The 57,671-nt window shown below is 39.8% G+C and carries 49 protein-coding genes (1 of these 49 running past the window's edge); 27 read left to right on the top strand and 22 right to left on the bottom strand.

What is annotated here, in order from left to right; translation table 11 throughout:
- From B3E00_RS19670 to B3E00_RS19645, 6 genes are all read left to right on the top strand, one after another.
- Positions 1-1,623, top strand: the 3' portion of a protein-coding gene (locus B3E00_RS19670; RefSeq protein WP_293939751.1) for a Tex family protein. Its footprint begins 615 nt before the window's first position; 1,623 of the gene's 2,238 nt are visible here — the last part of the coding sequence; the start codon falls outside the window, past its left edge; the stop codon is at positions 1,621-1,623.
- Between the two features lie 175 nt (positions 1,624-1,798).
- Positions 1,799-2,512, top strand: a complete 714-nt coding sequence (locus tag B3E00_RS19665) for a hypothetical protein (protein ID WP_293884391.1) — start codon at positions 1,799-1,801, stop codon at positions 2,510-2,512.
- A gap of 5 nt (positions 2,513-2,517) precedes the next feature.
- The gene (locus B3E00_RS19660; protein ID WP_209576710.1) at positions 2,518-2,793 is read left to right on the top strand and encodes a hypothetical protein; all 276 of its coding nucleotides are present in this window, start codon (positions 2,518-2,520) and stop codon (positions 2,791-2,793) included.
- A 534-nt stretch (positions 2,794-3,327) separates the two neighbouring features.
- Entirely contained in the window at positions 3,328-3,672 is a 345-nt protein-coding gene (locus tag B3E00_RS19655; protein ID WP_293884392.1) for a PadR family transcriptional regulator, read from the top strand.
- Positions 3,673-3,721: 49 nt separating this feature from the next.
- On the top strand, positions 3,722-4,279 hold the full coding sequence (locus B3E00_RS19650) for a hypothetical protein (protein ID WP_293884393.1): 558 nt from the start codon (positions 3,722-3,724) through the stop codon (positions 4,277-4,279).
- Positions 4,276-5,595 (top strand): serine hydrolase domain-containing protein, encoded by a 1,320-nt coding sequence (locus tag B3E00_RS19645; RefSeq protein WP_209576716.1) that lies wholly within the window; start codon positions 4,276-4,278, stop codon positions 5,593-5,595. The genes B3E00_RS19650 and B3E00_RS19645 overlap by 4 nt, the downstream gene beginning before the upstream one ends.
- A gap of 761 nt (positions 5,596-6,356) precedes the next feature.
- On the opposite strand, the gene B3E00_RS19640 is transcribed toward B3E00_RS19645, so the two are convergent.
- The gene (locus B3E00_RS19640) at positions 6,357-6,968 is read right to left on the bottom strand and encodes a zinc-ribbon domain-containing protein (protein ID WP_293884394.1); all 612 of its coding nucleotides are present in this window, start codon (positions 6,966-6,968) and stop codon (positions 6,357-6,359) included.
- 427 nt (positions 6,969-7,395) lie between these two features.
- On the opposite strand from B3E00_RS19640, the gene B3E00_RS19635 reads away from it, so the two are divergent.
- The 5 genes from B3E00_RS19635 to B3E00_RS19615 all read left to right on the top strand — a co-directional run bounded on the left by B3E00_RS19635 (position 7,396) and on the right by B3E00_RS19615 (position 16,498).
- Positions 7,396-10,515, top strand: coding sequence for a SusC/RagA family TonB-linked outer membrane protein (locus B3E00_RS19635; protein ID WP_293884395.1), 3,120 nt, complete (start codon positions 7,396-7,398; stop codon positions 10,513-10,515).
- A gap of 78 nt (positions 10,516-10,593) precedes the next feature.
- On the top strand, positions 10,594-12,033 hold the full coding sequence (locus B3E00_RS19630; protein WP_293884396.1) for a SusD/RagB family nutrient-binding outer membrane lipoprotein: 1,440 nt from the start codon (positions 10,594-10,596) through the stop codon (positions 12,031-12,033).
- A 103-nt stretch (positions 12,034-12,136) separates the two neighbouring features.
- Complete coding sequence (locus tag B3E00_RS19625) at positions 12,137-12,562, top strand: hypothetical protein (protein WP_293884397.1); 426 nt, start codon at positions 12,137-12,139, stop codon at positions 12,560-12,562.
- Between the two features lie 422 nt (positions 12,563-12,984).
- Positions 12,985-15,315 carry a TonB-dependent receptor gene (locus B3E00_RS19620; protein WP_293884398.1) on the top strand — a complete coding sequence of 777 codons (2,331 nt, stop codon included), beginning with the start codon at positions 12,985-12,987 and terminating at the stop codon, positions 15,313-15,315.
- Position 15,316: 1 nt separating this feature from the next.
- Entirely contained in the window at positions 15,317-16,498 is a 1,182-nt protein-coding gene (locus B3E00_RS19615) for a PepSY-associated TM helix domain-containing protein (RefSeq protein WP_293884399.1), read from the top strand.
- 141 nt (positions 16,499-16,639) lie between these two features.
- On the opposite strand, the gene B3E00_RS19610 is transcribed toward B3E00_RS19615, so the two are convergent.
- The 5 genes from B3E00_RS19610 to B3E00_RS19590 all read right to left on the bottom strand — a co-directional run bounded on the left by B3E00_RS19610 (position 16,640) and on the right by B3E00_RS19590 (position 26,489).
- Positions 16,640-17,365: a LytR/AlgR family response regulator transcription factor gene (locus tag B3E00_RS19610; protein WP_293884400.1), complete on the bottom strand. Its 726-nt coding sequence runs from the start codon at positions 17,363-17,365 to the stop codon at positions 16,640-16,642.
- 75 nt (positions 17,366-17,440) lie between these two features.
- Positions 17,441-18,760, bottom strand: coding sequence for a RagB/SusD family nutrient uptake outer membrane protein (locus tag B3E00_RS19605; RefSeq protein ID WP_293884401.1), 1,320 nt, complete (start codon positions 18,758-18,760; stop codon positions 17,441-17,443).
- 21 nt (positions 18,761-18,781) lie between these two features.
- Positions 18,782-22,120, bottom strand: coding sequence for a SusC/RagA family TonB-linked outer membrane protein (locus B3E00_RS19600; protein WP_293939749.1), 3,339 nt, complete (start codon positions 22,118-22,120; stop codon positions 18,782-18,784).
- A 19-nt stretch (positions 22,121-22,139) separates the two neighbouring features.
- Positions 22,140-24,743: a zinc-dependent metalloprotease gene (locus B3E00_RS19595; RefSeq protein WP_293939747.1), complete on the bottom strand. Its 2,604-nt coding sequence runs from the start codon at positions 24,741-24,743 to the stop codon at positions 22,140-22,142.
- A 384-nt stretch (positions 24,744-25,127) separates the two neighbouring features.
- Positions 25,128-26,489: a sensor histidine kinase gene (locus B3E00_RS19590; protein WP_293939745.1), complete on the bottom strand. Its 1,362-nt coding sequence runs from the start codon at positions 26,487-26,489 to the stop codon at positions 25,128-25,130.
- A gap of 236 nt (positions 26,490-26,725) precedes the next feature.
- Between B3E00_RS19590 and B3E00_RS19585 the strand changes: the two genes are divergently transcribed.
- Positions 26,726-27,259, top strand: coding sequence for a hypothetical protein (locus tag B3E00_RS19585; protein ID WP_293939743.1), 534 nt, complete (start codon positions 26,726-26,728; stop codon positions 27,257-27,259).
- Between the two features lie 15 nt (positions 27,260-27,274).
- Here the strand turns inward: B3E00_RS19585 and B3E00_RS19580 are convergent, their stop codons facing one another.
- Complete coding sequence (locus B3E00_RS19580; RefSeq protein WP_293939741.1) at positions 27,275-27,688, bottom strand: NUDIX hydrolase; 414 nt, start codon at positions 27,686-27,688, stop codon at positions 27,275-27,277.
- A gap of 131 nt (positions 27,689-27,819) precedes the next feature.
- Positions 27,820-28,962 carry an aspartate aminotransferase family protein gene (locus B3E00_RS19575; protein WP_293888109.1) on the bottom strand — a complete coding sequence of 381 codons (1,143 nt, stop codon included), beginning with the start codon at positions 28,960-28,962 and terminating at the stop codon, positions 27,820-27,822.
- Positions 28,963-29,181: 219 nt separating this feature from the next.
- On the opposite strand from B3E00_RS19575, the gene B3E00_RS19570 reads away from it, so the two are divergent.
- Both B3E00_RS19570 and B3E00_RS19565 read left to right on the top strand, forming a co-directional pair.
- Complete coding sequence (locus tag B3E00_RS19570) at positions 29,182-30,615, top strand: PLP-dependent aminotransferase family protein (RefSeq protein ID WP_293888111.1); 1,434 nt, start codon at positions 29,182-29,184, stop codon at positions 30,613-30,615.
- Between the two features lie 303 nt (positions 30,616-30,918).
- The gene (locus tag B3E00_RS19565; protein WP_293884409.1) at positions 30,919-31,917 is read left to right on the top strand and encodes a beta-ketoacyl-ACP synthase III; all 999 of its coding nucleotides are present in this window, start codon (positions 30,919-30,921) and stop codon (positions 31,915-31,917) included.
- A gap of 141 nt (positions 31,918-32,058) precedes the next feature.
- On the opposite strand, the gene B3E00_RS19560 is transcribed toward B3E00_RS19565, so the two are convergent.
- The 4 genes from B3E00_RS19560 to B3E00_RS19545 form a co-directional block, all read right to left on the bottom strand.
- Entirely contained in the window at positions 32,059-34,335 is a 2,277-nt protein-coding gene (locus B3E00_RS19560) for a multicopper oxidase family protein (RefSeq protein ID WP_209576749.1), read from the bottom strand.
- A 229-nt stretch (positions 34,336-34,564) separates the two neighbouring features.
- A complete protein-coding gene (locus B3E00_RS19555) occupies positions 34,565-35,461 on the bottom strand; it encodes a DUF3347 domain-containing protein (RefSeq protein WP_293939739.1) in 897 nt (298 codons plus the stop codon).
- A 163-nt stretch (positions 35,462-35,624) separates the two neighbouring features.
- Positions 35,625-35,996: a hypothetical protein gene (locus tag B3E00_RS19550; RefSeq protein WP_293939738.1), complete on the bottom strand. Its 372-nt coding sequence runs from the start codon at positions 35,994-35,996 to the stop codon at positions 35,625-35,627.
- 186 nt (positions 35,997-36,182) lie between these two features.
- Entirely contained in the window at positions 36,183-36,989 is an 807-nt protein-coding gene (locus B3E00_RS19545) for an alpha/beta hydrolase (RefSeq protein WP_293939736.1), read from the bottom strand.
- Positions 36,990-37,187: 198 nt separating this feature from the next.
- Here B3E00_RS19545 and B3E00_RS19540 point away from each other — a divergent pair, with 198 nt between their 5' ends.
- From B3E00_RS19540 to B3E00_RS19525, 4 genes are all read left to right on the top strand, one after another.
- Complete coding sequence (locus tag B3E00_RS19540) at positions 37,188-37,619, top strand: SRPBCC domain-containing protein (protein ID WP_209576757.1); 432 nt, start codon at positions 37,188-37,190, stop codon at positions 37,617-37,619.
- A 168-nt stretch (positions 37,620-37,787) separates the two neighbouring features.
- A complete protein-coding gene (locus B3E00_RS19535) occupies positions 37,788-38,246 on the top strand; it encodes a MaoC family dehydratase (protein WP_209576758.1) in 459 nt (152 codons plus the stop codon).
- Positions 38,247-38,286: 40 nt separating this feature from the next.
- The gene (locus tag B3E00_RS19530) at positions 38,287-38,745 is read left to right on the top strand and encodes a GNAT family N-acetyltransferase (protein WP_209576760.1); all 459 of its coding nucleotides are present in this window, start codon (positions 38,287-38,289) and stop codon (positions 38,743-38,745) included.
- 60 nt (positions 38,746-38,805) lie between these two features.
- A complete protein-coding gene (locus B3E00_RS19525; protein ID WP_293939734.1) occupies positions 38,806-39,183 on the top strand; it encodes a bleomycin resistance protein in 378 nt (125 codons plus the stop codon).
- A 56-nt stretch (positions 39,184-39,239) separates the two neighbouring features.
- Here B3E00_RS19525 and cysM read toward each other — a convergent pair whose 3' ends face one another.
- The 4 genes from cysM to B3E00_RS19505 form a co-directional block, all read right to left on the bottom strand.
- Positions 39,240-40,112, bottom strand: a complete 873-nt coding sequence (gene cysM / locus B3E00_RS19520; RefSeq protein WP_293888120.1) for a cysteine synthase CysM — start codon at positions 40,110-40,112, stop codon at positions 39,240-39,242.
- Between the two features lie 5 nt (positions 40,113-40,117).
- Complete coding sequence (locus tag B3E00_RS19515; RefSeq protein WP_209576764.1) at positions 40,118-40,927, bottom strand: serine O-acetyltransferase; 810 nt, start codon at positions 40,925-40,927, stop codon at positions 40,118-40,120.
- Positions 40,928-41,049: 122 nt separating this feature from the next.
- Positions 41,050-41,433: a DUF3037 domain-containing protein gene (locus B3E00_RS19510; RefSeq protein WP_209576765.1), complete on the bottom strand. Its 384-nt coding sequence runs from the start codon at positions 41,431-41,433 to the stop codon at positions 41,050-41,052.
- Positions 41,411-42,208: a HipA family kinase gene (locus tag B3E00_RS19505; RefSeq protein ID WP_209576767.1), complete on the bottom strand. Its 798-nt coding sequence runs from the start codon at positions 42,206-42,208 to the stop codon at positions 41,411-41,413. The genes B3E00_RS19510 and B3E00_RS19505 overlap by 23 nt, the downstream gene beginning before the upstream one ends.
- A gap of 288 nt (positions 42,209-42,496) precedes the next feature.
- Between B3E00_RS19505 and B3E00_RS19500 the strand changes: the two genes are divergently transcribed.
- The 4 genes from B3E00_RS19500 to B3E00_RS19485 are packed head-to-tail and all read left to right on the top strand — an operon-like array spanning position 42,497 to position 45,694.
- Complete coding sequence (locus B3E00_RS19500; RefSeq protein ID WP_293884420.1) at positions 42,497-43,039, top strand: DUF1599 domain-containing protein; 543 nt, start codon at positions 42,497-42,499, stop codon at positions 43,037-43,039.
- 7 nt (positions 43,040-43,046) lie between these two features.
- The gene (locus B3E00_RS19495) at positions 43,047-44,231 is read left to right on the top strand and encodes a BT_3928 family protein (protein WP_293888124.1); all 1,185 of its coding nucleotides are present in this window, start codon (positions 43,047-43,049) and stop codon (positions 44,229-44,231) included.
- A gap of 5 nt (positions 44,232-44,236) precedes the next feature.
- On the top strand, positions 44,237-44,752 hold the full coding sequence (locus tag B3E00_RS19490) for a shikimate kinase (RefSeq protein ID WP_293884422.1): 516 nt from the start codon (positions 44,237-44,239) through the stop codon (positions 44,750-44,752).
- A 3-nt stretch (positions 44,753-44,755) separates the two neighbouring features.
- Positions 44,756-45,694: a glycerophosphodiester phosphodiesterase family protein gene (locus B3E00_RS19485; protein WP_293884423.1), complete on the top strand. Its 939-nt coding sequence runs from the start codon at positions 44,756-44,758 to the stop codon at positions 45,692-45,694.
- Here B3E00_RS19485 and B3E00_RS19480 read toward each other — a convergent pair.
- Positions 45,688-48,264 carry a cation-translocating P-type ATPase gene (locus B3E00_RS19480; protein WP_293888128.1) on the bottom strand — a complete coding sequence of 859 codons (2,577 nt, stop codon included), beginning with the start codon at positions 48,262-48,264 and terminating at the stop codon, positions 45,688-45,690. The two genes, B3E00_RS19485 and B3E00_RS19480, sit on opposite strands and share 7 nt — an antisense overlap.
- Positions 48,265-48,433: 169 nt before the next feature.
- Positions 48,434-48,643 carry a hypothetical protein gene (locus tag B3E00_RS19475; RefSeq protein WP_209576779.1) on the bottom strand — a complete coding sequence of 70 codons (210 nt, stop codon included), beginning with the start codon at positions 48,641-48,643 and terminating at the stop codon, positions 48,434-48,436.
- Positions 48,644-48,901: 258 nt separating this feature from the next.
- Here B3E00_RS19475 and B3E00_RS19470 point away from each other — a divergent pair, with 258 nt between their 5' ends.
- Complete coding sequence (locus B3E00_RS19470; protein WP_293888130.1) at positions 48,902-50,194, top strand: hypothetical protein; 1,293 nt, start codon at positions 48,902-48,904, stop codon at positions 50,192-50,194.
- Between the two features lie 202 nt (positions 50,195-50,396).
- Here B3E00_RS19470 and B3E00_RS19465 read toward each other — a convergent pair whose 3' ends face one another.
- Positions 50,397-51,893, bottom strand: coding sequence for a succinate CoA transferase (locus B3E00_RS19465; protein WP_209576783.1), 1,497 nt, complete (start codon positions 51,891-51,893; stop codon positions 50,397-50,399).
- Between the two features lie 410 nt (positions 51,894-52,303).
- Here B3E00_RS19465 and B3E00_RS19460 point away from each other — a divergent pair, with 410 nt between their 5' ends.
- Together B3E00_RS19460 and B3E00_RS19455 are read left to right on the top strand one after the other, a co-directional pair.
- Entirely contained in the window at positions 52,304-53,137 is an 834-nt protein-coding gene (locus B3E00_RS19460; RefSeq protein ID WP_293884426.1) for a helix-turn-helix transcriptional regulator, read from the top strand.
- Positions 53,138-53,176: 39 nt separating this feature from the next.
- Entirely contained in the window at positions 53,177-54,028 is an 852-nt protein-coding gene (locus tag B3E00_RS19455) for a 3-keto-disaccharide hydrolase (RefSeq protein WP_293884427.1), read from the top strand.
- Between the two features lie 146 nt (positions 54,029-54,174).
- On the opposite strand, the gene rpsT is transcribed toward B3E00_RS19455, so the two are convergent.
- A complete protein-coding gene (gene rpsT, locus B3E00_RS19450; RefSeq protein WP_209576789.1) occupies positions 54,175-54,429 on the bottom strand; it encodes a 30S ribosomal protein S20 in 255 nt (84 codons plus the stop codon).
- 113 nt (positions 54,430-54,542) lie between these two features.
- On the opposite strand from rpsT, the gene B3E00_RS19445 reads away from it, so the two are divergent.
- Both B3E00_RS19445 and sucD read left to right on the top strand, forming a co-directional pair.
- Positions 54,543-55,076, top strand: a complete 534-nt coding sequence (locus B3E00_RS19445; RefSeq protein WP_293884428.1) for an RNA methyltransferase — start codon at positions 54,543-54,545, stop codon at positions 55,074-55,076.
- Positions 55,077-55,166: 90 nt separating this feature from the next.
- A complete protein-coding gene (gene sucD, locus B3E00_RS19440) occupies positions 55,167-56,039 on the top strand; it encodes a succinate--CoA ligase subunit alpha (RefSeq protein WP_293888132.1) in 873 nt (290 codons plus the stop codon).
- Positions 56,040-56,116: 77 nt separating this feature from the next.
- Here the strand turns inward: sucD and B3E00_RS19435 are convergent, their stop codons facing one another.
- Both B3E00_RS19435 and B3E00_RS19430 read right to left on the bottom strand, forming a co-directional pair.
- Positions 56,117-56,617, bottom strand: coding sequence for a DinB family protein (locus B3E00_RS19435; protein WP_293888134.1), 501 nt, complete (start codon positions 56,615-56,617; stop codon positions 56,117-56,119).
- Positions 56,618-56,624: 7 nt separating this feature from the next.
- The gene (locus B3E00_RS19430) at positions 56,625-57,512 is read right to left on the bottom strand and encodes a DUF4886 domain-containing protein (protein ID WP_293884430.1); all 888 of its coding nucleotides are present in this window, start codon (positions 57,510-57,512) and stop codon (positions 56,625-56,627) included.
- Positions 57,513-57,671: the final 159 nt, after the last annotated feature.

Here is a 57,671-nt window from a genome sequence, read left to right as displayed (position 1 = left end):
AAAGATTATTACGACTGGTCTGAATCCTTAAAAGATGCTCCATCGCATCGTGTGCTGGCCATGCGTCGTGGTGAAAAAGAAGAATTGCTCTACTTGGACATTGCTGTCAATGAAGAGGAAATTCTACCGCGTATCGAATCTATCTTTGTGAAGAGTGGCAACGCTGCAGCTGCTCAGGTAAAACTTGCCCTGATAGACAGTTATAAACGTCTCCTCAAACCGTCCATGGAAACAGAAATACGTGTATTAACCCGTCAGAAAGCAGATGAGGAAGCCATCAAAGTTTTTGCAGATAACGTGCGTCAATTGCTTTTAGCCGCTCCATTGGGACAAAAGAGATTACTTGCAATCGACCCCGGGTTTCGCACCGGCTGTAAAACAGTCGTATTAGATGAACAAGGCCAGCTTAAAGAAAATACAGCTATCTTCCCACATACTGGTGCCAATGGACTGGCAGAAGCCCAAAAAACCATTAAGTATTTAGTATCGAAATATGATATCCAAGCTATCGCGATTGGAAATGGAACAGCTGGCCGCGAAACTGAAGAATTTGTACGGAAGCTTGGATTAAACAATGTGACTATTGTGATGGTCAATGAAAGCGGAGCTTCCATTTATTCTGCTTCCGAAACTGCCCGGGAAGAATTTCCAGATCAAGATGTTACGGTACGTGGCGCAGTATCCATTGGCAGGCGATTGATGGACCCACTTGCTGAACTGGTTAAGATTGATCCAAAATCCATTGGTGTCGGACAATACCAGCACGATGTAGACCAAAACAAGCTACAAACCTCTCTCGACGACACGGTCATCAGCTGTGTAAATGCCGTAGGAGTTGAACTGAATACAGCATCCAAACAAATTTTATCTTATGTTTCTGGTCTAGGTCCATCCCTGGCACAACAGATCATTAAATATAGAAACGAGAATGGCCCCTTTGCTTCAAGACGTGAACTGAAAAAAGTACCTCGTCTTGGCGATAAAGCTTTTGAACAAGCAGCTGGCTTTCTTCGCATTCGGCATGCAGCAAATCCATTGGATTCGTCGGCAGTACACCCCGAGCGATATGCATTGGTTGAGCAAATGGCCAAAGATTTAGGAAAAAAAGTGGACGATTTATTGAAAGATGCGGATCTTAGAAAATCTATTCCCTTAAAAAACTACATCTCAGAGGAGGTAGGCCTACCGACATTAAACGATATTCTAAGTGAATTAGCGAAACCGGGACTAGATCCACGCGAAAAATTCGAAGCATTCTCATTCACTGAAGGTGTCAACAGCATTGGGGATCTAAAGGTCGGTATGAAACTTCCAGGAATCGTCACTAACATTACCAATTTTGGGGCTTTTGTTGATATCGGTGTCCACCAAGACGGTCTGGTACATTTAAGTCAATTATCCAATCGTTACGTATCAGATCCTCAAGAGATCGTGAAAGTACAGCAGCATGTGATGGTTACAGTGACGGAAGTCGATGAAAAACGTAATCGCATTGCTTTATCTATGAAGACCGAAGAAAAGTCCACTCAGCCAAACAACAGGAGAAAGGATAACAAAATACAGGTCGAACCACAAACGGATATGGCAAGTAAGCTAGCTGCCTTAGCTAGTAGGTTCAAATAGATACGTTTAATTTCACCTAAAAGAGCTGATCTTTGCTGGACTACCTCCCATAAAGTATATACACTTTTGGAAGCGTTCCATTAATGGTCAGCTTTTTTGTTCCGTTAAATCTGATTTTAATGACTCATAGCGACTCTTTATTTGTATCTTTAAAGAAAACAACGATAAGCCCGTTATGAAAAATTGCACGCTATTATTCTTCCTTTTTTTTGGGACCTGTTTTTCTAAAGCCCAAGCACAACAGCAACTTCATGACGGAGCCTATCTGTATCAGGATGGCATGAATAAGCATTTAATGCTCGTTAAAGACCATTACATCTCCTTCATAAGTTACGATGATGTGAGGAAACGTTTTCACCATACTTGGGGTGGCACACTTGATAAACAGCAGAATCTGATCAATATCCTTATCGAATATAACTCACAGGATTCGACTACTGTCGGTAAAACCATGCAATTGCCGTATCGGGCTGAAGTAGATTCTCTCCATCTAAAAACAGCCCATCATTACCATCTCTATATGAAGCAGAAAAAGATTCCGCAGGATCTTGATGCACTTTGGCGAATTAGTGGGCGTCAACAGGAGGGAAAAATGAATAATATTCCAAAAGCAGATCGCAAAACAATCAAAATATTAGTTGATGGATATTTTCAATGGGTAGCGATTAATCCTGCACAAAAAGGTTTTTATGGTACTGGCGGGGGATTGTATCAATATGCTCGAAATCGGTATACTGAAACACTACAATTCTTTTCGAGAGACAATAATCGAGTTGGGCAGGCGCTCGCCTTTGATGGTGAAATTGTGGCTGGAGCATGGCACCATAAAGGAAAAAGTTCGAAAGGAGACGCTATTTATGAAATCTGGAGTAAAGAAATAACAGAATAAAAAAAATGACAATAGAACAATTTCAATCTCTTGAAAGCCCAGTTCAGCACTGGACGGCAGTACAAAAATCACTTTGGTATGATCTAAAAGGACATTGGAAAACAGCCCACGATCTGATTGATCAATTAGGCGGAATTGACGCAGCACATGTTCATGCATACTTACACCGAAAAGAAGGCGATCAATGGAATGCAGAATATTGGTACCGCCGCGCAAAACAGGATGTTTACAAGGGTAGTCTGGAAGAAGAATGGAAAGAGCTCTTTAAACGATATGTATGATAATAGACAATTTTCCACGAGTCTGTTCACTTTTTAATACATTCCCCAACGACATTGCGACAATAATATTAAAAAAAATATATTTTTAACTCAATAGCACTCAAGTCCGCCACATCCTAACAAAATATTACCAATTAAGAGAGCTTTGCAAGGAAAAATCGATAATTTTACGTAACAAACCTATCACAAAGAAAAATATTATAAGGCGAATAAACAGAATGGCACAGAAATTGAATAACACATACTATACTTGAGAAAGTATACTTTTCATAAATTTAGGTTAATAATTGGTTAGGTTAAACACTTGAAGTTCCCCACTTCAAGTGTTTTTTTTTGTAGAATTAGCTTGCATCAAATAACTTTCTATTCCGCTTCTGGTGTGACTTTTATGTACAACTTCACTTCCTTTTCTAATAACACTTCTACGCTAAGCATACCTTCTATTTATAGCACGGCAAATCATTTATCGAGGTCTGTAATGAAACTTTAAAATAAATACATTGCATTACTATGTATTTTGTTATATTTACCTCCATGAACAAAGAATTTATTGACAAATGGATTTCACAGCTAAAAAAAGGAAGCCTTTCTTTTGTTATACTCGGTGTCCTCGCTTACGAGCAAGAATACTATGGTTACGATCTTATCCAGGAGGTCAAGAAGAAAACCACCATTGATATTGCTGAAGGAACATTATACCCTTTATTAATTCGTTTAAAAAACGAGGGGTTGGTCGAATCGCAGTGGGTTCCGCAGAAGACTGGGATTCCAAGAAAATATTACAAAATAACAAAGGAAGGCCAAAGTACCTTCTTAGAAATGAGAAGTTACTGGGCAGGCTTAAACCAACACTTAACCACCTTGACTCATGCATTATAACCAAATACATTTTACCAATAGATTCTCGGCTCAGCTTTATAAAAATTACATGTCAACAGCCACGGCTCTTGTCAAAAAATTAGCATTGGAGCAACGTCAGGATATATTATGCGAAATTAATAGTCACATATTTGAGGCGTTGCAACAGCAATTTCCCCAACAGTTAATCCAGGATACGACGCCTATGCAGCTCGAAGATATTTTGGAGAAGCTAGGTTTACCTGCGACCTTTATCTTAGAAATGATCTCTTCAGCCTCCTTAGGTCAGGCAATAGCGCCTTCAACTGAACCGACATCCCTCTTGCAGATCCCCATCATGTTTGCACGAGCGATAGTCAATTTGGTTTATTACACCACCTATACCCTGATGCTTATTGCTATATTTTTAGTAGTGGCCAAGTTTGTTGATCCACAGGGAGTAGGCTTTTTCTATGCGCCCAATAAGTTTTTCATATTCGGAAAACTTATTCTACAGCAAGAAGAGGCCATACGGTATGAACAATTGGGCAATTATTTTATTCCAGTTCTTCTATTTATCATCATTGGGCTGTACTATTCTTCAACGCTTATTTTAAAAATCAAAAAATCTATATACCATAAATTATGAAAAGAACCTCACTTTTGCTCTTGCTATTAGGCAGTCTAACCAGCCCAATTTTAAAAGCCCAACAATTTAGTCCTATCCGGATGGACAGTCTGATGTCAATATTAGAAAGTAACCAAGTCTGGATGGGCAGTATTGCGATAAGTAAAGGAGACGAATTGCTCTACCAAAGGGCCATTGGAAATGCAGACATCGCCCAGAAAAAGAAAGCGAGCCCAGATACCCGCTATGGTATAGGGTCGATTTCAAAAACTTTCACAGCAACCCTTGTTCTAAAAACAGTGGAACTTGGCAAGCTAAAACTGAACCAAACATTATCGACTTATTTTAAAGACATTCCAAATGCAGAAAAGATCACCATTCATCAATTGTTAAATCATAGTAGCGGTGTTCATAGCGTCACCAACGACAAAGATTACCTAACATGGAACACTCAACCTCAAACTGAACAGGAACTTGTTGAACGCATTATCAAGGGTGGTGCTGAATTTACCCCTGGAAGCAAACATGAATACAGTAATTCAAATTATATTTTACTGACATATATCCTAGAAAAAGTATGGAAAAAAGATTACGCTGCGCTCCTGAAAACATATATCTGTGGACCATTGAAATTGGAACAGACCACATTTGGGCGACCACAAAATAATAGCGGTGCTGTTAGTGAATCCTATCGATTTACGCAAGAATGGATCCTTGAACCACACACCCACAACTCTGTTCCCCTCGGTGCGGGGGCAGTTTGGTCAACGCCAACAGATCTAGACAAATTTTTCAATGGTTTATTCAGCCATAAAATAATCAATGCGGCGAGCCTCGACGCCATGAAAAAAATAGATCAAGGTTATGGACTTGGCTTATTCCAGTTGCCGTTCTATGAGCATATGGGTTTCGGACATACCGGCGGAATCGATGGCTATTCTTCTGTAGCTGGGCATTTCGATGATGGTAATTATAATGTCGCTATCATTAGTAATGCCAACAATTATAATAATAATGAAATCCTAAAGTTCAGTTTAGGTGAACTTTATAAAAAGTCCTTCCCACTACCGGATCTTACGGAAGTACAATTGACAGACGAAGAAATTACTAGTCTTGTTGGCGAATATAAAAGCGAACAGCCTCCAATCCAGATAAATATTACCCGAGAAGGAAACAAAGTGTTCGGACAGGTCATTGGTCAACCGTCGTTTCAGCTGAAAGCAAAGGATAAAAACACACTGATTCAACCGCAATTTGGTGTAAAAATAGTTTTCGAGCGCAACGAAAACAAAATGACACTCTACCAAAATGGACATACACTTGTTTTGAAGAAATAAGGAGAAATTGTTGCTAGTGCGCGTAGCTATACGACTTGATTAATGAATATAACCCCATTTGCTATCCATATCTTCCCTATTCATCAAATTGTACAATCTAAAAAGCAGGATTTTATTTAAATCTTGCTTTTTAAGTTTCATATTTCACGAATTGTCTAAACAGAAATTATTGTTATAGGTGGAATTCAAAATAACTATAGTGCATATTTAAAACAATTCCCAAATCAAATTGACCGGTTTCGATATCTTGAATCAGAATACGCAAAATTATTGGGCACAGTCAAGACAATAGAACATATTTTGGGAATTCACTTACACTGAAACAATATTTTATGCTGGGTTATATTCATAATTTAATATTATAAAAACAAAGAAGTAGCTCATTTAAGATGCAAACCGTGTCTACAAGATATATTCTTGGGGATTAAATCAATACCTTCTCTTTTGCAAAAGAGGTAATTTGAGCGCTGGTTTAAACCTTGTTGTATATCCTTTGGGTTTCCTTGATAACAGCTATGCTATAGCGTTGCTATCTATTTGGTCTTTCGTTGCTATCTGATTACTATAAGACCAAATAATAGGTAAAGAAACAGCAAACCGTAGGCAAAGAAACAACAACGAAATAGCAGAGAACCAGCAAAGGATAGGCAAAGAAACGGTAAAGAAATGGCAGAAAAACAGCAAAGGATGGGCAAAGAAATAGCAAACCAATACGCCAGTAGTACCAACGAAGGTAGCAATAAGAAACAAGAAAATGCTCGTTAAAATCTTTCAATATTTGATATCCTTCTTTTCATTTCTTCAAGTTCAGAACGTGACAATTTTCGCTGTTCAGCATAACTATCAGCATACTGCTCTTTCAATTTGCGCAGACCCTTTCGGCTATCCGCTTCATAATCGTTAACATCAAAAGTCACTGAATCTGTAGTTAAATTGGCTATACGATAGAGTGTACGCATCGTTTTACCATCCTTTGGATAAGAAACCTCATACACATCGCCTACTTTTGGATCTTTCAGGTATTTTTCTTTCTTTTTTGCACCTGAAATCCCAGCTATAACAATAGCAGCTACTAAAAGTCCAATCAGCATTAAACCCGTAAAATAACCGATAGGTGTTTTACGGATAGTTCCTGAAGACAGGGATTGAAGTGTCTGTGGCTTAATTTCAGATTGGTAGCTCAACTTTTTGCAATGATTGCAAATCGTAATAATCTGCGCAGAATAGGGAAATATGGGTATCCAAAAAATATGAAAATACTTAATCTGTCTATAGGCAAAGAGAGACTGAGCCGTGCCACAATAATCACAGTCGCCTACTGCCGATTGCGATTTGTTAGTTAATACCTTGGTTCGTGTGCCAAAAATAATCATAGTATGAAGCATTTTAATTCTGTATAATCGGAATACAAGAATCCTGCCCAATTCCGAACAGAATATACAAGGATTTACAATTCGCAATCCGCCGTTTACGATTCGCAACTACCCATCAATATGCTAATAGGCGCCATATTGCAAAGTCCAGATGAAAGCTTTAAGCAAAAAAGCAGCTTCCGTTTTTTATCTATACTAGATCAGCTCGTCTATATTTAATCATTCTGACTCAAAAATTACAAAAAAGCTGAAAATAAAGTATAGTTATCAGGTGGATTTTATATATTTGCATTAACATTTTTTAACACATGAAACAGCATATACAGTATACCCTTGAAAAACGAATGTCCTAAGGGGATGTTTTACAAGTAAATTCAAATATCTCCGATAACCCATCTCAAACAATACACTCACTATTATAATTAGTATGACAAAAAACAACATAAATTTTGTCGTAATGGCCGCGCTTTGTCTAAGTTCTGGCGCACTATACGCACAAAACACTATAAAAGGAAAAGTAGTTGACAATAACAACAATCCTATTCAAGGGGCTACTGTCACCGAAACGACCAGTAAAAAACAAGTACAGACAGATACAAATGGTCTATTTGAGTTACCTTCTTCTGGCAGCTCGCTAAATATCAATATACAATATATAGGCTTTGAAAGTAAAACGGTTCAAACTAATCCGACAGGCTTTACCACAGTTCAACTTGTGCCTTCAACTGCCCTGTTAGACGAAGTGGTCGTAACGGCTTTAAATATATCCAAGGAAAAAAAGACGTTAGGATATTCTATTCAGGAACTAAAGGGAAAAGATCTTTCCGAAGCTAAAGAAAGTAATCTCGTAAACTCCTTAGCCGGAAAAGTTGCTGGGGTTCAGGTAACAAATAGTCAAGGAAATATGGGTTCTTCGAGAATTATTATCCGTGGAGAAACTTCCATTGCCGGAAACAATCAACCTTTATTTGTGATTGATGGAACACCTGTTGATAATTCCCAGCTGGGAACGAGTGGTAACCGTGACTATGCAAATGCAATTTCAGATATCAACAGCGAAGACATCGAATCCATAAGCGTACTAAAAGGGCCTAATGCAGCTGCGTTGTATGGTTCAAGAGCCGCCGCTGGGGTGATTTTGATTACGACAAAAACTGGAAAAAAACGCAAAGGATTGGGGATAAATATTAATTCAAATAATACCATTGAACGTCTTGCCGTTCTACCCGATTATCAAAATGTATTTGGACAAGGTGCCAATGGAAAGTTCAGCTATGTTGATGGAAAGGGTGGCGGTATCAATGATGGTGTTGATGAAAGCTGGGGGCCAAAAATGGATGGCAGACTCATCCCACAATTTTATTCAAAGGGTGAAGCAGTACCTTTCTTGCCACATCCAGATAACGTACGCAGCTTTTTTGGAACAGGACGAACATTAAACAATGGAATATCTATTGCCGATGCCACAGATAAAGTTGATTATCGTTTTTCTTATAACAATAGTAATCAAACAGGAATTATCCCAAATTCTTCGATTGAAAAAAATAACTTCAATATTAACACACGTTATAAAATCACGGAAGATCTGACACTTACAGCAAATGCAAATTATGTACGTACAAACTCAGGTAATTTACCAGGTGTAGGGGGCTTTCGCTCGAACGGCTATATGCTCCAATTTACCTGGTTTGGCAGACAGGTCGATGTTTCCCGTTTAAAAAATTATCGGGATGAAAACGGTAACCTTGTCAATTGGAACAATAGTTATTATAGCAATCCATACTTCATCGCAGAGGAAAATACGGTACAGCAACAACGCGACCGAATTTTTGGAAATGTTGGTTTAAATTACAAGATCAACGAGTTTTTGACAGCCAACTTCCGTACTGGTAACGATTATTATACTGATCGTAGAAAAATACGGATTGCTTATGGTACCAATGGTACACCCTACGGTTCCTATGAAGAAGATGCTTATACAGTAAATGAAAATAATACGGAGTTTACTTTAAACTACAATAGACCGCTTTCAACAGACTTTACGCTGGATATATTAGCTGGAGGTAATATACGTAGCCAATCGCGGCAACGCAATAACCAAAAAGCCCCGCGTTTAGCTGTACCTGATGTCTATACGCTAGCAAACTCCAGAGATGCCTTGATTTCAACAGGTGAATATAGCCCATTGAAGGCCTACAGTATTTTTTCATCGGCGCAATTAGGGTACAAAAATTATGCATTTTTGAATCTAACAGCTCGAAACGACTGGTCTTCTACTTTGCCTGTTGACAATCTTTCGTATTTCTATCCGTCTGCAAACGCTAGCATAGTCCTGACAGATGCATTCGCTATTCAAAGCGATATATTGTCTTTCTGGAAATTACGGGGGGGATGGTCCAAAGTAGGTAAAGATACAGACCCTTTTAGTTTAATTGATTCTTATCTATTTAGTGCACCATACGGAGACAACCCACAATTATCGGTCAATGACATTAAGAAAAACCCAGACCTAAAACCCGAAACAACCACCTCAACTGAGCTAGGTACCGAACTGGCTTTCCTAAAAAATAGAGTGCGATTAGACTTAAGTTTATACGACATCAATAGTATCAACCAGATTTTAGCCGTTGATGTGAGTCCATCGACAGGTTATAAGAAGAAACTCATGAACGCCGGAAAGATCAACAATAAGGGGCTTGAAATTCAATTAGGGGTTACACCGGTGAAAAAACAGGATTTCCAATGGGATATCAATGTCAACTTCGCAACAAATAAAAGTAAAGTTGTAGAATTAGACAATGACGGATTATTACAAAGTTATACGATCGGATCATCAGGAACCGTGCAAGTTTTGGCCGCAGTCGGAAGACCCTATGGAACTCTTTATGGAACTGGCTTCTTACGGAATGAATCGGGTCTACTTATCGTGAACGCCGACGGAACACCTGCCACTGATCCAGTGAATCACTATTTTGGCAAATTTACACCAGATTGGTTGGGCGGTATTACAAATCAATTCCGTTACAAAAACTTTGATTTAAGCTTTTTGATAGACATCAAGCATGGGGGCAAACTCTACTCAGGTACGAATGCGACCGGTAGAGGAACTGGGGTATTGGCCTCGACTCTCCCTGGAAGAGATGCTGAACATGGCGGACTGAGCTATACAGTTAACGGGACAACCTATGATGATGGTATTATCGTAGATGGCGTAAATGCAGACGGTTCAGAAAATACGAAAGTTGTATCGGCACAACAATATTATAAAACGCTATATAGAACCAATGAAGCAAATGTATTCGATGCTTCTTATGTTAAATTGCGCGAGGTAAAACTAGGTTACCAATTGCCAAATCATTGGATTTCCAAAATCGGCTTTCAGGGAGCTTCGTTCTCTTTAGTAGCTCGAAACCTGTGGATTATCCATAAGAACGCACCCAATATTGATCCAGAGACAGCCTTTAATACAGGCAATGCACAAGGTTTGGAAAGTTTACAGTTACCGACCACAAGAAGCTTTGGCTTCAATTTAAATCTTAAGTTTTAAGCAACTGAAATCATCGCTGCCTAAGGCAGTTCGATTTCTTACTAGCGAACAATTGAAGAACAAATAATTATTTTGAGCATGAAAATAAACAGCAAATATATAACAGGACTTATTCTCTTACTGGGCCTAACCACGTCCTGCAAAGATGAATTAGCAAAAGTCAATCAAAATCAGAATGAGGCAGAAAATCCTCAACCTGGCTACCTTCTCACAAGCGCGATTAAAACAACAGCCGACAGCTACTGGGGCGTAAGCAATAATCTTGCTTCTAGTCTGTTGTTTGTACAACATTGGGCTAGAATCCAATACACGGACCCCGACCGCTATATTTTCACAAACAATGATTTCACAGAAGGATGGTCAACCTGGTACTCAAAGAGCATCAGCCAATTAAAGATCACGCAAAAATTAGCAGCAAATAGCGGCAACGACAACTACAAGGGCGTAGCACTTATCTTGCAGTCATGGGTATTTTCATTACTGACAGATGCCTATGGAGATATTCCTTATACTGAAACAGGAGACATTGATGCTTATTTGACTCCTCGTTACGACGCACAGGAGAATGTATATAAAGGCCTATTGAACGATCTCAAAAACGCACAAAGTTTATTAAAAGTTGATGGTGAGGCTATCCAGGGTGATATTATTTATGAGAATAAAATCATTAAATGGAAACGTTTTGCGAATTCACTCAGATTGCGCTTTGCATTACGTATTGCTGACCGCCTACCGGATCTAGCCAAAACTACATTGCAGGAAATCGCAGCAGAAGGAAGTGGTTACATTAGCTCCAATGAGGATATCGCTCAGCTGATCTACCGCGATGCTCCTTATCGCAATCCCGTCAGTGCATCTTTTGAAGCAAGAGAGGATTATCGCGTGAGTAAAACAATGGTAGATAAGCTTGTCGAGTTAAACGATCCACGCTTACCTATTTATGCGGATGCAACGGACAAACCGACTAAGGAGCAATATGTTGGTCTCCCAAATGGCCTCACTTCAAGTGAGGCTAGCAGTATTGGTTTTGATCTTACATCCCGACCAGGAAAATATTTCCGTGAGCCAAAAGCTCCTGCAGTCTTCTTAAGTTATTCGGAGGTTCTTTTTGATCTTTCCGAGGCCGTAAGCAGAGGATTTATTACGGGTGATGCAGCAGATCTCTACCAAAAGGCCATTCGCGCATCTTTTGAACAATACAAAGTCAGTAATAATTTAATCGATGCCTACCTTCGTCAATCATCAGTAATTTTCGACCCCAATAACTATAAAAAGTCAATTGGCGAACAAAAATGGATTGCGTTATATGGGCAAGGTTTGGAAGCATTTGCCGAATGGCGTAGATTGGATTATCCTAAGTTAACACCTGCAAAACAAGGTGCTTTGGGCGGAAAAATCCCTTTGCGCTTTCTATATCCCGGAACAGAACAATCTCTCAATGGAGCTAATTACCGAGAAGCCATAGCACGCCAGGGTAGCAATACGTTGTTAACTAAACTGTGGTTTGATGTAGAATAAATAGATATCAACAGAACTAAAAGCGGAGAAAGCACAAATTTTTTCCGCTTTTTTTTTGAATAGATTTCTTACCTTAGTATAGGACTTTAACGATTTAAATGCCATGGATGATCAAACATTAGACAGAATAGACGAACTCAGTGAAGAAGGAAACATTCAATGTGACGAAGGCAACTATCAAGAAGCGATCCGCTTGTGGACCGAAGCACTTGATTTGGTCCCAAGTCCGCAAAATGTTCACGCAGAAAGCCTCTGGCTCGAAGCCTCTATAGGAGATGCTTTTTTCTTACTCGACGACTTTACCAATGCGCTCTCCCATTTTGAAAAAGCAAAACAAAATATCATCGAAAATGCTTACGAAAATCCGTTTATTATGTTGCGGTTAGGACAATGCTACCTACACGACAATAATAGTGAGCTGGCTCAGGAATATCTTCTCCGGGCTTATATGATGGAAGGAAAAGATATTTTCGAGGATGAATCCCCCAAGTACCTTACATTTTTAAGTAATAATATCGATTTAGATTGATAATTATCAATCTAAATCGATGGCTTCTTCACCTTTCATCGGCACACCAGATGCCATAACTGCGGCGTCGACAGCAAATACTGCTTAGTATTTTTGGCCTTTCTGCTTTGTTTCACTTTATCGTTAATAATCGCGTTCTCGAGAAGTCCTGCTTCAATGGCTCCCGATGCCAATTTCGTTGCCTTTAGAATAAGTAAAATTCTCACACATCGCCTGATCAAAGTAAATCTAGCGAACAGATTATTTTTCCAAAAAATAATGATCTAATTTGATAGCAGACAGCAGTGCATTGGCTACTAAATTAGCCTTAAAATCCAACAATAACCACTAAAAAAATCAAAAAAAGAGCACATTGATGTTGTCACAATTATAAAATAAACTATATTTGCACATTAATTTATATTTGATCTAAATAAATTACCATGAAGAATAGAACACGCTATTTGATGTTCAATTGTGGAATCTTTTTGCTTTTAAGTGCTAAGCTAAATGCACAAGAAATATCCCTTGTTGTAAAAGACCGAGAAAATAAACCATTAAGGCAAGCGAATATCAAAGTTGATGGAAAGAGCGTAGGATATTCCAATCAATTCGGGCAATTCAATTTTGCAAAAAAAAGTTTAAGCAATACTATTCAATTACGAGTATCCTATACAGGCTTCTCTCCGGTTGAAAAAATGGTGAATTTAGATACCGTTCAACAACCCTTAATCATTCAGCTTAATTCTACCCAAATTTTAGATGAGATCATTGTAACAGCAGGACGTAAAGCGGAAAGCATCTCCACTGTACCTTCTTCAGTTTCTATCTTAACGACAAAGGAGATTGAAGCCCAAAGCCAAATCAGCACTAATCTTTCCACTATTTTGGGTAACACCATTCCTGGGCTTGGAACTGCGACAAACAAAGCAACCAATTCCGGCCAGACCCTCCGTGGACGATCTGTATTGGTTTTGATTGATGGAATTCCACAATCCACCCCCTTGATGAATGGACAACGTGATCTCCGCACCATTGACGCAAGCGTCATTGAGCGAGTTGAAGTCATCAAAGGTGCTACTTCCATCTATGGAAATGGATCCGCAGGAGGCATTATCAATTACATTACGCGCACCCCGTCAAAAGATGCTGCACCGATTCAGGGAATGACTAGTCTGCGAACAACATTTAATCCCGTAAACAGCGCGGGTACCATGGGATATCGCATAGGCCAAACATTATATGGTCAAAAAAACAAATGGAATTATACTGTAAGCGGTTCGGCCGATTACGTTGGACTGCAACGCGACGGCGACGGTGTCCCCCTTGGTCAGACTGACGGTCTTTCGAACACCTATCAATACAACGCATTCTTAAAGGCTGGTTACCGCATCGATAGTAGTTCTAATATAACGGCAGTGTACAACTTCTACAGAAGCAATCAACACAACAGATACATCAGCCAGGCAGGTATATATGGACAGACTCCTACGATAGGAGTAAAAGGCGAAGATCCAGGTAAACCGGCTGGAACTCCCTACAACCACAATGCCATGCTGACCTACAACAAAAACAATCTCTTTGCCTCCACATCTTTAACGGCGTCAGCGTACTACAATACGTTTCGCTCAATGAATCGTTATGTCGAGAAAGCTTCTGCATGGTATGGTCCGGGACAAACACAAATCAATTCGGAGAAAAAAGGATTACGCGTTAATCTCAACACGCCATTTCAGCTATTGGGATCCAATGCGGACATTACCTATGGTATAGACTTATTAAATGATGTGACAGATCAGAATCTGACTGATGGAAGGGTTTATATCCCCTATATGAATATGTTAAACATTGCTCCATACGCCCAAATTAAGATTGATTTCCTAGAAAATTTAATCTTTAAAGGCGGTGTACGCTATGAAAATGCAACCGTAAAAATCAAGGACTTCAATACCATTGCTACAGGACCCAATAACGAGGGAAGTATTGCTGTAAAGGGTGGAAAGATCCCTTACAAAGGAGCAACCTTCAATGCAGGCTTACGTTATAACAAATATGCAATTTTTAACCCCTTCATTAGTTTCTCACAGGGTTTCGCGATTAACGAACTGGGTCGTATCGTCCGCAGAGCAACAGATAATGACCTAGACAGCCTAAAAACTGATCCAATCATTACCAACAATTATGAAATAGGATTTTCAAGTAATTATAGTATTTTCCAACTATCCGCTGCCTACTACTACAGTACATCCAAAATGGGAGTCGAACTCGTTGATATCGGTGGTTACCTGATGCCCCAACGTCTGCCAGAGGATGTATATGGATATGAAGTTGCATTAAGCGCTAACATTTCACAGCAATTGACCATTGGTGGAACTTATGCCTATGTAGAAGGGAAATCCAAAAAGGACGACGGAACAAAGTCCTACCTCAATGGCTCACGTATTTCTCCCAAAAAAGCAACGGGATATATTTACTACACGCCAATCCAACCCCTTACCTTTCAGCTTTTTTGGGTACATACAGGGTCACGGGACAGATTCCTTCCCAACGAAAAAGGAATATACAAAAACAGCGAGGGACCGGTCAAATCTGTTGATGTATTTAATTTAAATAGTAACTACCATATCAATAAACAATGGTCTATTGGTATGGGAATAGAGAACTTATTTAATAAAAATTATTATCCTGTCGTTAGTCAATACCGTGCCCTAAATGAAGAGTATGTAAAAGGACAAGGGATGTTGGCCTCGTTTAACATCAACTATAAATTTTGATATGTTTAAAACTGTCACCCTTTGGTTGCATAAATGGCTCGGAATCATTACCGGTGTTGTCGTCACCATCCTAAGCCTGACAGGCTGTATATACACCTTTCAGGATGAGCTCAAACTAGTGGCTTATCCCGAAAAATATTTTATCTCCGACACCACTGGCCATCCAACCATTCCACTTCCTTTAAGCACGCTTATTCACTATGCACAGAAAAGCCTTCCAAAGGATGAGAAAATTACGCGAATTGACCTTTATCCAACCAAGAACCGCACTTGGGTGTTTCGTGCTGTAAAAACTGACGAAAACGCATTTGGTCACTGGAATTATTACAAATACTATAAACGCGTATTCGTCAACCCATACAGCGGGCAAGTACAACACGTTGAAAATTCAAAAACAGAATTCTTTCAGCTGACACTTCAGCTTCACCTTAACCTACTTTTGGGCAAGCGATTTGGCCATCCTATCGTCTCTTGGTCAACCGCCATCTTTATTATTATCCTACTTAGTGGCATCGTTCTTTGGTGGCCAAAAAAATGGAAAAGCAAGAATCTCAAGCGAAGTTTTTGGCTTGATACCAAAGTTAAATGGAAACGACTCAACCACGATCTGCACAATGTCATCGGTTTTTATAGCCTATTCATAGGATTGATTTTTGCCATAACTGGACTCGCCTTTGCTTTCCCCGGCTTTAAAAAGTCATACATCGCAACATTCAATGTATTGCACTCGACAACAGCATCTTCTGGGCGCATTTCACCTGTGCCATTACCTAAGGCAGAAAATCAGTTTCAGGACAATGCGTTGCGGTATGCACTGACAAATTATCCCACCGCTGAAATGATGTCTATACGATTGAAAAAAGATACGCAAACAGGAATGGATATTCAGGTACGCCATGATGAAAAACGAAGCGGGGTGTTTGATTGGCTCTATTTTGACAGAAGAGGCAATAATCTATACGAAATCAAGTCTAGCGAACAACTACACTACGGTGATAAGTTGGGCGCCCTTAATTATGATATCCACACAGGTAGCATAGGTAACATCTCAACAAAAATCATTGCATGCCTAGCTAGTCTCTGCTGTGCGTCCTTGCCCATTACCGGATATATCATCTGGATGAACAAAAGCAAAAAGAAGAAAAAGAAACGTTATCAACACAATGTTAATAAGTACTGTTAATAAATGTATTTTTCTTATAAACAGGTTTTCAACAACGTTATTAACATTATGTGGAAAAGTTAACCCAACATAGTTATCGGAATCAACAGCTCGTTTCGAATGAATATATCGGGTAGTAAGCTAAATTGATCCAAATCTCTATTATTGGTCAAGCCATCTTTGAAAATTTGGAGAGCGTTCTTCACTGACAATGACAACAATACTTTCAGGGGTTGGTGGTATTAATGCTAACTTGATCCGATTCCTGCTAATTTTTAACATGGACTGAATCGCATCGATCCGAACGAGAAATTTTCGATTGATCTGGAAAAAAACCATTGGGTCCACCTGGGTGACCAAATGGGTGATGGTATCTTCAATAATATATGCGATTCCCGATCCCTTTTCCACGGCATATAGCTCTTTGTCCTCCGCCATAAAATAAGCAATATCAGCAATAGCCAAGGACTTTAAAAAATTTCCGTACTTCACTAGAAACCGCTGTTTGAGTTGAGGTTCGATTTTGGGTAGTAATGGCTCAATACGATTCATTACCTGTTTCAGCTCATCAACGTCAAAAGGTTTTAACAAATAGGCATAACCTTTATTTTGATAAGCCTCCAAGGCATATTGTTCGTAAGCGGTCGTAAAAATAAGAGGAACATCAACAGCCACCTGCTTGAAAATCTCAAAGCTCAGTCCATCCATAAGGTGAATATCCATAAAAATCAGATCAAAATGCTGCTTATTGATCGCTACCACAGCCTCCTGAATCTCTTTTGCATTGGAAAAGGTAAATATAGTTTCGCCGTATAGCGAGTTCAGCATTTCCTTTAAACCAACGCAAGCCCAATCTTCATCTTCGACAATCAGTATTTTCCATCCCATGGGTTGAATGTAATAAAAAATCCATTTCCTTAAAAAGAAAATGGATTAATATATATAGGATTTAAAAAAAATCAATTATTTCAACAGATCGGGATTATTGTTGATGGCTTCCTGTGGATAACGAATGACATAACGAGGATCATTCTGCTGTAAGGTTACCGTTCTGCCGAAGCTACTATGGGTGATCGTCGGTCTGGTCGTCCGTTTTAGATCATACCAGCGTAATCCTTCAAGTGCCAGTTCGCGCTTGCGCTCCAACATGACCGCATCTAGCAATTGCTCCTTTGATAAACTAGCGTCAGCTTTAGATTCTGTGGCATATGCATCTGTGCTGAATCTGTTTTTCTTTAATGCCGAAAGATACTTCAATGCTTCTGCGGTATTTCCCAGACGAACGTAACATTCGGCCATAGTCAAATAAAGATCAGCATTTCTAAAACTCACATTGAAACGATTTTCACCGCCTTTGAGAGATACATAATTACTGCCACTTTTTTGGAAATAACGGCCTTTTCTCAAATCACCATCTGAGTATGCCGATAACAAAGAAGGCGAGATAAACGAGCTTGAGCGAACTTCAGGAACGGACACCTTTTCCAGAGCCATAATCATCTCTGCTGATTCAAAATCGTTCGGAAGTTGACTTCCAGCAACATTCAGATCAACCAGTTTGTCATTTATAGCCGAAGCTTTTTTAGCAGCATCAATCGCTTCCTGCCACTCTCCGCGATACAAATGAACACGTGAGGCCATCGCATACGCAGCGCGTTTACTAAAGCGATAATTAGCGCCTTTTGCCTGATCATCGACAGTCAGTAAAGCTGTTCCTTTTTCCATATCCGTCAGGATCTGCGCATAAGACTCACCAATGGTCGCGGGAACAAAACGTTGTTCCAGGTCAATCTTTGTCGATAAAGGAACACCCCGAAGCCCTGCATTACCCGCTGAATAGACCTCACTGTAAAGATTTAACAACTCAAAATGAGCATATGCACGCATCAGGTAGGCCTCACCTTTAATCTGATCTACCGTGGCATTACTTCCTAATTTTTCATCGATGGTGCTGATAATTTGATTGGTATAAAAAATACTGTTGTAAAATGCCAAATAGGGATAAGCGATTGTTGTTGCGTCAGGATTTTGGTCGTTCCAAAGATAGATATCTTTGGTTCTAGCGGCATCGGTTGAACTTTCATCCAACAATAGTTCATCCGTACGCAAGGACAAATAAGACTTATGTGTTGGAAACCCCACATAGCTACTTGTCATTAATCCCCTAAAATCACTTTCCGAAGCAGGGATGACTGTTCCAACCGGTTGTATATCTAAATATTTATTGCAGGATGTCAATGCACTTGCTGTCATGATCATTCCAAAATAAATTATCTTTTTCATGTTAAAAATCAATTAAGAGAATTAAAAACTTGCAGAAAGACCAAAAGCAAAAGATTTACTTATTGGTTGTGCATAATAGTTGCCGTAGGTCTCTGGATCAAAATACCCATCGTAATTTGCGCCGAAAACAAAGAGATTACGCCCTTCTACATTCACACGCAAATTGCTCGCACCAATTTTTTTACTTACTGCAGCCGGTAAAGTATACCCTAATCGAATACTATTGATGCGGACATAGCTCATCTTTTTTGCCCAGATATCATACTGCTTGAAAGAGTTGATCGGATCGTTGCTTTCCATCCAAGCATAGGCCATCCAACGATCATTGAATTCGGAACTTATGCTTCCCAAAGCAGGCATATTACCACCTTCTTGCAATGCCTTAAAAAGATCTGTTGTATAATTCTGCCCACGGTCTACCAAAGCCGGATTATAAGTCGGGGTACGGCTTACCCAACGCTCCAAATTAAACACTGCAGAAATCGCAAGGTCAAAGTTACCATAACGGAAACGGTTAGTCATTCCACCGATAAACTTCGGATCTTTACTACCCTTGTATTTAAATTTAGAACGGTATTCTGCAGCAGTCATATCGGTTTGCGAAGTATAGCCCGGTAAGAATTCTGCCCATGGATCGTATAAACCATAAAACTCTTCAAAACTTGAAACGGACCCATCCTGATTTCTAAATTGCATTACGCCATCTTTATCCAAACCTGCAGTTTCCAATACATATAAACCATTTATGGGACGTCCCTCCTGTGCCTCCGGCGCATACGCTTTAGGATCATTCATGACCTTTAATAATTTATTGTCATTATGTGCGATATTGAAATCCGTTGACCAAGAAAACTTATCTGTCTGAATCTGACGGCTTGAAATCGTCAACTCAATACCTTGATTTCGTGCTGACGCCCAGTTAACCTGAACATTCTGAAAACCATTTTCCAAAGGTAAGGCGCTGAAACCAATCAGGTCAGTACTTTTTCTGTTATAATAGTCAACAGTAATGTTTAATCGATTTTTCCATAAGCCCAAATCAATTCCGGCATTATAAGACTGTGTCCGTTCCCAACGAAGTTTGTCATTGGCAGGCATATCAACAACCACAGTTCCCTCGGTGTTACCCGGAAGAAGCGTGGTATTACCATAGTTACCGACGATAAAAGGATAGGTATTGCGGTCTACATTTCCCTGGATACCATATGAAGCCCGTACCCGCAAATCGGACAAGGCCGTTTTTCCTTTAATAAACTCTTCTTCTAGCACATTCCACGATCCCGAAAGCGACCAAATTGGTAAAAACCGATATTTTGGATCCACACCAAACATGTTTGAACCATCGTAACGAATGCTACCATTGACGTTGTACTTACGGTCAAAGGTATAAGTTGCATTCCCATAAAATGACGCATATGAGTTCTCAATAAATCCCTTTTTGTACTGAAGAAATCTTGAATCTGTTTGATAGTTACTATTTGGAAAAACAATGCTCTGGGTAGTCAAAGTCGCCGGATTGTAGCCAAATCCTTTGGTTGACACCACTTTATTTGTAGTACGTCGCAGCTCTGTTCCTCCCATCAATTCCAGCTCATGGCGATCGTTCCAGCTTTTGTTGTACTTTAAGTAAGTTTTCCAGTTATATTGAAAAATACTATTATAGTCATTTTCGATCTTACCTCCAGTAGGCAAGAAATACTTATAAGTTTTACTAGCAGCATCGTAATACCGTGTAGCAGCACGTAACTTGCGCGTATTATAACTCTCTTGATCGGCAAATTTTTCTGTGCTGTTTTCATCAAACTGCAAGCCAAATTCGGAGCGTAATGACAATTGTGGAATAATCGTATATTCCAAGTAACCAATCGCTTTCAGTGCCTTATTCGTTAAAGTATATTTGGTATTTTCCCTTTCTTCTATAGCATTGAAAGGAATATAGGTATCTTTTTCATAGCCCTCAATATCCGGATCATAGTTGAATCTACCAGATTGATCATAAACAGAAAGATATGGGTTAACCGAACGCACATAATAACTTGGGTTCGTAAAAGCATCTTGATCCTGAATCGGATTTTGTCTATTCGAAATCGATCCTAATACATTAATACCCGCCTTAAATCGATCGTTGATTGTAAAGTCGTTGTTTAAGGTAAGGGAATAACGACGAAGATCAGCTCCTTTAGTTGCTCCCTTTTCATCATAAAAACCACTGGACATATAATAGCGATGTCCGTCATTACCACCCGAAATAGATGCAGAATACTGCTGATTCAGCGCCTGACGGTACAATTCTTTTCCCCAGTCCGTTTGTTGTGCACGCAATTGATTGATCGACTGCTGCACTTCTGGTAACAAAGCGGCCAGACCACCCGAACGATAAGCATCCAATGCATCTGCTTTTTTTAGTATCCGCATAACAGCGCCCTTATCCGTACGATAATTTAAATCGGTGCGGTCGGCCATCAATAACTCAAAATCTACCTTCTCGTTAGCATCCATCAGATTGAGCTTACCGAAATCCGGACGTTGCGTCACAAAGGTATTGGCCGACACTTGCAGTTTTGCGGGCCCAGATTTACCTCTTTTTGTGGTAATCACAATGACTCCATTTGCCGCCCTCGCGCCATAGATGGAAGTCGCCGCTGCATCCTTTAATACCGTAATATCGGCGATATCGTCAGGATTGATACCCGCAATCGGAAGATTACTCAAGCTATTCAAATTGTCTTTGTCAATTCGTTTGGGCAATTCAGCTCCTTCAATCGGCATGCCATCGATGACCCATAATGGGTCTTGTGTGCCATTGAGTGATACCGTACCCCGGATACGGATCTGTGGGGCACTGTTTGGTCCACCATTAAAATTACTCAGCTGCAAACCTGCGACCTGACCAGCCAACATTTCGTCGATCGATGCAACTCCCGTCTGTTTGATATCAGCAACGTTGATTTTATTGTAGGCAGTCGTATTTTTACGTTTTTTGATATCGGTATAACCCGTTACAATCACCTCATCCAAAGATTCGCCGCTAGGCTGTAACAAAATGGTTTTATGATCCTGAAATACCGGTACCTGAATTCGCTGGTATCCGACATAGCTAATCGTTACATATTTTAAATTATTAGGCACTTTCAGTCGAAATTCACCTGCCGCATCGGTCAACGACCCCAATGCCGACTGCTGTACCTGATTGGGTACACCGATGTCCTCTGCTACTGCCGAACTTTCAACGACAACCGTCGCCCCCACGACCGGTTTTAACGTGACCGCATCCAGTACCTTTCCTTTCAGTTCCCTGGATTCCTGCGCATGCGCAACGTGCACACACATGAAGGTCAACGGTATTAAAAACTTATTCATTTTGGTAGATGTTAATATATTAGTTTAATTCTAAGGTATTTGCAATACGTAGTAAAAGATCCATGTAATGCGATTTTGTAATGGCATCACCAGTCCGCTGCTTTTGTTTCAGCAACTGGTAGATCTCATATAATTCAGCGCGCTTGTAGGTCAGCATATCGGACGTGCGCATCATACCGGTGACATGGACATTCCGAAGTTCAACTTGCGAAGAGGATGCATGTTGTGGATGCAAACATAGAGCAGGTCGTGTCGCTTCAACCAACTGCTCAATGCCTGCCAGTTTCTTCGCGTTTAACTTCTCCATGGATTTGTTTGTAGAGACCATCAGCACATCCACATAGTTTTGTTGAAGCATCCGTGTTTTAAGATCCAACGCTTGTCCACTGATGGTTTTTGCAAAAATTGTCTGACGTACAGAAGTCAGAAACTCAGGTGCACTCCATGCTTTTTGACTTCCAAAAAGATTTTCCATCTCAACCATACGCAGTAGACGCTCATCGTTCACAAGTTTATACAACATAGCGTATTGAAATTCACGTTGTAAGTTATAAGGAGCGTACTCAAATGGTCCAATCGGCGAATCTCTCAACGGAAAAGTTTTTGCCATCAGCGCCGGCACGAACAACCACTCGGGCATGTAAAAGACATTTTTCTTGAGGTATTCCAAAGCACGCACCTGTTTTTCTTTCGGCACTGGACTATATGCATCTTTTTGATCGCCCAAAACGGCATTTTCTAGATAGATACCCCCGATGTTATTTAAGACATGGTCCGCATACGCGTACCATTGACCGACAACCCCCATATATAATTTACCAGCACGGTAGTAATCATCGCCTACCTTAGTGGTCCAATTGATTATATTTGGCATCATACGACGCAGATTCAGCATACCATATTCACCAGCTTTCATGGCGTCATCACCAAGATCTTCCGATTGAGCCCGCGGATCAACGATATTTTTGGAATCCTGTTGCTCACCATAATGATAAATCGGATCGTGTACATGGTTATCAATTTCCTTTCTCAACAAAGGTATTTCATCCCAAGGCTGTGTTTTACCGTACCAGCGGTAGGCCCAGCCAATCGCATACTTGTCGTATGCACCGATCACCGGGGTAATCTGTTCTACACCATCCTCAGGTTGCGCTACATAATTGAAACGCGCATAATCCATGATAGAAGGTGCTGTTCCCCCCATTTTTGCGGTAAAGCTTTTACTACGTAATGAATCCACGGGGAAACTCGCCGATGCCCCCATATTATGCATAAGCCCCAAAGTATGGCCAATTTCATGGGATGATACAAAACGAATGGCATGTGCCATTTTCTCATCGGAAAAAACATTAGCACGTACTGTTGTATCGACGATGCCTGTCTGTATACGCATCCAGCTGTTCAGAATAGTCATAACGTTATGCCACCAGATCACATCAGCTTCCAATATCTCCCCCGAGCGTGGGTCAACGACGGATGGCCCCATCGCATTTGCCTGTGCAGATGCTGCATAAACGATAGAAGAAACGTTAGCGTCGTCCGGATCAAATTTGACACTGTCGGGCTGTTGTTTGGCCAGAATTGCATTTTTGAAACCAGCAGCTTCAAATGCGACCTGCCAATCGTGTACCCCATCAATGATTGCCTGACGCCATTGTTTTGGTGTCGCCGGATCCAAATAAAAAACAATCGGCTTCTTTGGTTCTACAAGCTCCCCCTTCAAATAGCGCGCTTTGTCTTCATCTTTCGGTTCCAATCGCCAGCGATTGACCAGATTTTTCTTATCCAGTTCTTGTTGTTTATCGTTAAAATACCAACGTGGTGAAGTGAAGAATCCAACTCTTGGATCGGCAAAACGCGCAACCATAGGTGTTTCTGGAAGCTCATACAGATTGCTCGTTATCTCTAGAGAAACTGGCATCGATTCATTCCCTTCAGTCACCTTCGTGGACAATACCGATTTCACAACGATATTATTCGAATATGATTTGATATCTTCGATCGTAGAAATACTGGTCTTAGGCGAAGTACCCAAGCCCAAAGAGGTAAACACATCCGTAAAGCTCTTTTCTGAACCATCAAAAACCTTGTTTACTTTTATTACTACAGCACTGGAGTCTTTGGAGTAGCTCTCGACTTTAAAGGATTCGATATAAGAAGGACGGTAATTATCATAAACTGAAGCCGCAATCGCATCACCCTTGGGTACTTCGACCTGTGGTTTAATCTCCGAAACCCACACTTCTTTTTTCTCCTTACGATGAGTAAAACGAATGACCTTATTTTCATAATTCATCCCTTTATTTACGCCGGCCTCATTCAGCGCCAATGGAACAGAAGATAACTTCTGAATCAGTAGAATATCTTGCCCCATCTTTTTCAATGGAATCTCAAAGTAGTAGTTATTTTCCTTACGGATCACCGTAAACATCCCACTGTCCACATGTGCATCTTTCAACAATTTGTCGTATGCCGCTGTAGAGTCTTTTTTGTCTGTCGAATCCTTGGCAGCAATAACCGTCTCTTTTTTTCTTAAACCAACTGTTTGCAATATGGCACAAGATTGCATTAGACCCGTTGAAAATAAAAGACCTACGGCTAGCTTTGTATAAGTGTTTTTCATCAAATAATTATTTTTAAGCTCACTTTCAAAGGCATAAATGAGCTCGTGGCACGCTATTTGTTTTTCACTGGTGGCGATGTAATATCAACCGAATATCCATTGTCTAACCAAAGCTTGTATCAGCTGAGGATAAGTTATAGTAGAAAGTAATTGCATCTATTCCATGAAGTCAATCCTAAATTGCACGCTATAAAGGCCTTGACATTTTATCGGATAAGATTAGGCTGATCACAAACTAAAACCACTGGATTAAGAGCCAAATTTGTTAAAAATATTGTAGAGAATAATACATAAAGGGATGAACACGTAGTTTAGCGGTATGAACACGCACGATAAAAACATGAACACGTTAGACACCTTCAATTTCATTACGCATATAAGGTATTATGCGAGTGGTAATCGTACAATAAATTGTCCCCCCTCTATTCCGAACTGAAAACCAGACATTGTATAATAAGTATAGATCGATGATAAATAATTGAGACCGTACCCCTCTCCTTCCGACTCTGCCCCCTGCCGAGGCTGCCAGTTGTTGCTAATTTCCAGCAAGTTGCTTTCCGGAATGTAGATTAACCGAATAGTAAACGGATTCTCTTTAGAAATACGAGTATGCTTTATCGCATTCTCAACAAGCATTTGCAAACCCAAACGGGGAATCTTTTTTTCCAATAATTCATTTGAAATTTGAATGTCCATATCATTTAATGCCGCCCCAAAACGCACCTGCTGCAAGAAGAAATAAGCTTTACCCAATTCCAGTTCCTCTCGTAGCGTAGACCATTCCGCCTCGTCTGTACGCAGCATCTTCCGATAGACTTTAGTCATCTTGCCAATAAAAGACTTGGCCAGTTCATCGTCTTTTCCGATTAAGTACTGAAGTGAACCAAATGTATTGAATAAAAAATGTGGATTGATCTGTTGTCTCAATTGCACAAGACGCATCTGCGTATATTCATTTTCCTGTTCCAAGGCCAGCAATTTCAATTGTTGAATTTTACGCCGCTCCACAACATTGAAGTAGATTAATGCCATAGCGACCAGCATCAGCCCCACACCGAGCAAGATACTATAAGTCAACAATTCCTGGATTTCCTCTTCGATGCTCAACAACAGAACATACACCTTAATTTCACCACCAACAAAAAGAATGTTAGAAGGATAAGAATTGACCATTACGTCCAGCTGAAGAAAATCAGACTGGACAATTTGACCTTGTTTTGAAAATGCAGCAGTATTTCTTCGTCCCCACCTCCTATTATCTGGAGAATACACACAGATACCGCGGTCGTCATAGATCTCAAAGTAAGCGCGCCTTCCAAAGTTGAGTTTTGAAAAATAAGCATTCAGCCGTTCAATATCCATGTAAATATGATACAGCCGATGATGTATTGTCCGGGTACGTAACAATGTTAGCATCCTGTTGCCCACATCTTCAACCTGACCCACAGGGATAATGACCAATAAGGAATCCCCACTTTCTTTTGGATCGAAAACGGGTTGTTCCAATATCTTTTTCTCAGAAAGGTACAGATCTTGCTGCAACAATTCTAGTTGCTTCTTGACAAGCAACATATTCTCATCAGCAAAATCAATCAATATTCTTTTCTTAAGACGATCAACTTTATGATGGATAATACCGAGCAGTCCTCCCCCTACCAGCAGCAGCAACAACAAACAGACAATCAGGATAATACTATTTTTCTGCTCGCCATTTTTAAATCGAAATTTCACGGCACAAAAATACATGAAAAATTTTAAAGCGTATGCAAACTACCTCACAAGAAAGACTTTAACAAAGCCATGTATCCATTAATGCCGATCGATTCCCACTGCTCTTTCAAAATACAGGCCGCAAAGAATTAAAAAAAAACGCTAATTACTTTTTGTAAATTTAGTCGACCAAAATAGGGCTTTAATTAAAACATGCATTAAAATAACAAAGAGAATTATTATCTTAATAGCGTAATTAATGATTTGACACCATGAGACATACACTAATTATTTCATTGGCAGTGCTATCGGTCTGCTGTTGGTCCAGTTTCAACAGTCCGAATGATCAGCGAAATCCTTTATATGGCAAGGTATTCAGAGAGATCAATGAGATTGCCGAATTAAAATCCTACAAGTATTCAACTGGTGCAATCGTCGAAACTGGCGAGCATCCGCAGGGAGACCACCGCTTTGCTGCCGGCTATTTTACAAATGCAAAAAATGGCATCTGTATTCTAGAGGAAGTGCTACCCGATGAAAAAGCAGGTAAAGGTAAAGTAAAATACATGATTTTGGACACCATCAATATTCAAAAACTTAAACCCGACCAACAACTTAGCTTATGTAACTGCAAACAAGGTGATAAACCAAATACAGAAATTATAGCCATTAGTCATGTTGATGAAGACAAAGAATATTTCAACACCATCATCACAGCATGGCGAATAGATACCCAAAACCAGAAAATTGTCCGTTTAAAAGATACAAAAGGGATCAGCTGTCTCAATGAAGGTTATGGGATATAAACACAAATGGCTATTTTAAATCAATCCATCAGCCTTTAGCTTGTCAAACACATGCAAAACACCAATAACCTGGACAGATTCCTCCAGGTATTCCTGGTGTGAAAAATAACGAACGGCCCCAATCTCATTACTGGGTTCTATCGGCTCTGTTAATGGATATAGAAAACATTCCTGTTCCATGATAACCTCCGGTGCAAGCCCGTATGCCGAAGCTGTTATATGGCAATAATAGGAGATTTTATCCGGATCCAGATTAATATTTAGCTCCTCCAAAATCTCCCGACGGAGAGACTGCAAAGCTTCCTCTCCAGCATCAATTTTGCCGCCTGGCAGATACCACGCCTTTCTATTGTTGCTATATGCCAATAGTAATTTACCCTCTTTAATGCTCACTAAACCCGCTGTAGGCAAAGTTTTTTTTGTTTTCATGAATTTAAATATAAGCTAGTACTGATCGAAAAGATAAATTGAAATTAATTCTTTTACGACATTTATCAAAACACGACAGTCAATTTTAAGGATTCCCCCCTAAAATTCTTGAAAAATCAATCAATGCACCGTTAGTAGGATGATCTATCTTTGTGCACGAGCTTCCGCAGACTCTTCAGAAAAGTCTCTGCGTCATTCCGGGTGAAACACAACGGTGGTAACAAACGGAGCGTATAGCGTCCGGCATACCCCGTAAAAACCTTTTCAGAAAACAGCAGTTCTTCCCGTAGTCGTTTAATGTCGTTTTCAAATTCTACGCCAATCATCAGGCCTCGGCCTCTCACCTCACTCACGCCATCTATTGTCCTCAATTCTGTTAACAAAAATTCACCTACAGCAGCCGCATTGTCGATCAATTGTTCGTTATGGATAACATCCAATACTGCTAAAGCCGCCGCGCACACCACCTGACTGCCACCAAAAGTAGTCCCTAATTGTCCCATCACAGGCTTTATCTTTGGAGAAATAATCGTGGCTCCCATGGGAAGTCCATTTGCAATTCCTTTGGCAACAGTAATCAGATCGGCTTCTATCCCAGCATGCTGATGTGCAAAGAAAAGCCCTGTACGTCCATATCCACATTGAATTTCATCCAAAATAAGCAACGTACCCGTTGCTGTACAAATTGATCTCACTGCTTGCAAGAAATCAGGACTTGCCTGATGGATTCCTCCAACACCTTGAATAGGTTCAATAATTACAGCGCAGTATTCTTCTGTTTCCAATTGTTTTTTCAAACTGGAGATATCATTGAAGGGCGTGAAAACAAACTGTTCACTTTCATTTAATGGCGCACGGATAGATCGAATATCCGTTGCCGAAACTGCCGCTGAGGTCCTCCCATGAAACGCATTGGACATTGCTAAGACTTTCCTCCTCCCCGTATGGAATGAAGCCAACTTCAGTGCATTTTCGTTTGCCTCAGCACCAGAATTACTAAAAAAGACAGCATAGGTCGGATAACCACAAGCTAAGCCTAGGCGTTGAGCAAAACGGTCCTGCAAGTCATTCTTAACCGCATTTGAATAAAATCCAATCTTATTGATCTGTTGTAAAACCTGTGCGATAACATGGGGATGACTATGCCCAACAGAAATAACTGCATGCCCGCCATATAGATCCAAATAGGACTGCTGCTGGTCATCATACACAAAGCAACCTAAAGCGCGTTCGATTGCAATATCAACTTTCTCAAAAACTGGAAATGGTTTCATGAATCAATTCGTATTAATAAAACTCAAAAATCAGCTTAAATATACTTTACGTACTAGTCCAAAAAGGTTATTTACTACTAGTCCAGCCGACGCGGACAACCAAGCAAATAACTCATCTTAAAAACAATAGCTTAGCGCTGATCTCGCGCGCGACATCCTGTATATTTTAATCCTGCTGAACAATCGTATCTTTGGATAATTACCCGATATGAAAGCCCCATGCTTAGACCTTGGAATTTAACAATAGACATTGACAGATCTTCTGCAAAAGCAATTTACATCCAAATAGCAGATAATGTTGCCGCAGCCATACAATCAGGCAGGCTGCCGAGAGGAACGGCCTTACCGAGCAGTCGATCACTTGCAGCGCAGCTAAAAGTGAACCGGAATACAGTAATTGAGGCCATACAGTTGCTAGTCAGCGAAGGTTGGTTACTTAGTCAACCGCGTAGAGGTATATTTGTTGCAGCACAATTACCTTATGGCTCCAACCTATATACGGAACAAAAGATAGCATGGTCAGATCATCAGGCTCCCCAGCGCATCATCTTCGATGACGGTAATCCAGACAGTAAAATTGCGCCGGTAGAGCAGCTTGGAAGAGCTTATCGTCAACTATTTAAACGCAGTGCACGCTGGAAAATGATGGGTTATGCCGATCCGAGGGGCCATATTGATTTTCGGCAGGAAATCGCAAACATGCTTAACATCGAGCGTAACATGCGCATCAATGAAGATCATATCTGTATCAGTCGGGGTAGCCAAATGGCCATGTATCTTGTTGCCCAATGCTTGTTACAGCACAATGACTATATTTTTGTGGAATCTCCAGGATATCATTCGGCCTGGAAGATCTTTGAAAAAGCTGGTGCAAAATTAATTCCTATCCCAGTAGATGAAAATGGGCTTAAGGTTGAGGAGCTGCTACCACATCTATTGAAAAAGAATCCCATCAAGGCTTTATACCTTACCCCACATAGACAATATCCAACCACCGTCACATTAAGCAAAGAACGCCGTGCTCAATTAGTTGAGCTATCCAACAAATATAACTTTGTAATCATCGAAGATGATTACGATTACGAATTTCATTTTGAACAAGCCCCCTATTACCCGCTCGCCTCACAGCCTGAACTGATCAATAATGTTTACATCGGCACGTTGAGCAAAGTGGTTGCGCCAGCACTCCGTATCGGTTATCTTGCAACGAGAAACGAATATCTGCTCCAGCAAATTACCGAACTCCGATCCATCATCGATATTCAGGGAGACAACATCATGGAGCAAGCAGTGCTCGAGCTCATTCAGGATGGAACCATCCGTAGACATATCCGAAAGGCAACACAGCTGTACAAAAAGAAACGTGATTTTATGGTCGCCCAATTGGATAAATTTCTACCGGATCATGTGGAGTATACATCCCCTAAAGGAGGATTGGCCATATGGCTATCCCTTAAACACCAAATCAACTGGGCGTTGTTATTCCAAAAACTAAAGGAAAAATCAGTACATATACCGCATCCCGAAAATTACACTAAAGAACGTACATTTGGTGGAATACGACTCGGCTATGGCTCTTTATCGGAGGAACTGATTAAAGAAGGAATTACGATTCTGGCCGAAGTGTTGGAACAGTCAAAGCTTCAATCCTAATCAATTTCAATTAGTCGTTTGGCTAGACCATTTTCCAATTTGGACGAACGTCATTAGATTAAAATTCTGAAAACACAAACACATTCAATATTTAATTTCGCCTCATTAAAACCGTTTAGAAGATTAGTATAGGCAATACGTAAAAAACAGTTAAAAGTGTTGCTAAAAGGTAATTATTTTGTCAAAAATCATTTTTTTCACTTATCAATCGCACAAATTAACCGTAGTTTTACAGTGCAAAAACGCACAGAGCTATTCCAATTGGATAGCGATACAATAAGAGAGAATGGAGTACATTAATTTATGACGGAGAGAATACCCAGCAGGCCATATGCCGCAATAACCGGTATTGGCGGATATATTCCACCGAATAAGAGATCAAACACAGATTTAGAACAGTTTTGCGATACATCCGATGAATGGATTATCAAACGTACAGGTATTAAGGAACGAAGAATTTTAGAAGAGAATCTTGCCACATCAGATATGGCTGTAAAAGCGATACAGAATCTGGCGGAACAATATCATAAAAACCTGAAAGATGTAGATGCGCTCATTGTAGCGACTTCTACACCCGATATGCCGATGCCGGCAACAGCCAATATTATTTTAGAAAAATTAGGGCTTTCTCATGTCTGGGCTTTTGATGTCAACGCAGCTTGCTCTGGATTTCTATATGCCCTGGATATGGCTGCTGCTTTGGTGGAGACAGGACGTTACAAAAACGTACTTGTTGTAGGAGCCGATAATATCAGTACATATGTAGATTTAAAAGACCGATCAACCAATATTCTTTTTGGGGATGGTGCTGGCGTTATCTGGCTGGAGCCTTCATTAGAAGGGGGTATTATGGACGCTTATCTTTGCAGTAACGGCGCGGGAAAAGAATTTTTAAAAATAGAGGCTGGTGGTTCTTTGTATCCCATCGACAGTAATCTTCCTGTAAATGACAACAGATTTCTGAAACAAGATGGTAAAACTGTATTCAGACATGCTGTACAGTCTATGAGCGATGCGTGTACTACGGTGTTGCAACGCAACAACCTACAGATTGAAGATATCAGCTGGTTAATTCCACATCAGGCCAATCAGCGGATCATCGATGCTGTTGGACGTAGCCTTAATATACCAGAAGGCAGAGCTCTAAGTAATATAGAATACCTAGGAAATACGATTGCTGCCACAATTCCATTATGTATTTGGCAAAATATTAAAAAATTAAATACAGGTGACTTAGTCATGTTAACCGCCTTTGGCGCAGGTTTCTCTTGGGGAGCCAGCCTATTTAAATGGATGATTTAAGCATTAAAACTTTTGTCGTCATAAAATTCACACTATGATTAAATGCCAGAGATTTCTGATTTCTGGCATTTTTTATTTTCTCTTTTAAAAATCAGCTGTTCTGTTTCCATACTAGCGATTTCGCCTATGCTGATCTACCCCTTAATAATTTAACGACAAGCCTACACCAAACCCCATATCACTATCATAATGCGTTCTAAAGGCCATATTTTTGGTAATGACATAGTTTAGCCCCATCATATATTCACGATCTGAATTGACCATAAAATCACCACGGATCCTTCTGGAGATCGGAATATCTTCACGCATCAGTTGCAGTCGTATAATGCCATCGTGATAAACCTCTGCCTGAACGTTAACTAGCATGGGCAAAGTATACATAAAACCTAAACTTAGCGCTTTGCGGCTATCTTTTTTATTTGCCTGTCCGAAAATATTTGTTTCATGTTCATCCTCCCCCATACGACGGTAACGATAATCAAAGCCTACAAAAGGCATAAACCATTGCATCTTCCCGAAGAATCGGCCTAAATGGGTTTCCACCTCATAACCGTGCATATCATTATAGCCCAATCGCCATTCCGAGCCAAGCTGCCAACGTGCATTCTGAAACATTGCCTGCCCATCATTTCCATTTGTCGCAAAATCATTTTGCGCCATGAAATGCGTCATATTACTTTCCATTTGCAGTTGTTTATAGGCTTTGGTTTTGTTCGGAAGATAGGGGTTTTGGTAATCCCCAACAGCAAAAACTCGATTCATACCAGCCATCATATGGTACAAAATGTGGCAATGAAAAAACCAGTCCCCCTCTTCATTGGCTAAAAATTCGATCGTATCGGTCTCCATAGGCATAACATCAACCACATTTTTCAGCGGCGCATTAGCTCCTTTTCCATTCAGCAGGCGAAAGTCAAAGCCATGCAGATGTATGGGATGACGCATCATTGAATTGTTATAGAGGGTAATGCGCAATACCTCACCCTTTTTTACAGGTATCTTATCCGTCTCAGAGAGAATTTTGTTGTCCATGCTCCATACATAACGGCTCATATTTCCGGTAAGCGTAAATTTGAGATCTCGTATGGGGGCTTCTTTTTGGAATTCAGTCGCCTGAGGAGACTCTAGCATCGCATAGTTCAGCGTGACAATATTACCTAATGCATTGGCATTATAACGATTGGGATCTTCGTCCATGTTCATTTGTCCATGATCCATACCGCTATGTTTATTGTGATCTTCTTTTTTCTTTCCATCGCCTGTAATTTCGGGATACATCACCACATTCATATCCATCTGATTCAGACTCATCTTCATGCCCATATCATTGAGATCGCCATTCATCTTCATCATGTCGTTCATCATCTTCATTCCTTCAAAATATTTAAGGCGGGGAAGTGGGGAGATCAACTGTTTGATACCATTACCGATAAAATAGCTTGTAGATTGTGTGCGATCTTCCGTGGTTGCCATAAATTCATAAGCTGTAGCTTCATTTGGGATTGTTACAACGACATCATAAGTCTCCGATACTGCGATCATTAATCGATCGACCTCCACTGGTACCACATCATTCCCATCATTTGCAACAACGGTAATTTTACCACCTGCGTAGCGCAGCCAAAAATAAGACGAAGCACCACCATTGGAAATTCGTAAACGCACTCTATCTCCTGCTTTCAATGCTTTACCATTCACCGAATTCAAATCCGTGGAATGAGCCCCGTTCATCAACACCTTATCATAATAAACGTCACTGACATCCATCGCAAGCTGACGTTTCCATTCATTCGTGACTTTCGTCTTAAACTTTCCTGCTTTAATAGCTTCAACGTACGATTGTGTTGAACCTTTTTTTATCGCTGCCCAATCGTTTGCTGTATGCAGCATCCGCTGTATATTGTCTGGATTGTAATTTGTCCATTCACTCAATATGACGGGAATCGTGGGTAAATCATCAATTCCTTTTCGGAAAGTCTTATCATCAGCACGCTTGTTGAGAATCAGGCTACCATACATACCGATCTGTTCCTGCAGGCCTGAATGCGAGTGATACCAATGTGTACCGTGCTGGATTATCGGAAAACGATAGGTGTAAGTTGAATTTGGTTTTATCGGTTCCTGCGTCAAATGCGGTACGCCGTCTTCTTTGTTCGGCAAAAAAACACCATGCCAGTGTAGCGAAGTACTCTCTTTTAACTCATTGTGAACAATAATCTCTGCCGTATCCCCTTCTGTAAAAGTCAGGGTAGGCATCGGAATCTGTCCATTTACAGCGATTGCCCGTTTTGATTTGCCGGCATAATTGACGATTGTATCCCGTACATAAAGGTCGTGACGAACCACTTTCTGGGCCAGCACCGTCAATTGCGCCATCAATAGTAAAACAACGGTTAATATATTACTCTTTTTACTCATCTTAATTCATTTACTTAATTAGTATTCTGTTACCCATAGGTCCTACCCCATACTGATAGACCAACCTCACACCCGGATGCCCCGTGATCAGTGGTGTAACTGACAAACTTATCAACAAAATCAATATTAAATAGTTTATCCAGACTTTTGTATCACTGCGAAGTCCTACACCACGTACAGTTGCCATTCTTCAAGCCAACCAATATGAAAATAATCCATAGGGAGGCGATTAGTTTAACGTTTCTACCGTGCTTCCACAACCGATCATTTGCGCCCCATAGAAAGGATTTTTTATCGCGTTCTCTTTACTGAGCCAATGCGCACCCTTGCCATTATCATACATGGGACAATGCTGATAATAAATAGGTCCATCCAATTTACTCACCTTGAGAAGTTCATAAAAAGCGTTTGAAAGAGAAGCAAAAGTCACGCGTTGCTTAGCCACATCTTTATTTTGGGCGATGCCCGATGCATCAGATGCTAAGCTATTCATCACCTTCATCCAAACCGTATGTTCAGCATGCGTAAGCTTATTCATATCGACTGCTTTGATCGCTTCCTTCAACGCGGTGGCTTTGACTGCAGCTCCCTGTGCGTCGGTCTTCACCAAAGCATCTTTTAGCCCCAAATAATGGTTTGCCAACTGGCCAAACGCTGTCTTCTCTTTTTCAGGTTCTGTTATCTTCGAAGGGTGAACACGGGAAGCATTATTTGCTGTTTGGCCGCCCTGATTGTGCTTATTATGATCGACCTGCTGTTCAGCTCGATTTTTTGATGCTGGTTTTAGCACGCGTTCATATTGCTCAGCTTTAGCCAATTGCGCATAGACATCATCTGGAGCCAGGAACTTTTCATTGTCGAAGCCTGCCAATGCTATACGCTTAAGAACTTCATCAGCACTTGTTTTTGAAGGATCATAAGTAATAGATGCTAGTTTGGATGTCGGATCCCAGTCAACGATCGCAGTGTGTCCATCGCTGCCAACTTTTTCAATTATCTTTTTAACAGCCGTAGTGTTTCCGAAGATCTTTACTGTGGCTGTCTTTGCATTTTTAATTTGTCCATATGTATATTGAGTGGATAGTAATACCGAGATTACCAAACCAAGTAATGAAATTAATCTCATGATTATGATATGTTGTATATAAATGAATACTGATGAAAATTACGGTACAGCAATCAATAGATGTATGCATTGAATCCGATAGATCCAAAGGGATTTTCATAAGCTAAATAAATCGGGCTCGGACAGAAAACCTATCCAAAAAGACATAGCATGGGCTATCAATCTATTGTTGAGCGAGCTGAGGAGGCTGCCAAATGGATATATATATATCTGTACAAAAAGGTTGCTTATAGCGCGCATAGGAGCTTGAAGCATCGGCATACGCCGGTAAAATCTGCGGAGCTTCGATTACTGACACAATAAAACGATATTGAAAGGAGACACGGCAAGACTTTTCTCCACAGCGCTTACTGCAGTCATCTACCCGATCGTCTGAAGCCGCCGACTCTGCTCCATTATCTTTACAACAATCGACGGTTGCTGTGTCTCTTGTCTTTTGCGTTTCATCAAGACAACATGATTTTTCTTCCTGACTGTTTTTTTCCGACGGCGCATGGCAGGCAAATAACCTATTTGGAGCAAAAAAAAGTCCCATAATACAGATTATAAATACGATACCGCGTTTTGTCCACATAACGGATTGAAATTTTCCAAGTAACTATATACGTTACTTCTGAAGTAAATGTCGGTAGAATTTTTGAATGAACAATTGTACTATTTTATTTTTTGTTTATGATATTTCAATAAGGCCTATTTTGACACGCTATTTAAATACATAAAACTACTTTTCAATTTGCCTAATCCAGTTAAGCATCAGCAGACAGGCAGGCGCATATACACCACCATGGTCAAAGCCCTGCAGCTGATAGAGTGAGGTTTTTGTATGTCCAACCTGCTTTAATATTGCTGCCAAATGTGCATTTTCCTCGAACCGTGCAGCCATTTCCAATTGCTGATCGCCGGTGATCAGGAGGATGGGCGGCGCATCTTTGCGTACAAATGAAAGTGGTGCAAACTGATCAATCTGAGGAATCACCATCGATTGTCCACGTTCCTTTTTTATTGTATAATGTGTATTGGTCTGTCCACTGATTGGCGCCAGGCCTTTTATACGATCTGCATCAACACCAAATTTTTGAAGATAATGCTTATCTAAGCCTACCATTAAAGCCAAATACCCACCCGCCGAATGGCCCGAAACATAAATTTTTGAAGGATCTCCACCATAATTGGCAATGTTTGAGAATGCCCAGGAAACAGCTTCTGCAGCATCTTCAATATATTCAGGAGCTTTTGCTTTAGGACTTAATCGATAATTGACCGCTATAACCGCCACACCTTTCTCTTTAAGTTCAAGTGGAATAAATTTATTCCCCTCTTCTAATCCCCCCCCATGAAACCAAACAATGGTAGCAAAATTTTTACGATCTGTCGGGATATAAATATCCAATTTACAACGTTCTTTCTTATAAGAATCCGGCTCGTTAGGTTTGCAATACGCAACATCGGTTGTCGTTCTATAGTGCTGAGCAAAAATCAAACTTGGCGAAAACAGGAAAAAAGAGATAATAAGGAATTTGAAGGACATATGAATCGTATTTAAGTCTTACATCCCTTAAAGGTAACAAACTTTAAGAGAAACCATTTAATTGCACTAAAATAAGTTTCAATTTTAGCCTTTTTATTATATCTTGATAATTATCTGGAAACAGATATAACAAAACACAAATTTTCCTGTTATTAACGTAAAAAACATGTATTAAAATAGAAAACAGAGTCACATTATATGGAACGGATAAAAATTGAAACCGCTATCAACGTGCGCGTAGAAACGGTCTGGAATGCGTATAACTCGGCAGAAGATATCATGCAATGGAACCATGCCTCAGATGATTGGCACTGCACAAGTTCAATCAACGACTTACGCATTGGAGGAAAGTTCAAAAATCGAATGGAAGCAAAAAATGGATCGATGGGGTTTGATTTTGAAGGCAGCTATACCGCACTAGAGCCTTTTAAAAAAATAGCCTATGTCATGCCTGATGGACGTCATGTTGAAGTCAACTTCAATGCTAAAAAATCTGTAACTGAAGTCACCATAATTTTCGATGCTGAATCTGAAAATTCCATTGATATGCAGCGTAATGGATGGAAGGCCATACTCGAAAACTTCAGATCTTACGTTGAAAATACTTATGCAACTACACAAAACGGATAATGAATTGGCGACGGACCAGCTTAGCTTGTCATTTCACTCCATCACCTTTTAAATAAAGGATATCTTTAGGATTCTTAAAAGTATAGTTATATTTAGCCACAAATTCGTCTTCCCTTCACCATACATAAGGGGGACCGACAAAAACAAAACGCGATAAAAAGATTACATATGACAATAATTAACAATTATGAAGAGTACAAAGCCTTTGAAGGAAAATCATTAGGCGAATCCCAATGGCATGTTATTGATCAAAAACAAATTAATCAATTTGCGGATGCAACACTCGACCATCAATGGATTCATTTAGATAGTGAAAAAGCAAAAACTGATAGCCCTTTTAAATCAACTATAGCCCATGGCTATCTGACTTTGTCCCTCATTCCCTATTTATGGAAACAAATAGCTGAAGTAAGAAATGTCAAAATGGAAATCAATTATGGGATCGAAAACCTACGTTTTGCACAGCCCGTTTTGGTTGACAATGCGGTGCAGCTACATACACTGGTAAAGTCTGTCGTCAATTTAAGAGGTGTTATCAAAGTAACCATAGAAGCTACATTGAAAATCAAAGATAGTACAAAACCGGCTTACGTAGGTGACGTCATCTTTTTATATCATTTCAATTAGTCTCAGCTTTAGATTCACAGAAATTAGCGAATTCTTATCAATGCACAATCGCTATCAAATAAAGCATATTACAAATCATAAGGAATACCCTTATGATTTGTTGCTTTTAGCAGACGAAACGGTACATGCAATCGATAAATACCTTTACGAATCCCTAGTGTATGTCGTATATGACGTGAAAATGCCGATTGCTGTTTTTTGTTTATATCCGGTCGATTCAGAAACATTGGAAATTAAAAACATCGCCGTATCTCCAGCATTTCAAGGCATGGGACTCGGAACCCAATTGCTTGATTTTATTAAGGCCAATTACCAGCAATATGCTAACCTGATCGTAGGTACCGCAGATTGCGGACTCGCACAAATTCGTTTCTATGAACGAAATGGATTTGTTAAATACGGAATTCGTAAAGACTTTTTTATAAAAAATTATGAGCGGCCTATATATGAAAATGGCCAGTTATTGAAAGATATGATTATGTTGAGGTACAATAAATAACTATCTTTGAAAGAGGCAACTAACAGAATTGATTCAACGGAACTTTATTTATATAAACAGATGAAATTGACTGCCATTCACCCCAAACTACCGATGCGCAATAAATCCATTACAAAGGATTTTTATGTACATAAACTTGGTTTTTCATTGATCGGGAGCGTCGATTACGAGGGCTATCTCATGCTAAAAAAAGATCATGTTGAAATCCATTTTTTTGAATTTAAAGAACTTTCACCCAAAGAAAATTATGGTATGGTGTACGTCCGTACAGACGATATTGACCGCTTGTATCAATCTTTTCAGGAAAACAACGTAGCTATACACCCCAATGGAAAACTTGATACCAAGCCTTGGGGTCAACGTGAGTTTTCAATTTTGGACCCCGACAGCAACCTCATAACCTTTGGGCATGACGCTGAATTCCAAAAAGCCCACTAAGATTGGGTTAAATTAGCATAATCTCCTAGTGGGCCGGGCATTTTTTATGTTATTTTTTAGCCAAAAAGATCCGAACTCAAGTAACGGTCACCGCGGTCGCAGGCAATAAATACAATAACGCCCGCTTCAATTTCATTCGCAATTTTGAGTGCTCCGGCTAAGGCTCCCCCCGTACTCATCCCCGCAAAAACACCTTCGCGCTTAACAAGCTCCCGGGCAAGCTCAGTGGCCTCCTGTTGGGATATATCGAGAACACGATCTACTCTACGCGGATCAAAAATCTTAGGTAAATAGGCCTCGGGCCAACGCCGTATACCTGGTATCGATGATTCAGGAGTGGGCTGGCAACCTACAATCTGAATGGCTGCATTTTTTTCTTTCAGGTAGATGGAGTTACCCATGATTGTTCCTGTGGTGCCCATGGCGCTTACAAAATGTGTAATCTTGCCATCTGTGTCACGCCAGATTTCAGGACCTGTGGTCTTGATATGTGCTTGGTAATTATCTCGATTCGCAAATTGATTCAATATATAATAGCCCTCTTTTTCAGCCTTTTCTTCCGCATAATCACGGCATATTTCCATCGATTCCAACAGGGTAACTTTCGCTCCATACGCCTCCATCGTAAGCGTTCGCTCACGGGTGGAAGAAGCGGGCATCACAAGTTCTAGGCTCAGCCCATATATACCTGCAATCATAGCTAATGCGATTCCTGTGTTACCACTAGTTGCCTCAATCAATTTGCTATCTTTTGTAATATCGCCACGTTCCATCGCTGAACGGATCATATTGAGCGCTGCACGATCTTTAACTGAACCAGCTGGATTATTACCCTCCATTTTCGCAAAAATCTTCACTTTCGGGTTGGTATGGAATTGCGTAATCTCGACTAATGGCGTATTCCCAATCGTATCTATGATATTTCCCATGGTATTTAATTTATTGGTTTCGAATCTATAAACTTTGATGTAGCCTGATGGTATACCGTGGTATACGGCTCTACAGAACTTGTCAACCACACATTACCGCCAATCACCGAATGATGACCGATCTGTGTTTCGCCGCCAAGAATGGTAGCACCGGAATAGATAATCACATGATCACCTATAGTCGGATGCCGCTTTACATTGGAAAAAACCTTATCCACACTCAGTGCGCCTAAAGTTACCCCCTGATAAAGCTTTACATAATTACCAATAGTACAAGTTTCACCAACGACCAGTCCGGTTCCGTGATCAATATGCAAATGATGGCCTATCGTTGCTCCAGGATGGATATCTATTCCAGTTTTGGAATGAGCATGCTCCGTCAATATACGTGGTATCAAAGGAACACCCAAACGATGCAGTTCATTGGCCATCCGGAAAATACAGATCGCAAAAAAACCAGGATAAGTACGTACGACCTCTCTCTTGTTCTGCGCTGCGGGATCCCCGTCCATCAATGCATCGGCATCCCAGCACATCAGTTCATAAAGTTGTGGAATCCGTTCAAAGAATTTATGCGCTACGTCCGAATGATTGCAGCTTTGACAAGCTTTGGATTTGCTCAAAAGCTGCTCCAGTTCCAATTCAAATTGCTCAAAAGCGAGCTTCACATCATCGACAGATTTCATATCGCCTGAATTTCGTTCCGGAAAGAGCACATCCAAAATTCGGATAGCCCATCCACAGATCTTCTTATTAGAAGGCATTTCTAAAACAGCCAATTGCTGCTCATAGATATGTTGATAAAAATCATGCATCTTCACTAATTTATTGAAACAAATATACTATACAATATTGATAGATTAAGCCTTATACTAAAAAACTTAACGGCTTTGACCATCACTTTAAATCCGCTCGCTAATGGAATAAATCCTTTGGCCTAAAGAACCAAACGCTCAAACAACTCTCTCAATGTAACTTCTGGATCTTCACACAAACCGGGATGTGAGGCCGAACATTGGATCAAGGTACTCCGCTTCGCTGTCAACCAACGAAAACGTTCGGTGATATCCAGCTCAGCAAGTTTGCCGGCATCTCTTTCTCCATGACAGATTCGCTGGAAAGAAGACAGATGATTTTCAATCATTTCCAATTCAATATCCGGACAAAGCGACCGCGCTTTCTGTTCATTGACAAAATAAATCATTTTCGCATAACGGTACTTGCGACAATACAGAGCTACACCCACGTTAATAAATTCCTCGCGTTCCACCCGTGGTATCAAACGTACCACAGCGTACTCATATAAGGTCTTTTCTGGCATCTTCAATTTGCTTTACAAAAATGGATGAATTGGCTACACGGCGTTTCAAGAAAGAAACATATACTTCTCGCGCATCCGCCGCCGAAAGTTCACGTTCGGAATCTTCCAACCACTCATCCGGTACCACGGCTAATATGTCACGAAATACCGTCTCCGTAAAAAGTGAACGATATTCCGCATCTATCTCCCCCACCCTACTGGCATTTTTTAACAGTACGTGATCTTTAATCTGAACAAATGGCTTTAACGACTGTTCCTCCCAGTTATCCCAGCTGTGATGGAAATATAAAGCAGCTCCATGATCTATTAACCAAAGTTCTTTGTGCCATATCAGCATATTTGTGTTCCGAACAGTTCGGTCCACATTCATTAAGAGTGAATCTAGCCAAACAATCTTGGATGCTTCTTCCGCCGCAATAACGTCAACATTTGCATCGAATGTGATGGCTCCGCTCAGAAAATGTAGACCTAGGTTTTTGCCCACACTGAATTTAAGTAGATCCTGAATTTCTTCATCAGGCTCTGTCCGACCAAAGGACTCGTCCAAATCGGCAAACACAATTTCGGGCACGCGCAATTTTAACAGTCTTGCCAGCTCTCCGCCAATCAATTCGGCGATGAGGGCCTTCCGCCCTTGCCCTGCTCCCCTAAATTTTATGACATAACTGAAGCCATCATCAGCATCGACCAGTGCCGGTAAAGACCCTCCCTCCCGAAATGGCTGTACATATCGAATGATCTTTACTTTCCTAATAACAGGTTGTTGAAAATCCATGAATTTATTTTTTTTATTAGCTAAAGTTGGTAAACTAATCCACTCTTTTAAAACTATCCCAATTAAACATTTTAGCAAACAGAAAGCAAGAAATCTACACCATGTATTTGAGCATTGCCTAGTGCTTTACCCTGCGAACTTTATATTGTGGTAATATCCAAAATTATTATCTATATTTTATTAATAAAGCATAAATTGTACATTCATTTGACCGTCGGAAGTATTATTTTCTAATTATATTTGTAATGTAATCACAACTTGTCTCATCAAGTTTCTTCAATCAACGATATGGATACCATTCAGGAATATAACAATGTGATCAAGCATTGTCAGGATTTATTTATAAAAAAAACAAAAGATTATGGAACAGCTTGGCGAATTATGCGCCTATCTTCCATTACAGATCAGATTTATATCAAAGCACAGCGTATACGCACACTAGAAATCAAAAAAGTTTCCAAAGTAGGCGAGGGAATCGCTGACGAATATATTGGTATCATAAATTATTGTGTCATGGCCATGATTCAGATTGATTTGGGAGAAGATGGCGAAGAAAATTTGGATACAGACTTTGTGAATCAAAAATATACCGAAAAGGTGACTGAAACCAGAGATCTTATGCTCGCTAAAAATCATGATTACGGTGAAGCTTGGCGCGATATGCGTGTATCTTCCATGACAGATCTGATCTTAATGAAAATACACCGAGTTAAACAAATCGAAGATAATGACGGGCAAACACTTGTTTCTGAGGGTATTCCTGCTAATTATCAGGATATGCTCAATTACGCAGTTTTTGCATTGATTAAATTAGGAATAGCACAACAATAACCGGATTATGACATTGACACAGCAGCGTACCAAAACGAATTATTTATTAGGGTTTTGCCGAATTTTTACCGGACTTCTTTTCATATTCTCAGGCTTTATAAAAGCCAATGACCCGACCGGGTTTGGCTATAAGCTCCAAGAATACTTTGAGGTGTTTCATCTCACAGCCTTTAATGAGTATGCTACCGCAATCGCTGTTGTGATCTGTGGTTTTGAAATTCTATTAGGAGCACTATTATTATTGGGGCTATATGGCAATACAGTTGCTTGGGGCCTACTCCTGCTGATCCTATTTTTCACCTTTTTGACCTTCTATTCGGCTTTTTTCGAGGTTGTAACCTCCTGTGGATGCTTTGGCGATGCAATCCCCCTCACACCTTGGCAATCATTTTCCAAAGACCTCGTGCTGCTGGCGTTGATTCTAGTAATATTTTTTAACCGAAAACAGTTGCGATCGATTATCAAAGGATCAGGCAATCAATTTGTTGTTACAATGATTACAGCGGTTATCTCCTTAGGTATCGGTATTTATACTGTAAACTACCTCCCATTTATTGACTTTTTACCCTATAAGGTTGGCAACAATTTACCTTCGTTAATGGTATTGCCAGAAGGCAAACAAGGGGATCTGTTTGAGCAAATCTATACCATGAAAAATAAAAAGACAGGCGAAACTAAAAAGGTCAACGACAAAACTTATATGGCTGATAAACTATGGGAAGATGAATCATGGGAAATTATAGGTGAACCTGAGAGTAAATTAGTCAAAAAGGGTTATGATATTCCTATTCCAGATCTTTTGATCACTGATGCAGACGGAGCTGATCACACACAAGAAATCATTGCAAACCCTTATTACAATCTTATTATCGTTGCAAAAGATCTTTCGACGGCCAATATTGATGCCATCCAAAAGATCAATCAATCCGCTATCCAGTTAACAAAGGATTATAACGGACTCCGTGTCGTCCTATTAACCGCGTCAGCATCGAAAGACGCTCAATATCTGAGTGATAAAATGCAATTAATCGCGGAGATATTCTACGCCGATCTAGTTCCTTTGAAAAGTATGGTCAGAGCAAATCCAGGCGTACTACTCTTAAAAGGAGGAAACGTGATCGGAAAATGGCATTATAATAATTTTCCGGATGCCAAATCCATTGAAGATGAATTTCTAAGTAAAGACAAATAATACCTATGCCTAAACCTATATTTTTGATTGGTTATATGGGAAGTGGAAAAACTACCCTTGGTAAAAAACTTGCCAGTAAACTAGAGCTGCCATTTATAGACACTGATGAGGAGATCGTCAAGCAAATCGGCATGAGTATTACTGAGTATTTCGCGCAATATGGCGAAGATGCATTTCGCGCATTGGAACGCGAGCAATTGCGTAAATTTGCGGAGAAAGCAGCTGTAATCTCAACAGGGGGCGGTGCACCTTGTTTCTTCGACAATATGGATTGGATTAAGGCAAACGGCTATGCAGTGTATTTACACATGTCTCCAAAAGCACTATTTGACAGGCTTTCGCAATCAAAACTTCACAAAAGACCGATTCTGATCGGAAAATCACCTGAAGAACTCCGCTTATTTATTGAAGAAAAACTGATCGAAAGAGAGCCTCATTATACGCAAGCCCATCTAACAATCGATCAATTAAATACCAGTGTCGAAGAACTGGCCGATCTGATTATTGAGCACAATAAATAAACAATGAAATCTCGTATCGCCCACTATTTCCTCTTATTGATCTGCCTGGTATTAAGCAGTTGCTTGCGGCATGGAGACAATACGGACGGCTTGCCGGTAGGTAAACGCTTAAAACTCCAGCATGTTGAGGAATTATATCAGTTTTTGACCTATGACGATAATCGCTATCCTTTGGTCAGTTTGCATCGCGGTGGCCCGACATCCGGATACCCCGAGAATGCTATCGAAACATTTTCTTATAATGCGAACTTGCAGCCAGTCATTATTGAGTGTGATGTACGCCTCAGCAAAGATTCAGCATTGGTATTAATGCATGACAATACGTTAAACCGTACAACAACGGGCAGAGGGCCTGTGAACGCCAGCACCTTGTCGGAACTCAAACAGCTACGTCTATTGGATAATTACAAAAAAATAACACCATATCAGATCCCAACGCTGGAAGAAGCGCTATCTTGGGGAAAAGGTAAGGTAATTTTCACCTTAGATATAAAGAATGATGTTCCTTATGAAGCTGTTATCAATGCTATCCGTAAGCAACGTGCAGAATCTAGTGTGGTCATCATTACCTACAGCGCCAACCAAGCAGCCAAGGTCCATAATCTCGCTGGCGACTTAATGATTTCGGCTTCTATCAATACCGTGAACGATCTTGCCAGGCTTAATGAAAAAGATATTCCAGACAACCGCCTATTAGCCTTTGTAGGAACGCGAGAAGCGGATCCTCAGTTGACAAAAATACTCCACGATCATGGTATCATGTGTATATTGGGTACACTTGGTAATTTGGACAAACAAGCAGATAAAAAAGGCATTCAAGTTTATGCAGGATTTATTGATCGAGGTGCAGATATACTGAGTACGGATCGTCCTACCGAAGCAGGACGAGCGCTGAATTTCTATATCAAGAAAAGAGGAATCACTTCAAAATTTATTCAGTAATATCCCTGATTTGACTGCGTCTTCTTTTGGCTGTCAAAACTATATTTACATTCTTTTTTCCGCGATTTTTGATGGGCAATTCTTCTGAACAGTTTATAAACCTCGAACCATAGCACAGATACAGCGGCAACGGCGAATGTTATGCCTAATTCATGTCCGCTCAGCGCTGTTACGTTAAAAAAATCGGCCACCGGCCCCACATAGAGTATCACAGCCAAAAATAGGAGCACAGCGATTGAAATACCCAACAGCAACAGATTTCTATTTTTAAAACTTTCAAAGATGCTATAGTGGAAAGATCTGTTTGCATAACTCAACAAAATATTAGCAAAAATTAAAGTGGAGAAAACCATTGCCCTTGTTTTCTCTTCCGTATCACCCTGCTGAACGGCAAGTTGATACACAAATAGAATCCCTATCGTGATGATAACCCCTTGAACGATGCTTATGCCAAGCTCATTGATACTCAAAAAGGTATCGCTCATTGCTCTGGGAGGACGTTTCATGGTATCTTTTTCAATTGGTTCGTTTTCATAGACAATCGAACAAGTAGGCCCCATCACTAACTCAAGAAAAATTACATGTACGGGGCTAAAAATCTGTGGAAATACCCAACCCAAAAACAATGGAAGCGATACGGTTAAAATAATGGGGATATGAATAGAAATAATATATTGAACCGCCTTCTTGATGTTTGCATAAATTCTTCTCCCAGCTGCTATACCGATGGTCAATTTTTCTAAATCATCGTTCGTGATGATGAGTGCTGCAGCTGATTTTGCAATTTCAGTACCTTTATCGCCCATAGCCACTCCTATATGAGCAGCTTTCAATGCCGGCCCGTCATTTACTCCATCGCCAAGCATAGCAACGACTTCACCGTTCTTTTTCAGCGCATTTACAACGGCCAATTTAGCATCTGGGAACATTCTTGTAAATAAGGTTGTTCTCTCCGCTAACGCTATTATTTCAGCTTCCGATTGGCTCACTATTTCGCTGCCATTGACTGGCGGGGTTAAGCTAATAATTCCAGCCTGGGCCGCTATTGCCTTAGTGGTGTCAGCATTATCACCGGTTATTACTTTAACTTTAATCCCCGCGGCATAGATATGCTCGAAAACTTTTTCAATATCCTTTTTAGGTGGATCATAAAACACGGTCAGTCCTAAAAATTCAAACGCAAAATCCTGTTGCTTTGTAGGAAAATTATCGCCTTCGAATTTCGCCTTGCCCACGCCCAACAGACGAAATCCCTGCTCTCCATAGGATGTAATAATACCTCTAATTTTATTTTTCTCATTATCGGAAAGCCTAGAGACACTAAGAATAGCCTCAGGAGCGCCCTTAGCTGCAATAATCCTTTCTTTATCGCGATTTTCGAAAAGATGAGTCATCATCGGTGGCTTGCCTTCCAGGGGATATTCATGAAATAGCTTGAATCCATTTCTAAGGTCCTGCTGCTGCGTTTTTTCGTATATTTTATGCAACGTAATTTCCATCGGATCAAAGGGCACAGGCTCACTACTCCACATGGCGTAATCGATAAGTTCACTCAGCGCTGGATCACCAAACTCTTCCTGTTTATACGAGGCATCACTAGCGTAATTATACAGGTATTTTAACTGCATTGAATTTTGGGTAATCGTTCCCGTCTTATCCGTGCAGATCACAGTGGTACTACCCAACGTCTCAACAATACTGCTTCTTTTGATTATAATTCCTTGACGCATAAGTTTCCAAGCACCCAGTGCCATAAATGTTGTGAATGCAACAGGAATCTCTTCAGGTAGTACTGACATGGCCAAAGTAAGCCCATTGAGCAGACTTGCCACTAAATTACCACTGTCAATAAAACTATATAGACAGACAAACAAAAAAATTAGGATACCAATAATGGCCATTACTTTTACAAACTTTTGAATTTGCAGTTGCAACGGTGATATCTCTTCTTTAATGTTACTTATAGACTCGCCGATCTTACCAACACGCGTCTCTTTGCCGGTTTTTGTAACTTCAAAGACTGCAAGGCCAGAAACTGTAACCGTTCCGCCATACACCATGTTATCTTCGGATTTATTATCCTTAAATACGGAAAAGCTCTCTCCCGTCAAAGAAGATTCATTAACAGAAAAATCGTTACTATGTAAAATATGACCATCGGCGTTTATAATACGCCCTTCTTCAGTAATACAGAGGTCTCCCACAACAATCTCATGAGTCGGGATGTCAGTAACTTTACCATCTCGAATCACAGTGCTTAATGGTTCATTTAGCTTTTCTAGTTCTTCTAAAGCTCTCTTGCTGCGGTTATCCTGATAAAAAGAAATTGCCGTGACGGCAACAATAGCAACAAACATAAACACAGCCTCTCCATAATTCCCTACAAGGACATAAATAATGGAGATTACAATCAACAGGATCAACATCGGCTCCTTCAAAATACCGACAAGTAGTTCAAACCAGGTACTCTTATGGTTTTCGCTCAACTGATTCCAACCATATTTATATCTAGCAGCAGCAACCTCGCTTGCAGAAAGACCTTTCAAATTTTCGGGGATATTATATGACATATCGAATTAACTAGGTTAACTAAATATAATGAATAATTCCGATTTTAAACCGGTCAAATCTTCTGCTGTTCAAATTATTACATCACTCATCCAATGTTTTTAGCAATAAAACACCTACTCAATTCGTCTTCTAAGGAGCTCAAAAATAGCGCATAACATTTAACCCCATTTATATTTTTTTGAGTTCTTCTTCCGGCCAGGTAAGTAGCTCCTTCAATAAATAAGTTTTGGGTGCTGTATCCGCTGTATCCTCCGCGAATTGCTTTAGAAATTCGGGGATATCACCTTCAACTTTAATTAACTCTCCATCCTGAAGAATGTCATAGCCAGCCGCAATCCATTCTTCAATTTTTTCCGTAGTGATTTGTAGTTTCTCCATATACTATATCGTACACTTCTGCAACAATAAAAAATACTCCAATAACGGAATATCAATTTATAAAAAGCAGTTCCTTTAAAATTAGAACAACACTAAGCGATAAATCGTTGGCATGACTATAGTCCCTCACATCCGCGCAAACAGTAAGTCATTGAATGAATCGACAGTGACAAAAAATCAAAAAGTTTTTTATTACCTTAGATACATAAATCGAAATAAGAAAACAGCTTGTTTTTCATTAACTATATGATCACACATATGAAAATATATGCCTTTGTTTTAAGTGTAGGTTTACTTCCCGCTGTTGGCCTCTGTCAGAAAACCGTCACGCCGGGTAGTCGCGATATCAACACCAACTATATTAAACCAGAAAAATCGCTATACACTGTTTATTATGTCAAAGATAACACCTGGGATAAGCAAGGGTCATTGACCTACAACATTATCGCCGCTAATAATCAACTGACTTTAACCAATACCTATGTTCCAAAGGATAATGCATGGACTTCGATGCGAACCACTGTTGCCGATGCAAAAACGCTTCAACCGATTAGCTATTCCAGCGATGGAAAGGAAACGAAGTTAAACCTCAGCTTTGGCGAAACAATTACAGGTAATTATTATTCGAAGAAAACTAAAAAAGATAAAAAGATTACGTTGAATCCGACTCAGCCATTTATAGATTTTAACTGGATGGATCACGTGATTTTAACCCTCCCTTTAGATCTCGGTTATAAAGCGCGCATTCCACAATTCTACTACAATAGCAATTCGGACATTTTCGTTGAAGACTACACGATCAAGGAAGTAAAAAGCTACAGTTATGGTTCCCCAAAAACGGGTAAGCACGACAGTTGGCTAGTTACACTTTTAGAAGAGAGTACCGGTGCCATTTATAATTACGTAGTCGATAAGAAAGATCGACGGTTATGGCAACGTGAGATGTCCATGGGTAACGGAAAATGGGAAATTACAGTAAACGAAGAGCTGGACTATCAACCTATTAAAAATAGATTCAACAAAGAACAAGCTGCCCAGCAAATAGCCCGAGGGAATAGTGTCATCATCGGGACGGCTTACGCAAGGTCTAGCTCAGGAAAAAAACTTGGTGGTCTTGTCAATACCGCAAAAAAGCAGTATGCTCCCAAAGGTACAGAAATCACACTCTTCGCCAACTCTCCTTATTACGAAGAATGGTTGGAAGTCAATAAAAAGATACGAAAACAAAAGAAGGTTCAGGAAGTGCCATTAGACCCTGATTTCGGATATGCCGTTAAAAAAGCAAAGGTATACGACGATGAGGGCCATTTCGAATTTACAGATCTGATGCCTGGTAGTTACGTGATCATGGCAAGCTTCGATTTCACCAATTCTTATAACTATTCATACGTATCAGGTTATACCAATTATTATAATTATTGGGGCTATACAGGTTCCACCACAAATTATGGTACGGCAAGATCATCCTATGTCGATAAGGCTAATATCGAAAAACGTGTCACTATCGAAAAAGATGGCGAAAAGAAAGAAGTGAGTTTAAAGGAAATGTAACGTAAAAATGCCGTTAAAACAGCTGTTGTAACGGCATTTTCCAAGCACTCCTCCTATCCAAACTGTTTGATCTAACGTCCATGTAATCCTCAACGATAACGTGACCACTGTTGCGACCTCATGATTTTAATCGCTGCAATTAAGTGATCAAAATCCGATTATAATCGGTGGCAAAATACGTGATACTTCCATTGGAAGAGCGCTATTTATGTTTTTTCATAGTGCCTTTTTCACGGAGATGAATATGCCAGCTAAAAGCTTCTTCTAATAAATGCGGAGTATGTCCCCCCCTTTCACAAGCTCGGTTGTAGTAATCTAAAAGCTGTTCCTTATAATCAGGGTGTACGCAGTTATCAATAATAACTTTTGCACGTTCGCGAGGTGCTAAACCACGTAAATCGGCCAAACCAAAATCTGTTACTAAAATATCAACATCATGCTCGGTGTGATCTACATGGGAAACCATCGGAACAATATGAGATATCGCATCCCCCTTAGAGGCTGCCTGAGTGACAAAGATGCTCAAATAAGCATTTCGTGCAAAATCACCTGATCCTCCAATACCATTCATAATATTAGTACCCGAAGTATGGGTAGAATTTACATTTCCATAAATATCAAACTCAATGGCAGTATTGATCGCTATAATCCCCAAACGTTTGATCAATCCAGGAGTATTGGAGATATTTTGCGGACGCAACACAATTTTATCACGGTATCGATCCAAATGATCGAACACTCTTGAATAACATTCTTCCGAGACTGTTATTGAAGAAGCCGAAGCAAAATCAAGTTTCCCGGCATCGATGAGATCGAACGTACTATCCTGCAACACTTCGGAAAACATAGTTAAATTTCGAAACTTACTATGTATAAATCCCGTCAAAACAGCATTGGCAACTTTTCCAATACCCGCTTGAAGCGGCATTAAATTCTCTGACAAATGGCCAAGTTCCACTTCACTTTCAAAAAAGTTTAAAATATGCTTTGCTATGGCTGTTGTTTTGACATCTGGTTCAGCAATATCAGCAGGGCTATCCAATTCATTCGTAAAGACAATCCCCACCACCTTGCTTGTATCCAAAGGAATAGTTTTACGACCAATTTTATTTTCAGGAGCTACGATTGGAATAACATTACGTCGTGGATAATCTTCTGCCTGGTAAATATCGTGTATTCCCTTGATGCTCATCGGGATCGCTGTATTTACCTCTAAAATAACCTGCTTAGCCAAAGCAGCAAAAGTCGCTGAATTACCCACAGAAGTCGTTGGAACAATACTTCCGTCAGATTCAATTGCTGCAACTTCGAGTACGGCAATGTCTACTTGAGGTAAATTCTTATTGTGCAGCAATTCTGCTGTTTCGCTTAGATGTTGATCAATAAACAATACATCTCCAGCATTTATTTTATTACGTAGAATACGGTCTACCTGGAAAGGCATGCGCTTGGATAATGCTCCTGCCTCGGCCAATTTACCGTCAGTTCCATGCCCTAAAGAAGCCCCAGTGATCAAGGTTATTTTCAATGGATCCACCTTGGCGCGTTCAGCTAAAGCCGGTAATACAACCTTGCTATCTCCAGCCTTCGTAAAGCCACTCGATCCAACCACCATTCCATTTTGAAATAGTTTAGCGGCTTCTTCACCTGTAATTACTTTATCATGTAAGCTTTGAACTTTTATTCTTTCGTAAGCCATAGTGTTATAATTTTATTTTATTCAGTTATTGTAAACTTAAGAAATTGAAAGCTATTTATTATATTTTACCAATCTCTAAACCAAACAATTTTAGCATTTTTTCCAACGCTATATTTATTGTCATGTGACACAAAATTATCCAAATGCGACTAAGAAAACGCAATTGGCTACAGATCAAAAATATACAACAAATCATAGCAAAAAAATAGTTTACATCATCTAGATTCATAATTTATATCATACTGTAAATAAACAACTTACTTTAAATGCATCAAAATTAAAGTAAGTAAATACTAACTTTCCAACTAAAGAAAAGCCGCTTTATTGTAAGTATACACTCACCTTTACCAAGTAAAAAGTGTGGTCTAGTAAAAAAGTCTTACCTTTGTCACATAGGATGATAGTTTAAGATGAATACACAAGATATAACGACAGATGCAAAATATGTCAACCGTTATTACATGACGGAAGTAGACTCATTTGAAGATAGCATTTATTGTCACCATGCTATTATAGCAGAGCATTATATTTCCGAGCATCGCCATGATAAGGATCAATTTCTATACACCGAAGGCGGTGTTGTTTTTATTAAAACAGAGAAAAAGTCTTATTTCTTACCAGCGCGTCATTATTTATGGATTCCAGCCGGTATAAAGCATAGTATTCATCCAAGTACTCCCGAGGTCGTTATGCGTAATTTGTACTTTCCAAAAGCCAATAATGATGCTCCATTTTACAGCAAGATGGGAATTTATCCCGTAAATGATCTTTTGATAGAGCTTATCATGTTCACTAACCGCTGGAACGGCAATATATTTCCAGTTGAAGAACCTAAATACAGCATTGCTACAGCATTTAAACTTATCCTTCCGGAGTTATCCCTACATGAACTTCCATTAGCGCTGCCCTATCCCAGTCACCAAAAATTAAAGGATATAGTCACTTACCTCGAAGAAAATATAACGGAAAATGTCAACTTCAAAAAGCTTGCTGGATTATTTAATATCAGCGAACGCACATTAGCCAGATTGTTTCAAAAAGAATTAAATATGTCTTTTATTCAGTATTACACAATTCTCAGAATGCTGACGGCACTTAAGCTGCTTTTGGACGAAAAATTGAGCGTAAATGAAGTTGCACTCAAAGTGGGGTACAATAGCTTACCCACATTTAGTAACACATTCAATAAGGTTGTCGGTATCCGTCCCAGTGAATATGTCAAACAAAAAGAATTGCTTATTTAAAAATGTTTACCTAATTTAGGTCAATAAACCTAATTCAGGATGAAATTCAAACATATCATTTATAGTACTGGAATTCTATTGCTTAGCACGAATCTATTTGCCAACTCTCAAGACAAGAAACCCAAACCCATTCAATTATTTAATGGGAAAGACTTAAAGAACTGGACCCCTAAAATTAGAAATCACAAAGTTGGGGATAATTATAAAAATACATTTCGCGTAGAAGACGGTTTACTTAAGGTGAGATATGATGGCTATGATAATTTCAATTTTCAGTATGGCCACCTGTTCTATAATAAAGAATTCTCTGCTTATCTATTACGTGTCACTTACAGATTTGTTGGTGAACAGGCTAATGGTGGCGAAGGCTGGGCCTGGCGTAATAGTGGGGCCATGTTACATGGACAAGATCCGAAAACCATGGGTGTAGATCAGGACTTCCCAATATCAATTGAAGGACAGCTGCTGGGCGGAAATGGCAAAGATGAACGGACCACAAGCAATCTATGCACTCCAGGTACAAACGTTGTTATGGACAACAAATTATTCACTCCACATTGCATCAGCTCAACATCCAAAACTTATGCCGGGGACCAATGGGTAACTGCGGATTTTTTGGTGCTGGGCGACTCTTTAGTACAGCATATTCTTGAAGATAAAGTAGTCTTACAGTATACTAAACCCCAAATTGGTGGCGGAAACGTAAGCGATTTTGACCCAAGTGTAAAAAAAGATGGTCAGCTATTGACTAAAGGTACCATTTCACTTCAAAGTGAAAGTCATCCGATTGACTTCAAAAAGGTAGAACTTTACGATTTAGAACCTTATATGAAAGATCCAAACAAATTGAAAAAGGTTATTGCCGAATTGCTGCCCAATTTGCACCAATAAGGTTTGCAAGAAAGGCTTAAACATAAAAAAGCATCGAATATCGATGCTTTTTTATTTACAATTCGCTTGGAAAGAGAAATCCAAAGTATATAACATAAAGAAAAGGGATACAGCGAGCTGTACCCCTCGATATCTATACAAAAAGCTTACGCTAAACTGTTAACAAATTTAGTTAACTTAGATTTGTTGTTTGAAGCTTTTTTCTTGTGGATCACATTTTTCTTTGCCAAACGATCAAGCATAGAAATTACGCGAGGTAACAATGTTTTTGCTTCTTCCGCAGAAGTAGTATGACGTAATTTTTTGATTGCGTTACGTGTAGTTTTTGCTTGGTAACGGTTTCTTAAACGTTTAGTAGCGTTTGCTCTAATTCTTTTGATCGCTGATTTATGATTTGCCATTTTTTTTAGCTAATTTTTATTCAATTTTTTCTTGTAATTCGGACTGCAAAAATAACACCTTATTTTCAATATTCAAAATCTATTTTATTTTTTAGGTTTAGTATATTTGCAGCATGCAAAAATTATCGATGGATGAACTTCAACGTACAGATGTTGAATCGTTTAAAAAACAAGAAAAAACTCCAATCGCAATCATTATGGACAATGTACGGAGCATGCATAATGTAGGCTCGGCCTTTCGTACAGCAGACGGATTTGCTATTGAAAAAATATACTTGTGTGGCATCACCGGAACACCTCCCCATCGCGAAATCGAAAAGACAGCCTTAGGAGCAACTCAATCGGTCGCTTGGGAATATCACCAGGATACGACAGCTGTCGTCGATCAGCTTCGGTCAGAAGGCTATGTCATTGTTGCCATTGAGCAAGCAGATAACAGTGTCATGCTACAGGAGTTTGAACCCGAAAATCATCAGAAATATGCATTGATTTTTGGAAATGAAGTCAATGGGGTTGATGAAGAGGTCATGAGAAAAATTGATACCTGTATCGAAATACCGCAATACGGAACTAAACACTCCTTCAATGTATCTGTCGCAATTGGCATTATTCTTTGGGATTTTATCCAAAAACGCAATTCCAATTAAAAATTTATCAATAAAGGTCACATTCCTATTCACATTGCTTCCATTTTAGAAAGCAAAATAGTAGATTTGTGTGCAAAATTTAAAGAAGAAATGAGTGTATTAGTTAATAAAGATTCAAAAGTAATCGTTCAAGGTTTCACTGGAAACGAAGGTACTTACCATGCTACTCAAATGATTGAGTACGGAACAAATGTAGTTGGTGGTGTTACTCCTGGTAAAGGTGGTCAACAACACTTAGACCGTCCTGTATTCAATACTGTTCAAGATGCAGTAGACGCTACAGGAGCTAATGTTTCTATTATCTTTGTACCTCCAGCATTTGCTGCAGATGCGATCATGGAAGCTGCCGCTGCAGGTATTGAAGTGATTGTTTGTATCACAGAAGGTATCCCGACAAAGGATATGATCCAAGTTAAATCTTATTTAAGCGACAAAAACTCTCGTTTAATCGGTCCTAACTGTCCAGGTATTATCACTGCAGACGAAGCTAAAATCGGTATCATGCCAGGATTTATCTTCAAAAAAGGTAATGTAGGTGTAGTTTCTAAGTCAGGAACTTTGACTTACGAAGCTGTAGATCAAACGGTGAAAGCGGGATTAGGAATTACAACTGCAATCGGAATTGGTGGCGACCCTATTATCGGTACTACAACAAAAGAAGCTGTTGAATTATTAATGAATGATCCTCAAACTGAAGCTATCATCATGATTGGTGAAATTGGTGGTGGAATGGAAGCTGAAGCTGCGCGTTGGATCAAAGAGCATGGTACTAAACCTGTTGTTGGATTTATCGCAGGGCAAACAGCGCCTCCAGGACGTCGTATGGGACACGCTGGTGCAATTGTAGGTGGCGCAGATGACACAGCTGCTGCAAAAATGAAAATTATGCGTGAGTGTGGCATTCGTGTTGTTGAGTCTCCAGCTGAAATCGGAAAAGCAATCGCTGAAGAATTGGCTAAATAATTAGCTGATAAAGTATATAAAGAAAGGGAATCAAAAATTTGATTCCCTTTTTTTATTCTTATTGGCGACGATACGCACTAAATCGGCATTGCTTCATCTGCCGATGGTCCATATAAGCCCGGTACAGCAATATCCAACAATCGTAAATATACTGTTAACTGACCACGATGATGTACTATATGGTTATTAACAATAAAACGTATCGCTCCAGCTCGGGGTAAACGTGCAATGACATAATCTCCAGATTGTAAAACCCACTCTTTAAACCAGTCTTCCTCTTGAATACCTTCAATTGCGGCCTTATTATTTTCCAATCCTATTGTTAAGATCTCCTTTAATTCTTCTACAGAAGACACTTTAACAGGTTGATAATCCACTTTAAAATCAAATACATCTTTTGGTATTGCCTGATGTACCCAGTTGTGTAGTCCAACCACATGAGAAGCCAGTTCGCCCAAGCTCATTGATTTATCGTGCGGACGCCAATCCAATTTATCATCCGGTATACGCTCTAAAATACGTCTTGTGTTTTTGGTTTCTTGATGCAATTCGATCAAATAACTCTTTTTGATACTCATATAAATATTAATTGACTAATTGAAAATCCTTTAATACCGTTACTGCATAAGGAGCTTCCACTGCTTTATGTGCAGCAGCCCGCGCAATAGTTCCCTCCACATAGGTTACTTTGAGGGGTAAAAATGTATTACCCAACACACTTTCATGGAACAAAGACTCATACCAGGTACATGCCGCAATAAAACGTCCGTAATCTAAATTTAGATGATAACCATCGCGTGTAAAATGATCCCCCATAAAACTTGAGCGTGCATTTTGGATCGCTGTGCCACATGGGACTAATAGATCAAAATTCCCCCAGTTAAAGACCTCTCGCGAAGTATGGGCAATAGCCTTATACATATTATCCTGACTACGGTTATAACGGATAAAACCTTCGTGAGATGCCCCATTTTGATATGCCCAAGTCTGATGCAGTATATACTTCGTCTCAGGAAATGCAACATGCTTCGTTACGTACTCATATAAGGGGGGAAGATCTTTCGCATAGGACTCATAATCACCTGATAGCGGACTCGCTTGCTGAAAGCTGATATAATCCCAGGCTTCATCTATTAACGCGTCAGATAAGCGTTCATTTGCTTTCTCAGACATTTGGCCATCAATATTGATTTTGCGATAGCGGTAAGCAGGCTTATCATCTTTTGCATTCTTTACATGTAAACTTAAAGGAGCCCCACCAATATAGAGATTTCCGATCACTATCTTTTTCTTTCCTGCTTTCGCTAATTCATATAAATTTTGTTCAATAGCATCTTCGGAAAAGCTATTACCGATGGCCAAAATGCGTAATACGCCGTCGTCTAGAGATTTACTCTGCGCAATTAGTCGATCATGCTTTAGAAAGAACAAGACCAAAAAAACGAATATCGATATCTGTTTAATTTTCATCATAATAAAATGCAATAAGCACTAAATTAGCTAATATCTGGTAGAAATACGAATGATAGTACATAGAAAGTGGACCGCCACTGGGCCCGCAGCGCGTAAGGATGGGAACGGAACATCTACCGATGGACCAGCCCCATCTATGGCCATGGAGGTAGTTAAACG

Origin of the sequence: Sphingobacterium sp. UBA5996, assembly GCF_002429765.1 — a bacterium.
In the GTDB taxonomy this organism is placed as follows: Bacteria; Bacteroidota; Bacteroidia; order Sphingobacteriales; family Sphingobacteriaceae; genus Sphingobacterium.
This window is presented reverse-complemented; position numbering and strand designations above follow the sequence as displayed.

Bases quoted from the DNA above. Each gene is read 5' to 3' on its own strand.
- B3E00_RS19500 (WP_293884420.1), top strand. From the start codon at position 42,497: ATGGATACCATTCAGGAATATAACAATGTGATCAAGCATTGTCAGGAT.
- B3E00_RS19650 (WP_293884393.1), top strand. From the start codon at position 3,722: ATGTCAACAGCCACGGCTCTTGTCAAAAAATTAGCATTGGAGCAACGT.
- B3E00_RS19445 (WP_293884428.1), top strand. From the start codon at position 54,543: ATGCAAAAATTATCGATGGATGAACTTCAACGTACAGATGTTGAATCG.
- B3E00_RS19575 (WP_293888109.1), bottom strand. From the start codon at position 28,962: ATGAAACCATTTCCAGTTTTTGAGAAAGTTGATATTGCAATCGAACGC.
- B3E00_RS19505 (WP_209576767.1), bottom strand. From the start codon at position 42,208: ATGGATTTTCAACAACCTGTTATTAGGAAAGTAAAGATCATTCGATAT.
- B3E00_RS19605 (WP_293884401.1), bottom strand. From the start codon at position 18,760: ATGAAAAAGATAATTTATTTTGGAATGATCATGACAGCAAGTGCATTG.
- B3E00_RS19515 (WP_209576764.1), bottom strand. From the start codon at position 40,927: ATGCATGATTTTTATCAACATATCTATGAGCAGCAATTGGCTGTTTTA.
- B3E00_RS19600 (WP_293939749.1), bottom strand. From the start codon at position 22,120: ATGAATAAGTTTTTAATACCGTTGACCTTCATGTGTGTGCACGTTGCG.
- rpsT (WP_209576789.1), bottom strand. From the start codon at position 54,429: ATGGCAAATCATAAATCAGCGATCAAAAGAATTAGAGCAAACGCTACT.
- B3E00_RS19595 (WP_293939747.1), bottom strand. From the start codon at position 24,743: ATGAAAAACACTTATACAAAGCTAGCCGTAGGTCTTTTATTTTCAACG.
- B3E00_RS19525 (WP_293939734.1), top strand. From the start codon at position 38,806: ATGAAATTGACTGCCATTCACCCCAAACTACCGATGCGCAATAAATCC.
- B3E00_RS19495 (WP_293888124.1), top strand. From the start codon at position 43,047: ATGACATTGACACAGCAGCGTACCAAAACGAATTATTTATTAGGGTTT.
- B3E00_RS19510 (WP_209576765.1), bottom strand. From the start codon at position 41,433: ATGCCAGAAAAGACCTTATATGAGTACGCTGTGGTACGTTTGATACCA.
- B3E00_RS19615 (WP_293884399.1), top strand. From the start codon at position 15,317: ATGTTTAAAACTGTCACCCTTTGGTTGCATAAATGGCTCGGAATCATT.
- sucD (WP_293888132.1), top strand. From the start codon at position 55,167: ATGAGTGTATTAGTTAATAAAGATTCAAAAGTAATCGTTCAAGGTTTC.
- B3E00_RS19655 (WP_293884392.1), top strand. From the start codon at position 3,328: ATGAACAAAGAATTTATTGACAAATGGATTTCACAGCTAAAAAAAGGA.
- B3E00_RS19475 (WP_209576779.1), bottom strand. From the start codon at position 48,643: ATGGAGAAACTACAAATCACTACGGAAAAAATTGAAGAATGGATTGCG.
- B3E00_RS19570 (WP_293888111.1), top strand. From the start codon at position 29,182: ATGCTTAGACCTTGGAATTTAACAATAGACATTGACAGATCTTCTGCA.
- B3E00_RS19550 (WP_293939738.1), bottom strand. From the start codon at position 35,996: ATGGGACTTTTTTTTGCTCCAAATAGGTTATTTGCCTGCCATGCGCCG.
- B3E00_RS19545 (WP_293939736.1), bottom strand. From the start codon at position 36,989: ATGTCCTTCAAATTCCTTATTATCTCTTTTTTCCTGTTTTCGCCAAGT.
- B3E00_RS19610 (WP_293884400.1), bottom strand. From the start codon at position 17,365: ATGGGATGGAAAATACTGATTGTCGAAGATGAAGATTGGGCTTGCGTT.
- B3E00_RS19485 (WP_293884423.1), top strand. From the start codon at position 44,756: ATGAAATCTCGTATCGCCCACTATTTCCTCTTATTGATCTGCCTGGTA.
- B3E00_RS19460 (WP_293884426.1), top strand. From the start codon at position 52,304: ATGAATACACAAGATATAACGACAGATGCAAAATATGTCAACCGTTAT.
- B3E00_RS19620 (WP_293884398.1), top strand. From the start codon at position 12,985: ATGAAGAATAGAACACGCTATTTGATGTTCAATTGTGGAATCTTTTTG.
- B3E00_RS19470 (WP_293888130.1), top strand. From the start codon at position 48,902: ATGAAAATATATGCCTTTGTTTTAAGTGTAGGTTTACTTCCCGCTGTT.
- B3E00_RS19560 (WP_209576749.1), bottom strand. From the start codon at position 34,335: ATGAGTAAAAAGAGTAATATATTAACCGTTGTTTTACTATTGATGGCG.
- B3E00_RS19480 (WP_293888128.1), bottom strand. From the start codon at position 48,264: ATGTCATATAATATCCCCGAAAATTTGAAAGGTCTTTCTGCAAGCGAG.
- B3E00_RS19640 (WP_293884394.1), bottom strand. From the start codon at position 6,968: ATGATTATTTTTGGCACACGAACCAAGGTATTAACTAACAAATCGCAA.
- B3E00_RS19585 (WP_293939743.1), top strand. From the start codon at position 26,726: ATGAGACATACACTAATTATTTCATTGGCAGTGCTATCGGTCTGCTGT.
- B3E00_RS19625 (WP_293884397.1), top strand. From the start codon at position 12,137: ATGGATGATCAAACATTAGACAGAATAGACGAACTCAGTGAAGAAGGA.
- B3E00_RS19535 (WP_209576758.1), top strand. From the start codon at position 37,788: ATGACAATAATTAACAATTATGAAGAGTACAAAGCCTTTGAAGGAAAA.
- B3E00_RS19645 (WP_209576716.1), top strand. From the start codon at position 4,276: ATGAAAAGAACCTCACTTTTGCTCTTGCTATTAGGCAGTCTAACCAGC.
- B3E00_RS19590 (WP_293939745.1), bottom strand. From the start codon at position 26,489: ATGTATTTTTGTGCCGTGAAATTTCGATTTAAAAATGGCGAGCAGAAA.
- B3E00_RS19465 (WP_209576783.1), bottom strand. From the start codon at position 51,893: ATGGCTTACGAAAGAATAAAAGTTCAAAGCTTACATGATAAAGTAATT.
- B3E00_RS19635 (WP_293884395.1), top strand. From the start codon at position 7,396: ATGACAAAAAACAACATAAATTTTGTCGTAATGGCCGCGCTTTGTCTA.
- B3E00_RS19555 (WP_293939739.1), bottom strand. From the start codon at position 35,461: ATGAGATTAATTTCATTACTTGGTTTGGTAATCTCGGTATTACTATCC.
- B3E00_RS19565 (WP_293884409.1), top strand. From the start codon at position 30,919: ATGACGGAGAGAATACCCAGCAGGCCATATGCCGCAATAACCGGTATT.
- B3E00_RS19665 (WP_293884391.1), top strand. From the start codon at position 1,799: ATGAAAAATTGCACGCTATTATTCTTCCTTTTTTTTGGGACCTGTTTT.
- B3E00_RS19540 (WP_209576757.1), top strand. From the start codon at position 37,188: ATGGAACGGATAAAAATTGAAACCGCTATCAACGTGCGCGTAGAAACG.
- B3E00_RS19580 (WP_293939741.1), bottom strand. From the start codon at position 27,688: ATGAAAACAAAAAAAACTTTGCCTACAGCGGGTTTAGTGAGCATTAAA.
- B3E00_RS19455 (WP_293884427.1), top strand. From the start codon at position 53,177: ATGAAATTCAAACATATCATTTATAGTACTGGAATTCTATTGCTTAGC.
- B3E00_RS19490 (WP_293884422.1), top strand. From the start codon at position 44,237: ATGCCTAAACCTATATTTTTGATTGGTTATATGGGAAGTGGAAAAACT.
- cysM (WP_293888120.1), bottom strand. From the start codon at position 40,112: ATGGGAAATATCATAGATACGATTGGGAATACGCCATTAGTCGAGATT.
- B3E00_RS19660 (WP_209576710.1), top strand. From the start codon at position 2,518: ATGACAATAGAACAATTTCAATCTCTTGAAAGCCCAGTTCAGCACTGG.
- B3E00_RS19430 (WP_293884430.1), bottom strand. From the start codon at position 57,512: ATGATGAAAATTAAACAGATATCGATATTCGTTTTTTTGGTCTTGTTC.
- B3E00_RS19630 (WP_293884396.1), top strand. From the start codon at position 10,594: ATGAAAATAAACAGCAAATATATAACAGGACTTATTCTCTTACTGGGC.
- B3E00_RS19530 (WP_209576760.1), top strand. From the start codon at position 38,287: ATGCACAATCGCTATCAAATAAAGCATATTACAAATCATAAGGAATAC.
- B3E00_RS19435 (WP_293888134.1), bottom strand. From the start codon at position 56,617: ATGAGTATCAAAAAGAGTTATTTGATCGAATTGCATCAAGAAACCAAA.